Here is a 57671-nt window from a genome sequence, read left to right as displayed (position 1 = left end):
TCGGTCGCGAAGTCGGTTACCCGGTGATCATCAAAGCCGCTGGCGGCGGTGGTGGTCGCGGCATGCGCGTTGTGCATAAAGAAGAAGACCTGATCTCCTTCGCCAAACTGACCCGCACCGAAGCAGGCGCGGCGTTCGGTAACCCGATGGTCTATCTGGAAAAATTCCTGACTAACCCACGTCACGTGGAAGTCCAGGTGCTTTCCGACGGCCAGGGTCACGCCATCCATCTGGGCGACCGCGATTGCTCGCTGCAACGTCGTCACCAGAAGGTTCTCGAAGAAGCGCCGGCACCGGGCATCGATGAGAAGGCACGGGCTGAAGTCCTCGCACGCTGCGTCAAGGCTTGCATCGACATCAACTACCGTGGCGCGGGTACTTTCGAGTTCCTGTACGAGAACGGCGCGTTCTATTTCATCGAAATGAACACCCGCGTTCAGGTTGAGCACCCGGTTTCGGAAATGGTCACTGGCATCGACATCGTCAAGGAGATGCTCAGCATCGCCGCTGGCAACAAGCTGTCGTACACCCAGGAAGACGTGGTTATCCGCGGCCATGCCCTGGAATGCCGGATCAACGCCGAAGACCCGAAAACCTTCATGCCGAGCCCAGGCACGGTCAAGCATTTCCACGCTCCAGGCGGCAACGGCGTTCGCGTCGATTCGCACCTGTACAGCGGTTATGCCGTTCCGCCGAACTACGATTCGTTGATCGGCAAGCTGATCACCTACGGCGCAACCCGTGACGAAGCATTGGCGCGCATGCGCAATGCGCTGGACGAAATCGTTGTCGACGGGATCAAGACCAACATCCCGCTGCACCGCGACCTGGTCCGCGATGAAGGCTTCTGCAAAGGTGGTATCAACATCCACTACCTGGAACACAAGCTGGCTGGCGACAAGCATTAAGCTTTAGCCCGTCCAACAAAGCCGCCTTCGGGCGGCTTTGTTGTTTCTGGAGGTTACAACTCCTGCAGGAGCGAGGTTTGCCCGCAAACCATACGCCGAGGTATTGCAGACTCACCGCGTCATCGCGCTTCGCGGGCAAGCCTCGCTCCTACAAACTGCATACCAGTGTCGGCCTTGTCGTCTTCTGCCGCGCGCTCGCGTAAACTTGCGCGCTTCTCGCAGCCCGCTAGGCTGCAATCAATATTTTTCAAAGGTGCCCGCCATGCCTTGGCTGCAAGTCCGTCTCGCCATCAGCCCAGAACAAGCCGAAACCTACGAAGACGCTTTCCTTGAAGTGGGCGCCGTGTCGGTGACGTTCATGGACGCCGAAGATCAGCCGATCTTCGAACCTGAACTCAACACCACGCCGTTATGGTCGCACACTCATCTGCTGGCCCTGTTCGAAGGCGGCACTGAAGCGGCCAGTGTGCTGGCTCATCTTGAGTTGCTGACCGGCAGCCCGCTGCCCGAGCATCACAGCGAAGTCATCGAAGACCAGGACTGGGAACGCAGCTGGATGGACGACTTCCAGCCAATGCGCTTCGGTCAACGCCTGTGGATCGTCCCAAGCTGGCACGCTGCCCCTGAACCCGACGCTGTGAACATTCTGCTCGACCCGGGCCTGGCGTTCGGCACCGGCACCCACCCGACCACTGCACTGTGCCTGGAATGGCTCGATGGTCAGGACCTCAAGGACTGCCACGTCCTCGACTTCGGTTGCGGCTCGGGGATTTTGGCGATTGCCGCCCTGCTGCTGGGCGCCAAGGAAGCCGTCGGCACCGACATCGACGTGCAGGCGCTGGAAGCTTCCCGCGACAACGCCGGGCGCAACAATATTGCCGACGCGCTCTTCCCGCTGTACCTGCCGGAAGATCTGCCACAGGTTCAAGCCGATGTGCTGGTGGCCAACATTCTGGCCGGACCGCTGGTGTCCCTGGCGCCGCAATTGTCCAGCCTGGTCAAGCCTGGCGGTCGTCTGGCGTTGTCGGGCATCCTCGCCGAGCAAGGCGAAGAAGTCGCCAAAGCCTACGCTCAAGACTTCGATCTGGACCCGATCGCCAATCGCGATGGCTGGGTGCGCATCACTGGCCGTCGGCGCTAGAATGAACGCCTGCATAAACCGGATCGCCGCATGACCGACAGCTTCGTCACCCAGTGCCCGCATTGCCAAACCAGCTTCCGCGTCAGCCATGCTCAATTGAGCGTGGCCCGTGGAGTGGTTCGTTGCGGCTCGTGCTTGCAGGTGTTCAACGCCGCCAAGCAGCTGCTTGAGCAACGGGGCGCCAAGGAAACTGTCCAACCGGTAGCCCCGGCCATTGTCGAACCGCCGGTACCGCGCGCCATCAGCCAAAAGCAATGGTCCGCCGCCGAAATGGATCTGGACAGCCTGGACCTGGACGAAGAACTCGCCCGGCTCGAACAGCGGGAAATCCAGCCCACCACGGAATTCGGCCAGCACCGCGAAAACGGTCTCAGTGCTCGCCGCGACTCTGTCGAGCACGACGATGAACCCTGGTCCGACAGTCTCTTCAGCGAATCGGCGGCCGATCGTGCCCAGGCGGTCGAAGCCGAACCTCGGGAAACGCAGCCAGTACCGAGCAAGCACTCGCGCACCGAACCGTCATTCTCGCTGGAACCGGTTGATCTGGACGACGAGCCCCAGGTGCCGCAACTGCGCCTGAATGATCCGCTCGACACGCCCCTGCACCATGATCGCCTGTCGGCAACCGATGCACCTGACAACGACCTGCCCCCGATCGCCCCTCTGCGCAAGCGACACGAACGCAGCGAGTCGACCGAACGTGCCGACGCCCTGCAGGACCTGACCGACGATCCGCTGCAACTGGATTGGCAAAAACGTCGCTCCCCCTGGGGCCGACGGCTTTTCTGGCTGCTGCTGGTCCTGATCGGTGCCGGTGCTCTCGCCGGCCAATACATCGCTTACCACTTCGACGAACTGGCGCGCCAGGATCAATACCGTCCATGGTTCCAGCAACTGTGCCCGCAAGTCGGCTGCACGGTGCCGTCGAAAGTTGATATCGCGAAAATCAAAAGCAGCAACCTGGTGGTCCGCAGTCACCCTGAGTTCAACGGTGCACTGGTGGTCGATGCGATCATTTACAACCGCGCGCCCTTCTCCCAGCCCTTCCCGCTGCTGGAACTGCGTTTCGCCGACCTTAACGGCCACCTGATCGCCAGCCGGCGCTTCAAACCCGGCGAGTACCTCAACGGCGACCTCGAAGGCCTGGCAGAGATGCCGCCGCAAACGCCGATCCACATCGCACTGGATATCCTTGATCCAGGCTCCAAAGCGGTGAATTACAGCCTGAGCTTTCATTCGCCCGAGTGAAACGCTTCAGTGTTACGGCATTGACGGCATATTTCTGACTTTGACCGCTCATACCAAACCGCTGGCGATAACAGAATTACTGTTCAGATTTTGTTCAATTCAGCCTTTATCCAGTCATCGAGAGCGGGTATCATGCCAACCCTTTTTCGAACTCTCATGATCCGGCCCCACAACAGGGAAGTCCTATGTCGGCGGTACGCATCGGTCCATATACATTGCACAACGGCTTGATCCTCGCCCCCATGGCGGGCGTCACCGACCAGCCCTTTCGTCAGCTGTGCAAGCGACTGGGCGCAGGGCTTGTAGTCTCGGAAATGGTCACCAGCGACATGAGCTTGTGGAACACCCGCAAATCGCGGATGCGCATGATCCACGAAGGTGATCCCGAGCCCCGCTCGGTCCAGATCGCCGGGGGTGATGCACAGATGCTGGCGGATGCGGCCCGGGCCAACGTCGAACTGGGCGCACAGATTATTGACATCAACATGGGCTGTCCGGCGAAGAAGGTCTGCAACAAGGCCGCCGGTTCCGCGCTGTTGAAGGATGAAGCATTGGTGACCGAGATCCTGCAAGCCGTCGTGGCTGCGGTTGATGTGCCGGTCACCTTGAAGATCCGCACCGGCTGGGACCGGGACAACAAGAACGGTCTGACGGTGGCGAAGATCGCCGAGCAAGCGGGCATTACGGCGTTGGCGGTTCATGGCCGCACCCGTGCCGACCTGTACACCGGTGAAGCCGAGTACGACACCATTGCCGCGATCAAGCAGGCGGTGTCGATGCCGGTCTTTGCCAACGGCGACATCGATTCACCCGAGAAGGCCCGGTACGTGCTCGATGCGACCGGTGCCGATGGCCTGCTGGTAGGCCGGGCCGCCCAGGGGCGGCCGTGGATTTTTCGTGAGATCGATCATTTCCTGCGTACTGGCGAAAAACTTCCGGCGCTGGAATTGATCGAGGTGGAACGCATTCTGCTAGAGCATCTGGCTGCACTGCACGTCTTCTACGGAGACGTGATGGGCGTCCGTATCGCTCGAAAGCATGTGGGCTGGTATCTCGCAACCTTGCCGGGCGCCAGGGAGTTTCGCGCCCACTTCAATCGTTTGGAAGATACGGAAGCACAATGCGCCAACGTTCAGGGCTTCTTCGCCGAACGTTACAAGAGCCTGACAGGGGACGGAGAAGGGGTGGCCGCATGACGATGATGACCGAGACTTTAGTGAGTGGAACAACACCCGTGAGCGACAACGTGAATTTGAAACAGCACCTCAATACGCCGAGCGAAGAAGGTCAGACCCTTCGCGGGAGTGTCGAGAAGGCGCTGCACAATTATTTCGCCCACCTTGAGGGCGCTGCCGTCACGGATGTGTACAACCTGGTGCTCTCCGAAGTCGAGGCGCCCCTGCTCGAGTGCGTGATGAACTACGTCAAGGGCAACCAGACCAAGGCCAGCGAGCTGCTCGGGTTGAACCGAGGCACGCTGCGCAAGAAACTCAAGCAGTACGATTTGCTGTAAGCATTCAATCAAACCAGAAAGGCGCCCGCGTAAAAACGGTCGCCTTTTTGCTGACTCCTTTGCTTTTGATGGAAATTGAAATGACCGACCAGACTACCCGCCTGCCGATCCGCCGCGCCTTGATCAGCGTTTCCGACAAGACCGGGATCCTCGAATTCGCCAAAGAGCTTGAAGCCCTGGGCGTCGAGATCCTCTCCACCGGCGGAACGTTCAAGCTGCTGCGCGACAACGGTGTTGCCGCAGTGGAAGTCGCGGACTACACCGGTTTCGCAGAAATGATGGACGGTCGGGTGAAAACCCTGCACCCGAAAATCCACGGCGGGATCCTCGGTCGTCGTGGTATCGACGACGCCATCATGAACGAGCACGGCATCAAGCCGATCGACCTGGTCGCGGTCAACCTGTACCCGTTCGAAGCCACCATCAACAAGCCAGGCTGTGACCTGCCAACCGCCATCGAGAACATCGACATCGGCGGCCCGACCATGGTCCGCTCGGCGGCAAAAAACCATAAAGACGTGGCCATCGTGGTCAATGCCAGCGACTACGCCAGCGTCCTTGAAAGCCTCAAGGCTGGCGGCCTGACCTACGCTCAGCGTTTCGACCTGATGCTCAAGGCCTTCGAACACACCGCGGCCTACGACGGCATGATCGCCAACTACATGGGCACCGTGAACCAGGCCGCTGACACCCTCTCGACCTCCGGTCGCAGCGAGTTCCCGCGCACCTTCAACAGCCAGTTCGTCAAGGCTCAGGAAATGCGCTACGGCGAGAACCCGCACCAGAGCGCGGCGTTCTACGTGGAAGCCAAGCCTGCCGAAGTCGGTATCGCCACCGCGACCCAACTGCAGGGCAAAGAGCTGTCGTACAACAACGTGGCCGACACCGACGCCGCGCTGGAATGCGTGAAAAGCTTCGTCAAGCCGGCTTGCGTGATCGTCAAGCACGCCAATCCGTGCGGCGTTGCGGTCAGCCCGGACGCAGAAGGCGGTATCCGTCAGGCTTACGAACTGGCTTACGCCACCGACACCGAGTCGGCGTTCGGCGGCATCATCGCCTTCAACCGCGAGCTGGATGCTGAAACCGCCAAGGCCATCGTCGAGCGTCAGTTCGTCGAAGTGATCATCGCCCCTAGCGTCAGCGAAGAAGCCCGCGCCATCGTGGCGGCCAAAGCCAATGTGCGCCTGCTGGCCTGCGGCGAGTGGTCGGCTGATCGCGCCGCTGCCTGGGACTACAAACGCGTCAACGGCGGTTTGCTGGTACAGAGCCGCGACATCGGCATGATCAGCGCCGACGACCTGAAAGTCGTGACCAAGCGTGCCCCGACCGAGCAGGAAATCAACGACCTGATCTTCGCCTGGAAAGTCGCCAAATACGTTAAATCCAACGCCATTGTCTACGCCAAGAACCGTCAGACCATCGGCGTCGGCGCTGGCCAGATGAGCCGCGTGAACTCCGCCCGTATCGCCGCGATCAAGGCTGAACATGCCGGTTTGCAGGTGGCAGGCTCGGTGATGGCCTCCGATGCGTTCTTCCCGTTCCGCGACGGCCTGGACAACGCGGCCAAGGTCGGTATCACCGCGGTGATCCAGCCGGGTGGCTCGATGCGTGATGCGGAAGTGATTGCCGCTGCTGATGAAGCCGGCATCGCCATGGTCTTCACCGGCATGCGCCACTTCCGTCACTGATCCAACCTGATCGAAATGTGGGAGCGAGCCTGCTCGCGAAGAGGGCGGCACATTCAGCATCGATGTGACTGACACACCGCTTTCGCGAGCAGGCTCGCTCCCACATAAAGCGCTCCAGCAGCGCCTTACAGAATTTGAGGTTTTTGAAATGAATGTTTTGATCATTGGCAGCGGTGGCCGTGAACACGCCCTGGCCTGGAAAGTGGCTCAGGATCCGCGTGTGCAGAAAGTATTCGTTGCCCCGGGCAACGCCGGCACCGCCATTGAAGCCAAGTGCGAGAACGTCGCTATCGACGTGCTGGCCCTCGAGCAGCTTGCAGATTTCGCGGAGAAAAACGTTTCCCTCACCATCGTTGGCCCGGAAGTGCCGCTGGTCGCTGGCGTCGTCGACCTGTTCCGCTCCCGTGGCCTGGATTGCTTCGGCCCGACGGCCGGTGCGGCCCAGTTGGAAGGTTCGAAAGCCTTTACCAAGGACTTCCTGGCTCGCCACAAGATCCCGACCGCCGATTACCAGAACTTCACCGAGATCGAGCCGGCCCTGGCCTATCTGCGTGAAAAAGGTGCGCCGATTGTGATCAAGGCCGATGGCCTGGCCGCCGGTAAAGGCGTGATCGTTGCCATGACCCTGGCCGAAGCAGAAGATGCTGTGCGCGACATGCTCGCGGGCAACGCATTCGGCGAGGCCGGCTCGCGCGTTGTGATCGAAGAATTCCTGGACGGCGAAGAAGCCAGCTTCATCGTCATGGTCGACGGCAAGAACGTACTGCCGATGGCCACCAGCCAGGACCACAAACGCGTCGGCGACGGCGACACCGGCCCGAACACCGGCGGCATGGGTGCCTACTCCCCTGCCCCCGTCGTGACCGCTGAAGTCCACAAGCGCGTCATGGACCTGGTGATCTGGCCGACCGTGCGCGGCATGGCCGATGAAGGCAACGTCTACACCGGTTTCCTGTATGCCGGCCTGATGATCGACAAGGCTGGTAACCCAAAAGTTATCGAGTTCAACTGCCGTTTCGGTGATCCTGAGACCCAACCGGTGATGCTGCGTTTGCAGTCGAGCCTGGTGTTGCTGGTCGAAGCGGCCCTGGCGCAAGCCCTGGACAAGGTCGAAGCGCAATGGGATCCACGTCCGAGCGTCGGCATCGTGCTGGCGGCTGGCGGCTATCCTGGCGACTACGCTAAAGGCGTCGCCATCAACGGCCTGGATGCAGCCGCCGCACTGGAAGGCAAAGTCTTCCACGCCGGCACTGCGCTCAAGGACGGTCAAGTGGTGACCGCCGGTGGTCGTGTGCTTTGCGCTACCGCCATGGGCGCCAGCGTTGATGCTGCCCAGCAACAGGCTTACAAACTGGCGGCAAAGATTGATTGGGAAGGCTGTTTCTATCGCAAGGACATTGGTTACCGTGCCATTGCCCGCGAACGTGGCGAAAATCAGGAATAAGCGATCCGTTCGGCAGGGCTTGTGCTTCAGGCCCTTGCCGGACTGTTCCGGCGCCGCGCATAGTTATAATCTGGCATCAACCTACGAAGGGATTTCGCCGTGCGCTGGCTCAGGATTGCCATAGGTTTCACTGTCACGCTGCTGACCTTGCTCTGCATGCTCCCGGCCCAGGCCACGCAAGGCAGTGGCTGGGCGGTATTGCTTGACGAACAGGGCGACCTGCAGCTGAGCGACATCCGTTCCGCGCGCTACACCAATCAATTCAGCCCCATCGAACTTGACCGCCTCACCGCGGCCGAGCCCGAAGGTGCATTGTGGCTGCGCTTCCGGCTTGCACCCGGCAAGCACGAGCAATTGCTGCGAGTGTTCGCCCCCGACCTGTCGCGCCTCAATCTGTACGTGCTCGACGGCGACACGCTGATCGATCAATTGAACACCGGCACCGGGCAGCCCCAGGCTGACCGTCCCCTGCCCAGCAGCGAATTCATGTTGCCGCTGCCACAAAGCGACAAACCCCTCGACGTCTACCTGCGGCTGGTGTCCGAACACCAGTTACGGCCGTACATCACCCTGCAATCGGCGATCATGACCGCAGCCAATCAGAACCAGATGCTGATTTACGGCCTTCTGTTCGGTTGCCTCGGGATGCTGATCCTGCACAGCCTCGTCCGCTACGCCTATACGCGCTCGCGCAGCAGTCTCTGGCTGGCCGCATGCGAAGCACTGTTGATGCTCAGCCTGCTGCTGTTGCTGAATCTGGCGGGGCCCTGGCTGCCAAACTGGCACGCGGTGCAGACACCCGGCGCCTACCTCGCCCTGCTGCTGACGGCGCCGTGCGGCCTGATGTTCGCCTATCGTTTCTTTGCGCCACTCGGCCCGCACCCGCTGAACAAGCTGCTGCTGGGTGACATTCTGTTCATCGTGATGTGCGGCTTGCTGCTGTTCGTCAATACGCTGCCGCTGAACATCATGACCTACGCCCTGGTCGCCCTGGCAGGTCTGAGCATGTTGTTCGTCAGTGCCTATCACTGGCAAAAAGGTTATCGCCCGGCGCGCCTGTTCGTCGCGGCGATGGTCGTGTTCAACATTGGCACGCTGATCATGTTGCCGGCCCTGCTGGGGCTGACGCTGGTCGCGCCGCAGGGCTTGATCATGACGCTGCTGGGGTTTATCTGCATCAGCGGCGTGCTGATGAGCATTGCGCTGAGCGAACGTCAGCGCAGCATCACCGAAGATCGTTTCAGCGTCAGTCGCGACCTGGCGGCCAGCAATGCCGAGATCAACGCCAAGGCCGAGTTCCTGGCGAAGATCAGCCACGAAATCCGTACCCCGATGAACGGCGTACTGGGCATGACTGAACTGCTGCTGGGCACACCGTTGTCGGTCAAGCAGCGTGACTATGTGCAGACGATCCACAGCGCCGGCAACGAACTGCTGACCCTGATCAACGAGATACTCGACATCTCCAAGCTCGAGTCCGGGCAGATAGAACTGGACGACGTTCAATTCGATCTCAATGCCTTGATCGAAGACTGCCTGAGCATCTTCCGCGCCAAGGCCGAACAGCAGAACGTCGAGCTGATCAGTTTCATCCAGCCGCAAGTGCCACGCGTCATCAGCGGAGACCCGACGCGTCTGCGCCAGACCTTGCTGAGCCTGTTGGAAAACGCCCTGAAGAAAACCGACGAAGGCGAGATCCTGATCGTCGTCGCCCTTGACGAACGCAGCGCCCAACCGCGCCTGCGCATCGCCGTGCAAGACAGCGGCGTGCCGATGGAGGCCGAAGAACGCGACGCACTGATGCACGCCGAGCTGCACAGCAAACATTTCCTCTCGGCAACCAGCCTGGGCGGCAACCTGGGGCTAGTGATTGCCCGTCAGTTGATCCGCCTTATGCAGGGCGAATTCGGCATCAAGATTGGCGCCAACCAAGGCAGCACGTTGTGGCTGACCCTGCCGCTGGACCCTGATCGTCTCGAGCACCCGACCTCCGACCTCGACGGGCCGCTGCAAGGTGCGCGTGTGCTGGTGGTGGACGATAACGACACGTGCCGCAAAGTGCTGGTGCAGCAATGCAGCGCCTGGGGCCTGAACGTCAGTGCCGTGCCGTCCGGTAAAGAGGCACTGGCATTGCTGCGCACCAAAGCTCACCTGCGCGATTATTTCGACGTGGTCCTGCTCGACCAGAACATGCCCGGCATGACCGGCATGCAACTGGCGGCCAAGATCAAGGAAGACCCGAGCCTGAACCACGACATTCTGCTGATCATGCTCACTGGCATCAGCAACGCGCCGAGCAAGATCATCGCGCGCAACTCCGGGATCAAACGCATCCTCGCCAAACCGGTGGCCGGCTACACCCTCAAGACCACCCTGGCGGATGAACTGAACCAGCGCAACAAGGGCCCGACCGTCTCGCCGTACCAGACCTCCGGTCCGACGCTTCCGGTCAAGGTTCCGAGTGATTTCCGCATTCTGGTGGCCGAAGACAACAACATCTCGACCAAGGTGATTCGCGGCATGCTCGGCAAGCTCAACCTGCAACCTGACACCGCCAGCAATGGCGAAGAAGCCTTGCAGGCAATGAAAGCCCAGCGCTATGACCTGGTCCTGATGGACTGTGAAATGCCGATCCTCGATGGCTTCTCTGCCACCCAGCAGTTACGTGCCTGGGAAGTCGGCAACCAGCGGATTCGCACCCCGGTTGTGGCGTTGACCGCGCATATCCTCGCCGAGCACAAAGAACGCGCGCGCCAGGCGGGCATGGACGGGCACATGGCCAAACCGGTCGAGCTGTCGCAACTGCGCGATCTGATCGAGCATTGGGTTGCCCAGCGTGATCAGCAGAATCGCACAGCCTCAACGCTCCAGGCAGGCGTGTAGGGCAATCAACGCCGGCATGACTCAATCTGCTGCGCAGATCTCCATGGTCGAAGCATCATCGGTCAACGTCAACATCGCGACGTTGTCCTGATACCTGTCGCTGATCTTCAAGGCAATGGCGTCGCGCACGGGGCCGTAGAGGATTCCGGACAAGTCAGCACTGGCGTAGCGCATGCAAACGCTGCCTTGTACATCCTCGGCCAGATGTCGCTGGGCCAGCGGATTGGCACTGATGATCTGGCGGGTCTTAAGCTCGATGTACACACTTGTGAGCGATGTCGGCGTCTGCGCTATAACCACCAGCAAACGCACAGCCTTTGCGGGCGCAAGAACATCACCCGACTCGTCCGTGGATATTTTCTGCATGTGATCGCGCAGCAAACCCATTGCGGGCTCGTTGCCGGACAACCTTGCCAGCCGCTGCACTGTTGCCGCCGTAGCGCCTCCTTTATCCACAGCACCTTGTGAAATCGCTGCAATGACCCAGTCGCTGACAGACTCGACACTGTCCTGGGTAATCAGCCATTCCTGTCGCGCTCTTGTACGTCGCAGCCAGTAGTCATCCAGAAATTCCACATAAGCGTTGTACCAGTCGACATCCGGGGCTTTTTCAATCTTCTTATTGGCAATCAATTGCGCCAGCAACACGGAATCGACCAGATCCTTATAGTGCGCCGCCCCATCCGCAGCCGGAATAATCACGACACAAGCGCCAACGATCAACACAGAATATTCGCAACTCATATCAACTCCCTCGACAATAAAAAAGGCAGCCGACAACCGGCTGCCGATTTAGATCAATTAGATATCAATGTCTACGATCTGGTCTTTATGTGGGACAAGTTTGCTCTTGATGGACTCACGGACTGCATCAGCGACCAATGTATTTTTGGCAAATACCGTTTCGCCGCGATACAAGTTCACATTTCGGATATCCACATCCGTAAACATTACTTGGGTGGAGCTGTTCTTGCGAAGAAAACGCACTGCACCCACAGCCATGATTGCCTCACCCTCGACTTCGACACACGCACCTGCCGAGATTCCCCCGACGCCATTTTCCAGCAGATTTCGCTCATAAACAGTCAGGGCAGCCGTGTCACGCTTTTGCAGGGCCGCGATCGCATCACCCGCCACCTTGAGCATCAACGCAGTCGTCGAACCAGGCAACGCAACGCCGGCAACCACCGCACCGAGAATCTCCAGCACCAGTTTGTCCATGCGGACGCTGGTGCCGCTGACGTGCAGATCGCTGTAGTACTTGCTGACAGGCGTCCAGCCTGCGAGGGTCATGACTTCCCGGAACCTCAAGTACCACTCTTTGCCCTGATGTTCTTCAGGGTATAGTTTGTTCGCTGCACGGGATGCAAAGAGAAAGGCGTTTTGAGCGTCCGACTTGTTTTCAGCACTGAGCTTGCCAGAAAAGCCCAACGTGCCTTCACCCACAACGGAGCCTTCGACGGTGCTTCGATCTCGTCGCCCACAACCATAAGACCACGAGGGCGGATAATGATCTGCTCGTCGATATCACACGCTTCAATAGCTTCAATACAGGCAGCAACATAACTTTCACGAATAGCTTGATTATACACAATGAATTCCTTATAAAAATACCAGGCAAGTTCCTCATGAACTTGCGATAAAACAATAACCAAACAAACGAACAACGACAAACTAAAACCTGTAACATCATATCCACCAACTAAACATAAGTTACAACAACACCCAAGCAACTAATAAAAACACCCAATCGCAAAATTAACTGACGCGCCTGTCACAACTCACACCCACAAGCAATTAACTGACTGATAGACTCCTCGTCATCCTCACTCCTGATGCGAGCCGAAACCATGCTCCACGTGTTATTCAGCGTTTACCTGAAGATGCTGGTGCTCTACAGCCCGTTCTTCGTGTTGTCCTGCTTCATCAGCCTGACCCGCGGTTATTCACGCAAGGAACAACGTCGACTGGCCTGGAAAGTGGCCACCGCCACGCTGGTGTCCAGCGTCTTGCTGTACTTGTTCGGACGGGTGATTTTCAGTGTCTTCGGCATCACCGTGGACGCGTTCCGCATCGGCGCCGGCAGCGTGCTGTTTATCTCGGCACTGGGCATGGCCCAAGGCAAGTCGGCGGTGCAGACCGACAATGTGCAGCAGGACGTGACGATCGTCCCGCTGACGATTCCATTGACGGTCGGCCCCGGCACCATCGGTGCCTTGTTGGTTATGGGCGTGAGCCAGCCACATTGGGACGACAAACTCACGGCCATTCTCAGCATTGCCCTGGCCAGCTTTACGGTTGGCGTGGTCCTTTATTTGTCCAGCCGCATCGAACGGATTCTCGGTGACCAGGGCTTGCAGATTGTCAGCCGGCTGATGGGATTGTTTGTGTGCGCGCTGGCGGCACAGATTATCTTCACGGGCGTAAAAGGTTACCTGGTGCCCTGATCAGCCAGGGAGCGCAACGTTGTGAATTGACAACGTTGCGAAACGTTCGGAACCCGGATCTCCACCCTCGGTTTTTTAGACCGAGCTCAACTTCTCGACGAGCACTTTTAACTCAAGGCTGCTTTCCCCAAGATCGAACATCGTTTGCCACAGCTCATGGACGCTGACCTCAAGCGTATTGCCAAGAACTTGCACACTCAGGTTCAGCGACTGGGCCAATGCCCACTCCTCAGATTGTGCCGAACGAAAAACCAGGCTGCTGCCGTTGTCGGGGTCGGTGAGCAGCAGATGGTTGTCTGCCCGATCGACACGCCAGTCATCCTGCGCTCCGGTCGCCAGAATCAGTCGCGAGGGTATGGCGTCAATGTCCGGCCAGTCAGTGCAATCGACCACGATGCAATCGAGGTGCTGCCAGGCGGTCTCCGACACGTGGTAAATCGACCCCGTTTCAGCGCCTCCCAGAATCAATGAACTGACACCGTCGGGCACCAGAGCCAGCAGGTCTTTTACCTCTCCCGCGATCTCCAGCGTCATGACATCACCCTCTCGACTGGCCTTGTTCGCCGCCACCCACACAACCTCTTTTGTGTTGCGGTTGAAGATCACGCCGTCCACCGGATCAAACAACAGCGGAACACTCCCTTGTTTCGTCCCGAGGAAGTTTGCCCACTGCCCATCCGCTCTGCCGTTAACCTCAAAGACACGATTGAGTTCGGGTACGTAATACGCGTAACGGTTGGTCGAGTGGCCAATCGGCAAAAAAGGCGCATGAGCCTGACCGGACACTAAATCGTTCAGGCGTTTTGTCAGCGCTTCAGGCGACTCCCTGTAACGATAAGACCAGGCGTTCTCGACACTGATGATGCGGGCCGGCTCACCTTCAATCAGTTCGAAATTGACCCCGTCCCGAGTGCGGCCCCGCAAACCGGTGCCGTAAGGCAGCACTTCAGAAAATGCCCAGGCTCCCCAGACCTTTTCTGGTCGTGGCAGCGCGTCGGCATTGATCAGCCGCCTGCCACTGCCGAACGCGCGGCTCAGCTGCTCAGGCTCGATAAACGCCTGACGATAGAGGTGGCCGCTGCTCAGGCCAAGTAACCAGGCGTGCTTGCCATCACGAGTGACGGACAACAGACGGCAACCTTTTTCAGCCATCAGGTCGGTTACCAACAGCTTGTTGTTCAGGTAGCGCGCGTAGACAGGCACCTGGCCGGTGACGTCCGATAATCCGGAAAGCGAAATCAGCGAAACCGCATGCTCCTTGCCAAGGGCCTCCAGATCGCTCATCCACAATGGATGGGCATCCAGCCAATCCCCCGTCACGCCGCTAAGGAAAAAGCTCGCGTCCTGACGAACGTCAAACATCAGCCCGGACTCATTGACGACCAGGTACCCGCCGTCGCTGATCCTGAGCTTGACGCTGCCTGGCAATGGCACCCGTTGTGCCTCATCGCCGGTAAAGGGTTGGTGATAGAGGTTTTGACTGTGTGCGTCGTGAAACAGGAACGCTGCAACATCAGGATCATTCGGTGGCAGCAAGCTTATCTGGGGCAGCGTCGAGGCGGTTTCGCTGACGGGCAAGTGCGGGGTCAGGAGCTGGTGGCTCTGCCCGTTGATCCATCTCGGCAGCGACGGCTTGTCGAGATCGCCGGACGTTACCGTCACAAAGGACGCAGGCCTCCAGGACGTTTGCCGTTCGGCGTCGGCGCCTTCAGCAACAACCGCAATATCAACCTGCTGTAACAGGGCAATGACGTCCTTCAAGGTATCGAAATAGTCAGGCGGTTCGCTCGATACCGAAACCAACGAGATTTCCTCGCCGTGAATCAGATAAATCACCAGGTAACGCTGGGTCTTGCTCAGGCGTACCCGCTGAGTGACTTGAACAACGCCAGCGCCCCGATCTAGGCAGCCAATGATCTGCGCCTCTTCACTTCCACGATTGAAAACGCTGTAGCGCCAAGTAGTCAAACCTGTGACGGCATTGACGCGCCATATCAGGGGTTGATCCGGGTGATAGAAGTAAGCGTGATCGTCTTGCACTGCCGCCAGTTGAAGTTTCTCGCTGACCGGACCCAGGAATTGACGGCCATAAATGAACCGTTCCTTTGCCACTTCGTACCAACCGGCGGTGTATTTCGGCTTTTCTGGATTGCCAAAAGGCAGCAGAAACTTGCCCGCAGGAATTAAGGCATTGCCCATGCGCTGCTGCCGGTGAAGCACCTTCAAACGGTCAAGCTCCGCCTGCGAGTAATGTCCGTCGGCCGCTTGAAGTGACGCCAGGTACAGTTGCCGATGTTCGCGGTCAACACGGTAGGTTTCGAGGTTCTTTGTTCGAACATATACGTCGATGTCGGCCTCGATGCTCAGCTCGATACCGTCGATGTTCAACCCCGCCGCGCCGACACTGATGTGTTGTGGCGTGATCCAGTCGGCGATCAACACCCAGCTCACGCTTCCGTCACCGGGAAGTGCGCTGAGATGGACCGACACGAGTCCAGGTTTAAGTGCGAGGGAGTAAGCCCCCCTCAGCGTGTCGATGCGGTAAGAAACCCTGCCCCGCATCTCTCGCGGTAATTCAGGAACGTACAGCGCTCGGGTTTCATTTCCAACGCGCACGGTAATGCTCGTGGACTCATAGACAGGATTGAGTTTGTACAGGATGTGCGGGAAAGGTCTGGCGTGGGTGAAGAAAAAACCTTCCTCCCTGGCTTCAAGTTCACGCAACACGTCATATTGCGGATACATCTTACGAGGCAGGAAGCTCGAGCCGCCGACAACGTTCAGGAGCAGGTCGCTCCACTCAAAGACCTGCGGATCGGAACCCAGTTGATATTCGTAGCCGTAATAACATTTTGGAGTACCCGGAAGCAGCAAGGCCGATTCTGCCGGCACAGCGTTAAATCGACCATGAACACGCGGGCCAGGAATCGCGACCTGTTTTGGCAGCCCCATGCTTTCTCGAACGACAATAGCGTTCTGTTTGTTCCCATCGGGCCGCGGGAGGCCTGAGCCACCCAAAGAGCGAAAGAGCCCCTGGCTGCCGAACACGATGACCCCTTCGCGAAGATCAACCGTGTCCACCACCGACTCGGGCATGATCGATACGACCCCTTGCTTGACCGAGAAAGCCTGCGGGCTGTACGCCGTTTTGAACCGGGTAAACAATTCGGCAACTTTCTCTGCCTTGTCCATGATTTGCCCGAGATTGCCGGCAATCGCCGTGACGCCGATTCCGATGCCAAGCAATGGCACCGACAGAAAACCTGCGACCGCACCCGCCGTCCCGCCGACTACCAGCGCAACGCCGTCGAGCACAAGCGCACTGACATCGAACAGCAGTTGAGTGCCGAAACGCGCTTGCTGCTCGTGGTTTTCGGCGTTGTAGAACTCGTAAATATCAAAACCGATATTGACCACGCCCAATACCTGCCCCAACCCCGGGCCAGCGATTCGCGCCAGGAGTCGCCCGCCCGCCGAAGCGGTCCTGACCGCTATCGCTCGCTCGGCGTTCACCAGCTGTCGAACCAGGTTCGCCATTTGCAGCGTGTCGAGGCCGATACCGTGGACTAACTGTGCATGGCCCAGGTAGCCATGAAGGCGAACGGCGACGGCCAGGTTCGATTCTGTTCCAGGCTGCGCCAGTTGATCGCGGTTTCGAAGTTCGGTGATCAACGCCTGGAAACCAAACGCAAAACTCAGCCGGCTACCCTCGGAAACATCCGTTGGATCAACAGGTTTATGTCCATCGTTGCTGCCGGCCAGGTACTCGATACTCGTGTCCAGGAACGACTTGATTCGCCCGAGAAACGGTTCGTTGGTTTTCACCACGCGGATCTGTTGCGTTTTGATGTCCATGAACGACAGTGCGTAACCGTCATCCGGTTGAGCCTGCAGGGTTGCGAACACGGGGACGTACTCGCTCCCGAGTCCGTTCGCCGATCTCACCCGGTTTGTCACCTGATCGATTTTGCTCGCCCAGACGCTGGCATCCCGTTCGGAAAGACCCCGTCCCAATCGCGCATTTTCAGACAGCGCGCGTGAGCGTAATTGGGCGTGATGGGACCAGGGTGCGATGCTTTTTCCTGAGCTCAAGGATTCATTGCCCAACAGCTTCGACACTGGCAGTTCCGACGGTAAGTGCTTGCTGGCGAGGCGATCGCCGTCCAGCTCGATCACATTGAAGGGCGAGCGATCCGTCGACTCGATCGCATACTGCCTGGCCAGGTCGGACGTGTTGAACAGGGCCTTCATCCCAAGCTTGAGGTGGTCTATCCGATCGAAACCAAAGACACCGAAATTGGGATCGTAGAAAGACCAGCTACTGTGTTCGGCCGTCCCGGTCCTGGCCACCATCATTGAATGGTTTTCGGTATTGAGCATCAACGTGCAAGGTGCAGGTTTAGCCGCCAACACCTCAAAGATGCCATCGAAACTCAACGGGCCGAGCTTGTCGCCAAAATCAGCCTGGGGTATGGCGCGCAATTCGTCGAGCGCCTGAAGAAATGCATGGGTATCACTTTCACCGGGCGAGAAATGCGCATTGGCCAGTCTGCCGCTGAGTGCCTGTACCGCATCGCGGCCCTGATGAGTCGCCGCCGCCATCAGCAGCGCCAGTGGATAACAGCGTCTTCCGGGGTCGCCATCGCCCCTGACCAGCAACCCCTGAGGCATTAACTTGGCCATTGACGCGCCCGCCTCCAGGAGCGTTTTACGCACCGAGGCACTGCGCTGGAGAATGTATCGGCGTAGCTCGTAGTCCGTCTGGTGCCTGATGCGAGCCACGCTCTCGCCCCATTGACGAAGCGTCAACGAATTCTCGAATGAAAGAATCTTGAGTACCTGAGCGCTCTCCGTGGAGGGGTCAACTGGCGTTTTGACGGCGGCAAACGCCGTTTCGAACTCGGGACTTTTGAGCGAAAGCAACACCTGCTCGATAGACATGTACCGCTCGGATATACCCCGGTCGGCCGTACTTTCCGCGAGCGCGCCGAGCTGCTGCCAGGCGTCGGCGAAACCGGTTTCGTCCAGCGTCGATGCGCCGAAAAGGCCACCGAGCACCACCCGATGTACCGGACTCAACTGATCGAGCGGCAGAGTCCCATGACCGATGCGAACGATCATTTCATTCAGATTGCCAATCGGATAGAAACCATGGGAAACCGGTAGCTCGGCTACAGGCTGGTTCAGAATCCTTTGCCGGTCATCAAAGTCCAGGGAAAAAGGTTTAGCGAAATTCAACTCACCGCTGAGCTTTTCGTTCATCGCACGGATGAAGGGCTCCCCCAACTCATCCATCCAGCGCTGCAGGATGGCGGTCAACAAAACCGGGCGCCCTTCCATGATCGGCCAGCCTTTTTCGAAGCTGATGGTGCGCCCTTTCAACAGCTCTGAAAAAGTCCCCTGATAACGTGTTTGTAATTTGCCGTCGGCCCAGTTTGCTTGTTCTTTTTGCAGCCATTCTTGCGGTGTAGCGTTGATCGTCCAGCCAGAAACCTTCTCTTCTTCGGTGGCCACGTTGTAGCCATCCGACAATTTCAATCGGTCTCGTATTTCGTTTTTCCCATCAAACAGGAGATGCTTTTCCACATACTCCTCAAGCCCTGTAATCGCCGCTCCAGGTCCGGTCAAATCAATGGTCCCACGGGATTCATAACGAATACCGTCACTGTAGTAAGCGCCAATGGCGCTAACCAGCTTGCCTAAATACCCTCGGCGCGTTTTCGACAGTCCAGGCACCTCGGCAATCTTTTCATTCACCATCGCCACGAGAATATCTTGTACGGCTGCACTGTCGCTCCAGTCCACAGCCGTCGCGTTCAATCGAGACTCAAACTCTGACAGGAAGTCGTAGTTGAACCTGATCAACTCGATAATCGCCTGGGTCGAGCCAGCGCCGGCATGCGCGACGATATGAGAGTTCATTTCACTGTTGATCTGGATGGCCATGCGAATACCGTCCGTGGGCGTTTGACTATTGCCCGGCGCAGAAAATATGTCGGAGGGCCCCGGACGCTGCAGTGCAAACTCGTTTAATGCTGCCCTGTGCTGTTCAGGAATACTCATTGTGCGGTCAGGGTATCGACTGGGGTCGCGCCCTGGCATCAGCGATTCGTTGTTATTGAGCAGGAGTTGTAATACGCCAATTCGCGCACTTTCATCGAACGCCGTAATATCGACTCCGCCCAATACGTTTTTCAGTTGCGGCAAGTAATCCACATCACTGTAGCGACCGCCCTCCAGTGCTTCGACCTGCAGGCGAACCACATCGCTGGCCGCAGCAAAGTTGCCTCGCCCTGCCACTTCGCGTTCATAGACGTCCCATAAAAGGTGTTCTTTGAAGACTTCACGCACGTCGCGTAACCGCAGATGTTGATCAACCATGGCCAAGTGGCTGTCCAGGCATTTTTGTCTGAACGCAATGAGGGTGGCCTCGTCCTTGCCATAGGCGCGAACCATCAGATCAATACGCGCTTCATCCGCCTTTCCGGCCCAGCGCTCCTGCCTGAGGTGAGCCGACATTTGCATTTTCAGCACCCGGGCTCGATGTTCGATCATCCGGGCCAGCTCCACAGGCGTGGCGATAGTGGCTCCCCCTGACTCCATGGCATGCGCCCTGGCACTGTCCAGGATCACTCGATTCATCTCGAAGGCCAGTACTGCATCACTGTCGTACCAGAGGTTGAACGTATGGCCTTCCTTGACCATGACCGCCTTCCATATATTGATGTAGTCTCGCTGAATAGCGCCAACCGCGCTCCCGCCGACCCAAACGAAGTGCATTATTTTCGGCACTTCGGGCGCAACCGGATTCAACATTCGCACGGTCTGGACCAGCCGGTTTGTATAGTTTTCAAGCCGCGCAGAGAGGTCGGCCAACGCGGCGGAAATCGGTCCGGCGCGCTGGCCAATCAGTGAGTCGAGCGTCTCTTTGAGCAATAACAATGGCGCCATCTGGTCAGCCCATGGCTGATCTTTTGCGCACGCTGAGTAATAGCCAACCAGCGCTTCATATTCCGGCGCGGCGCGAAACTCGTTCGAGAGTGCTTGAATATCATCGAGTCTGAAATACTGAAGAAACGACTTACCCGCCGTGTTTGATCCCTGATATTGATTCATCACATCCATGCCCTTATAACAAACTTGAAATACACGTAGCCCACAGCGTCGCGCACACGCCATCCGTCGATGTTTGCGAACCTGAACTGATATTTAAAACCAGCACCGAAAGCACTGGCATTGCTAATACGCTAACCACTGAAACAGCAGGCAAAAAACTGCCCAAGCTGCCCACCCAAAAAATACTATGCGATAAAAATAACAACCTCAATCCAACAACAGCGCAATTAATTAATTACACTTAAGCCGAACAAACAAGTGTAACTTTTATCTTTGTCGGAAACGGTTACTAACACACTGCGCACAGCCGCGAATCAAACGGCCTGCGTCGGTTGTATCAGAACATGAAACGCGGATATTGAATTGTCTGAGGCACTCGCACGCACTTTCCGGGTGAGCCCAGTTAAAGTACGGCGGGCATCAAGGAATCTTTCGGTCGATGCGCGGTGAAAAATCTTACGCACTGGAAGGGGGGCGGAACTGCGGCCAGCATCGCTGGCCGCCAAGACTTACCCGGCTGGCTTGTCGCCGTACCAACGAGGCGTATACACCCACTGGCCACCCTCGGCACGCGGGAACACGCAGGTGGTGGAAGAGCCGACCAGCACCATGGTGCGCATGTCGACCTGATCGGGGGTCAGATCACCCAGCGTGGTGACACGCAATGTCTGGCCTGGACGACCAATGTCCCGCCCCAACACCACTGGCGTTTCAGCGGTGCGGTGCTGCGCGACAATCTCCAGTGCCCGACCCAGTTGCCAAGGACGCGACCGCGAGATCGGGTTGTAGAACGCCAGCGCCAGGTCGGCCTGAGACGCGAGGTCCAGCCGCTTCTCGATGATTGCCCAAGGCTTGAGGTTGTCCGACAGGGACATCACGCAGAAGTCGTGCCCCAATGGCGCGCCGGCCTGGGCGGCCGTTGCCAGGGACGCGGAGACGCCTGGAAGAATCTCCAGATCGACGTTGTGCCAACCCGGCTCACTCGACTCGTGCAGCGCTTCGAGCACGGCGGCCGCCATGGCGAATACACCCGGATCTCCCGACGAAACCACCACCACCGACCGCCCTTGGGCCGCCAGTTCAAAGGCGTGGCGAGCGCGCTGCATTTCTTCGCGGTTGTCGGTGCAATGCAGCACTTGATCCTCGCGAAATGGCCCGGCCATGCGCACGTAGGTTTCATAACCCAGCACGTCATTGGCGCGCGCCAGTTCATCCTTCACCGCCGGCACCATCAGTTCGGCGGCGCCAGGGCCCAGGCCGATCACGGCCAGACGACCGCGCGCACGCCCGATCTGTGCAACCTCCAGTGGCTGACTGGCCACCGCGATCGCGATGCCCGTATCCGCCGCCACGACGGTAGCGTTCGGCGCGGTGTCGCGGGCCAGCTCGCTGACGCCGCCGCTGACCGAGGCAAACCGCAGCGGCACACCCAGCTCAAGCGCCGCGTCGCGCAACGCAGGGTTGGCCATGTGCAGATCGCTGGCCAGCAGGCACGCCAGCGATTGCACGGCGATGTTTGCCTGATGCAGCGCCCCGCGAATCGCGTTCGGCAGATCCGCCACCTCGGCGTTCACCGCCACCAGCACACAGCGCGGGTAGATCAGCAATTCATTGGCCGCCGGCGTGCGCTCGGCACTGCCGACATGAATCGACAACGGCGCCTGCGGATCTTCCGGCAGCTGCGCTTGCGCCAGCCACGGCGCGGTGCCTTCGATGCGCACACTTTGGCCGGCGAGCAGATCCGAGACAAAACGTTTGCCCAGTTCCAGATCGCCGAGGGCGTAGCCGCTGGGTGGATTGAGCAGGCAGGTGCCGAAGCGCAGTTCACCGCTGGTGGTGATCGCCGCCGCCACCTCAAGACCGGCAGCAATCTCCCGCGCCATGACGTTCACGCCACCGAGGCCACCCAGCAGCGGCACCACGGCACTGCCGTCTTCGGCCACGGCCAGCACGGGCGGCTCGGCGCCCTTCTCCAGCAGTAACGGCGCCAGGGTGCGGATCACAATCCCGGCCGCGCACAAGGCAATGATCGGCGTGTCCTGCTGATAGAACTCGCGCACGGTCGCGCCAAACTCGTGATAGACACGGTCCGCGCCTTCAACCCGTCCGGCCAGGCCATGAATCAAGGCGCCGGGGTAGACCTGCTGGAGCTTGCGTGCGGTCGCGAGGCTGCCATTGCCAAGAATGACAATCGCCGGAACTGGACGGGCCATCAACCTTGCCACCGTTCGCCGGGAACGATGATCAACGAGAAGTACGGCGAGGACATCGGCTCGACCTGATCCAGCGGCACGATCTTCTGATTGGCCATGGTCGCGCGCTCGACGTACAGCGCCCGCTCCGCCAGCCCCAGTTCTTCGAGCACCTGACGGACCTTGGGAAAGTTGCGTCCCAGCTTCATGATCACCGCCGCATCGGCATCGGCCAGGCGACGCTTGAGGTCCTCGTGCGGCAATACGCCCGAGAGCACAGACAGGCTCTGATTGCGATACACCAACGGCGCGCCCAGCACCGAAGCGCCGCCGAGCATGGAGCACACACCCGGCACCACTTCGGCTTCGTATCGTTCGGCCAGACGATCGTGCAAGTACATGTAGGAGCCGTAGAAGAACGGATCACCTTCGCAGATCACCGCCACGTCTCGACCGGCATCCAGATGCGCGGCGAGTTCTTCGCCCGCCGCATCGTAGAAATCGCTGATCACTTGCTCATAAGACAGCGGCGCCGGCAACGCTTCAGTGGTCACCGGATACACCAGCGGCAGCAGCGTTTGTGCGTCCTGCAAATGCGCTTCGATGATGCCGAAGGCGTTGCCCTTTTTACCCTTGGCGACGAAGTACGCCACCACGGGCGACTCGCGCAGCAAGCGCAGGGCTTTGACAGTAATCAGCTCCGGGTCACCGGGGCCGACGCCCAGGCCGATCAAGCGTCCAGGCTGCTGCATCATTCAATCTCCGTGGCGAGGGCATTGACGGCGGCGGCGGCCATGGCGCTGCCGCCCAGCCGGCCTTGCATGATGACAAACGGCACGCCGCGACTGTCGGCCGCCAGCGCCGCCTTGGATTCGGCAGCGCCGACGAAGCCGACCGGAAAGCCGAGGATCAGCGCCGGCTTGGGGGCGCCGGCATCGAGCATTTCCAACAGATAGAACAGCGCGGTCGGGGCGTTGCCGATCACCACCACGCTGCCTTCCAGATGCGGACGCCACAGCTCCAGGGCGGCGGCGGACCGGGTGTTGCCCAACTCTCGGGCCAACGCTGGGACGCTTTCATCTCGCAGGGTGCAAATCACTTCGTTGTTGGCCGGCAACCGCGTGCGGGTCACGCCTTCGCTGACCATCCGTGCGTCGCACAGAATCGGCGCACCGGCGGCGAGCGCCTCACGCCCGGCCTTGCCCGCGCCTTGCGAAAATTGCAGGCCGTCGATGGCGTCGACCATGCCGCAGGCGTGGATCACCCGCACCGCGAGTTTTTCCAGATCGGCCGGGATTCGCTCGAGGTTGGCCTCGGCACGAATGATCGCGAAGGAGTTGCGATAGATCTCCTGACCGTCGCGGATGTAATCAAGCATCTAAGGGGCTCCGTGAGCGGGCGTCGAGCAAGGCCGCGACCGCTTCAATAGTAAGATTGCGTGCGTGCAGCGCGCCGAAACCCGGCTGCGCTGCATCGCGAAAATAGAGGTCGTAATGACCGGAAGAAACCGCCAGCAACGTGACCGGCGCGATGTGCGCCGCCGCGCAGGAACGCGGGCAGCCGGACAGGTGCACGTTCAGCGCCTTGCCGTGACGTTGCAACAGCGTCGCCAGTTGCCGGGCATCGCCCTTGGTGTCAGCCAGGCCTTTGCCGCAGCCGGTCGAGCCGGTGCAGGCGATGAGATGCGCCAGGGCATCGTCGGCCGAGCAGCGCAGGCCGAGGTGTTCAAGGTTGTGGATAACGTGAGGCGCCTTGCTGCCATGGACGCCGGGCACCAAGAGGCTTTGCCAGGGCGTGAAACGCAGCGTGCCGTCGCCCTGTTCGCGGGCCAGTTGTGCAGCGCCTCGGAGCATCGCCGGGTTGAGGCGGCCCAGCGGCGGCACTGCGCCGATGTAGACACGACCGGCATCACGCTGTGGATGAGCGCCGATGTGCAGCGCATCTGGCTTTGCCTCGCGCCGCCACCCCTCGATGGGCATCAACGGCACTCGCTCGGCGAGACGCGCGAGAAACACGTCGAGCGAACATTCGGCGAGCAGGTGCCGCATGCGGGTCTGCTCGGGGCGCGCCAGCTCCAGAAACAGCTCCAGCACCGCAACTACCAGCGCATGCCCCTGCTCCAGCGACACCGCGCCTGCGGGCAGGTCGACAAGGCAACCCGCCAGGCCGAACACAAACACTCGCTCACCGCCTCGTTCAGCAGCGGACAACCAAAGATCATGCGAGTGTTCGAGCATTGCCAGCCCTTCGCCGCCATCCAGTTGCACCGCAAACTTGGCGCTGAGGTCGTGAAAGCGTTCATCGCTTTGCAGCGTGGCGAGGATCTGTTCAGCAAGCGGGCGCGTATCGATCAGCATCTGCCGATCAATGCCGGCGCCGGGGCTGAGCATCAGATTGCGCACGTCATCGCCCGCCGCGCTGGTCGGGCCGAGTCCGGCCGCCATCAGGCTGTCGATCAAGGCAGCGTGCTCACTGCCGATCCCGCGAATCTGCAGGTTGGCGCGGTTGGTTGCCTCGATCACCCCGCCGGCGAAATGCTCGGCCGCATCCGCCACCGCTTCGGCCTGAGCCGCGCTGATCGAACCGCCATTCAACTTGATCCGGCAGATGCCGCCGTCCAGTGCCTGGACGATACGCAACAACCCCGGACAGGCCGAGGGGCGTAAAGCGGTGGACATCGGGCGTTCGTTCAAGGGATGGACCGGCTGGCTGGCAGCGCCGTGGTGGGCGAAAGGTCGCCATTATGCCTGCTTTGCCCGAGCGCATGAAAATGCCTGCCGGTCGGAATTCGTGTTTCAGGTCATCCGAAAGCGTAACGACTCCCCCGTCCCTTGGGCGGTTTACAGCTCATAGTCCTCGAAGTTGAATTTAATGCCTGCCAGCGCCTCTTCCACGCTGGATCGACGAGCGTCCATTACCCGCCGTGAGATCACTACCTTTCGAGCCAGGACATCCAGCTGATTCATGACTTGCGATATATCCCAAAAAAGGTATTCGGTATTCATGCTTGACTTGATGAACCTGATATTACTGACCACTAACTCCATATCCCCATTTGCGTTGTAGCTAATCGGCATTATCTTAAAGTCGAAGGCCTTTCCACTTACCCCCTTGACCTTCTTTAACAGTTCAACGTCTTTTTCCAGTGCAGCAAGTCCCAGATTCACCCCTTCCACCTGGTCACGGCTGAGAATAGGAGAAGCCAGCTTCGACCAGACCTGCCGCACACTTCCATAAAACTGCGTTTGAACATGCTCAATCGGCGGATGATCACGATTCCAGCCATGCGACCACAGTACATCGGCGTAATAATCGATCCAGCGTCCGGGCCGGATTGCGCTGTTGTAAGTATTGTCCGCTTGCCGCTGTGCCAGATAAGTACAATTCAATGCGAAACGATAATCCTCGCGCGACTGTCCTTGAACACCGGTCAGCAAGATATCTCCCACCAGGGCTGCATTATGTTTCATATCATCCGTTATCACAGTCATATCCATATCCATTAACGCCATAAAGGCGACTATCCATCTAACTTGAAAAGTAGTTATTCGAAAACAAATCAAGCATGCCTTACAGCAAATTTTAAACTTGACCCAAAAACAAAAACAACAAAACCAACCCAACACCAAACAAGTTTTCAACCACATAAGTTTTCAAAAAAACGCCGCCTGCTCCGGCAATGGAGCAGCGCCAGATAACAGAAGCCGCGTTATCATGCCGCCCTTGAACATGAACCCTGGATTAAGGAACGGCATGGCACCCTGGCTAACGGTTGTGGGAATCGGTGAAGACGGCTTCAAGGGCCTGGGCAAGAATGCCCGTCGCGCCCTGTTGGGCGCCTCGCGAATCTTCGGCGGCCAGCGGCAACTGAATTTGTTGCCAGCGTGCATTCGTGGCGAGCGGCAGTTGTGGCCCAGTCCGTTTTCCCTTGACCCCGTTCTGGCGCTGCGTGGCGAACCGGTCTGCGTGCTGGCTAGCGGTGATCCGATGTTCTTCGGCGTCGGCGCCAGCCTGGCCCGGCAAGTGCCTGACGCTGAAATGCTGATCCTGCCCGCGCCCTCCTCCTGCTCACTCGCGGCGGCGCGAATGGGCTGGCCCTTGCAGGAGGTGGTGACGCTTTCGGTGGTAGCCCGGCCCCTCGCCGCACTGAGCGCGCAGTTGTTCAGCGGCGTGCGTTTGCTGGTGCTGAGCAACGATGGCCAAAGCCCGGCCGCCGTTGCGGCATTGTTGCGTGAACGCGGTTTCGGTCCGAGCCGTCTCAGCGTGCTGGAACATTTGGGCGGCGCAAACGAACGGCGCATCGATGGGGTGGCCAATGACTGGAACGATCCAGCGGTCGCCGATCTGAACCTGATCGCCATCGAATGCATCGCCGCGCCGGACACCCCGCGGCTCTCACGACTGGCCGGCCTACCAGACTCGGCCTTCCAGCACGACGGTCAACTGACCAAACGCGACGTCCGCGCGATCACCCTTGCGCGCCTGGCCCCGGTACCCGGCGAACTGCTGTGGGATGTCGGCGCCGGCAGCGGTTCGATCGGCATCGAATGGATGCGCGCCCACCCCAGTTGCCGCACGCTGGCCATCGAAGCCGATGAAGGTCGGCAGCTGTTGATCGAACACAATCGAGATGCCCTTGGCGTGCCCGGTCTGCAATTGATTCGCGGCAGTGCGCCGCAGGCCCTGGCCGGGCTCGAACTCCCGGATGCGATTTTTATCGGTGGCGGGGTCACCCGTGAAGGTGTGCTCGACACCTGCTGGGCGCAACTCAAACCCGGTGGCCGATTGATCGCCAACGCCGTCACGTTGCAAAGCGAAGTCACCCTGATGACCTGGCGCGAACGCCACGGTGGTGAGCTGACCCGCATTCACGTTGCCCAGGCCCAGCCGCTGGGGGAGTTCGACACCTGGCGTCAGGCGCTGCCGATTACCTTGCTGGACGTGACGAAGCCCCTCGATGCGTGACGAAACCGCCGAACAACCCGCCCCGCTGCGCAGCGGCCTGACCACGGGCAGTTGCGCCACCGCGACCAGTCTGGCAGCGGCCCGTTTGTTATTGGGCGGGATGAGCGCTGACGCCGTGGAGATCGTGCTGCCCAAGGGCAAGCAGGTGCGGATGCGCCTGGAATTCTGCCGCCTGATCGACGACGGCGCCGAAGCCGGGACGATCAAGGATGCCGGGGATGACCCCGACGTGACCCATGGCGCGTTGCTGTACTCCCAGGTGCGACTGCGCGACGAGCCGGGTATCCGTTTCAGCGCCGGGCGTGGCGTCGGCACGGTCACCCGGCCGGGGCTGGTGCTGGGCGTCGGCGAGCCCGCGATCAACCCGGTGCCGCGCAAAATGATCACCGAGCACCTGACGTTGTTGGCCGAAGAACTCGGCTATAGCGGCGGTTTCGAGGTCACGGTCAGCGTCGAGGACGGCGAGGCGCTGGCCTTGAAAACCATGAACCCACGACTGGGCATTCTGGGCGGGTTGTCGATCCTCGGCACCAGCGGCATCGTCCGGCCATTTTCCTGTGCGGCTTACATCGCCTCGATCCACCAAGGTATCGATGTGGCCAAAACCAACGGTTACCTGCACATCGCCGCCTGTACCGGCAACGCCAGCGAGGACACCATGCGCCGCGTCTACGACCTGCCGGAAATCGCCCTGATCGAAATGGGCGACTTCGTCGGCGCGGTGCTCAAACACTTGCGCAAAGTGCCGGTGGATAAACTCAGCCTGTGCGGCGGCTTCGGCAAGATCAGCAAACTGGCGGCCGGGCACATGGATTTGCACAGCCGGCATTCCAGCATCGACCTGCCGCAACTGGCCGAATGGGCCGCCACAATGGGCGCCGACAAGGCGCTGCAGCAAGGCATTCGCGACGCCAATACCAGCCAGCAAGCCTTGGCGATGGCCAGCGCGGCGGGCATCGCCCTTGGAGATGCGGTATGTCAGCACGCGTTGGACTTCGCCCGCAACGTGGTGCCGGCGCAGGTTCAGGTTGAAGTCTTTGCCATCGATCGCCAGGGCGGAATTGTCGGCCATGCAGGTGCTTTTCAATGAAGCGTATTTTGCTGCTGGGCGGCGTGACCGAAGCCTTGGCCATCGCCCGCACGCTGGGGCCGGAACACTTCTACAGCCTGGCCGGTGTCGGTCGCGTGCCGACGGACCTGACCTGCCAGGTGCGCGTTGGCGGCTACGGCGGTGCCGAAGGCCTGGCGCAGTTCATTCGCGATGAAGGGATCGATCTGCTGCTGGACGCGACCCACCCCTACGCGGCACAAATCAGCCACAACGCCAAGGCCGCCGCGCAGCTGAGCGGCATTGCATGCTGGGCGTTACGCCGGCCTGCCTGGCAGCCACAGGCCGGGGATGACTGGCGCGACGTCAGCGATTGGGCCGAACTGATCGAAGCCCTGAAACCCTTCCGCCGACCGCTGTTCACCCTCGGCCGCGAACCGTTGCAGCACCTGCACGAAATTCCGCCGGAGCAATTCTGGACCTTGCGCGCACTGGACGCTTACCCGGGCAACGAACGCTGCGAAGTCATCGGCGCGCGCGGGCCGTTTCTGATCGAGGATGAACGGGAGCTGTTTGAACGTCGGCAGATTGATGTGCTGATCAGCAAGAACAGCGGCAGCACCGCGACCGAACCGAAACTGGAAGTGGCGCGGGAGCGTGGGGTGCCGGTGATTGTGTTGCAGCGGCCGGTGTTGCCGGGGGTGGATCGGGAGTTTGGATCGGTGAGTGAGTTGTTTGCTGCACTGGCGGAATGCAATCTGCCGGACGCCTAAGTAATTGTGGCGAGGGAGCTTGCTCCCGTTGGGCCGGTCCGCGTTCGGGCGAAGCGGCCTTAATCCCCCCCCAAAAAAAGGGGACAGCTGCGCAGTCCAACGGGAGCAAGCTCCCTCGCCACAGGGTTGTATGCCGACCGCAATTCATCCGGCATTTCGAATCATAGCCGCTACACTCTTTTGAACGTGCACTGCGACACCACACCGCACGCCGCTTTTTTACTTATCGGCCCTGATCAGGCTAAATAGCCGCGACTGATCGCCCACCCAACGGATTGTGTCCCATGTCCCGACAACGGCTAGCAATTGCCTGGATCGCCTGCTTCGCAGTGCTGTTCAACATGCTCGCCATGCCGATGACCGGAGCCATGGCGCAGTCGGCGAAATCACCCGCCGAGCAATTGTTGTGGGGCAGTTTCTGTACGTCCAGCGGCACGAAGATGGTGGCGATTTCCCTGGGCGACCTTGAGCAAAAAGCCCCGCAGAACGACGACCATTCCAATATGCAGCATTGCTGGTGCTGTTCAGGTTCCGCGCCGTTGGTGGCGTTGCCGGGGCATGCGCCACAACTGTATTTCGCTCGTTTCGAAGCCAATCGAAGCGTGCCTGCCACCGCTCTCGACACCCCCACCCCGCGCCAGCAATGGCCGAGCCTCAACCCCCGCGCGTCCCCTCTGGTGTGATTCCTTCTCGCAATTGAACTGCGTCTTGAATCGCTCTGGAGAACTGCCATGTTGAACAAACTCATCGTTCTGGCTGCGTTGCTGCTGCCTGCCTGCTTTGCCAATGCCCACGAATACAAGGTCGGCGAACTGCAGATCGCTCACCCGTGGTCCCAGGAGTTGCCGCCCAACGCGCCAACCGTAGCGGCCTATTTTGTTATTCAGAACACCGGAAAAGCCGCCGACCGCCTGCTCAGCGTCGACTCGCCGATTGCCGGTGAAGCGCAGTTGCATGAGCACATCATGCAAAACGACCTGATGAAAATGCAGCAAGTGCCGAGCGTCGAGATTCCTGCCGGTGGCAACGTCACGTTTGCGCCAATGGCCTATCACGTGATGCTGGTGAATCTGAAAGACCGCAACCTGCTGAGCGACGGCAAGCGTTTCCCGCTGACCCTGCACTTCGAAAAATCCGGTGACGTGACGGTCGAAGTCGCGGTGCAGAAGAAGCCACCAGAAGTCATGCAGATGCACACCCACGCCCAGTAAATCACTGAGCTGAACATACCCATGCGCCCGCTTAGCGCCAGGTCATCCGCACACCGTCGTCAGTCGTCAAGCCTGACGCGCGGCAGCTGGATCAGCCTGTTCGCCATGCTGATGATCTTTATCGGCCCGCTGATTTCTCAGTCGATGCCGATGGATCAACGCGCCTCGTCGATGTCGATGAGCATGTCGATGGACATGAGCATGGACATGTCGGCCATGGAGCACGCCAACCACGGCGCGCAACCCGCCGCCGAGCACTGCCCGCCCAAAACCTCGCACCACGCGCTCTGGGAAAAATGCGGCTATTGCAGCCTGCTGTTCAATTGCCCGGCGCTGACCGGCGGCCAGACCTTCGTCGCGTTCGACACACCAACAGCCACCACCTTCACCACTCCCTCCCCTCGCCTGGGCCATGCCCGGCACACCGTCTTCCCCGGCGCCCGAACCCGCGCCCCACCCATCGTCGCGTAAACACGCACCTCTGATTTCACACGGTTTTGCAGACAGCCACAGGCTGTCCGCCGTGTCGTTTACGACTGCTCGATGGAAATTGTCATGTCCAGGTTTGCTGCTGACACACGCTTGAGCCCTGCCCAAGCTTCTTTTGCCCCGAACGAATCGAGTATTCGTTTCAGGCATGCCACCGCCGTCCTTTGCAGCGCATTGCTGACATCCACGGTGCTGGCCAACGAACACGCGGGCCACGGTGAAGAACTGAGCCCGACGGTGATCACCGCCATTGCCCCGAGTTCGCCGCTGACCATCGTCACCAACCCCAAGGACCCGCGCCAACCCGTTCCGGCCAGCGACGGTGGCGACTACCTGAAAACCATCCCCGGCTTCGCCCTGGTACGCAACGGCGGCACCAACGGTGATCCGGTGCTGCGCGGCATGTTCGGTTCGCGACTGAACATCCTCACCAACGGCGGCCAATTGCTCGGCGCCTGCCCCGGCCGGATGGACGCGCCCACCTCCTACATCTCGCCGGAAACCTACGACAAACTCACCGTCATCAAAGGTCCGCAAACCGTACTGTGGGGACCGGGCGCATCGGCGGGCACGATCTTGTTCGAGCGTGAACCGGAAAGCTTCGGCGAACTCGGTACCCGCGTGAACGCCAGCGTGTTGGCCGGCTCCAACGGCCGTTTTGACAAAGTGGTGGACGCCGCTGCCGGCGGGCCGCTGGGCTACGTGCGCGTGATCGGCAACACCGCGCACGCCGACGACTACAAGGACGGCAACAACGACACCGTGCCGTCGCGCTACGACAAATGGAACGGTGACGTGGCGCTCGGCTGGACGCCAGACGCCGACACCCTGCTGGAGCTGACAGCCGGCAAGGGCGATGGTGAAGCGCGTTACGCCGGGCGCGGCATGGACGGCTCGCAGTTCAAGCGTGAAAGCCTGGGCCTGCGGTTCGAAAAATCGAACATCGGCGAGGTGCTGGACAAGGTCGAAGCGCAGATCTACTACAACTACGCCGACCACGTGATGGACAACTACACGCTGCGCACGCCATCGGGCACCGGGATGATGGCCGGCCCAATGGCTTCCAACGTCGACCGCCGCACCCTCGGCGCGAGGATCAAGGCGACTTGGCGCTGGGCCGATGTGCAGTTGATCAGCGGCATCGATGCGCAGACCAACGAGCATCGCCAACGCGGCAGCATGGGCGTCGATACCTACAAGGACCTGCCGTATACCAAGGACGCCGACTTCCATAACTATGGCGTGTTCAGCGAACTGACCTGGTACGCCGCCGACCGTGACCGGTTGATTACTGGTGCACGCCTGGACCGTGCATCGGCCAAGGATTACCGGCAGACCACCGGTTCCGGGATGATGACTCGCCCCAACCCGACCGCCGACGAAACCCGCGCCGACACATTGCCAAGCGGCTTCCTGCGCTACGAGCATGACCTCGCCGACAGCCCGACCACCCTCTACGCCGGCCTCGGTCACACCCAGCGTTTCCCCGATTACTGGGAACTGTTTTCGCCCAAGTCCGGCCCCGCCGGATCGGTGAATGCCTTCGATTCGATCAAGCCTGAAAAAACCACCCAGCTCGATTTCGGCCTGCAATACAAGACCGAAGACCTCGAAGCCTGGGCCTCGGGTTATGTCGGCCAGGTGCGCGATTACATCTTGTTCAACTACACCCCGACCATGATGGGCACCACCTCCCAGGCGCAGAACATCGACGCGCGAATCATGGGCGGCGAACTCGGCGCGGCCTACCAGCTGACCAGCAACTGGAAAGCCGACGCGACCCTGGCCTACGCCTGGGGCAAGAACAGCAGCGAAGGCAACGCATTGCCGCAAATGCCGCCGCTGGACGCGCGTTTCGGCCTGACCTACAGCGAAGACAACTGGAGTGCCGGTGCCCTGTGGCGAGTGGTCGCGGCGCAAAACCGCATCGACCAGAACAAGGGCAACGTGGTCGGCAAGGACTTCGACAAGACCTCCGGTTTTGGCGTGTTCTCGCTCAATGGCGCCTACCGTATCAACAAAAACTGGAAGGTCAGCAGCGGCGTCGACAACCTGTTCGGCAAGGCTTACGCCGAGCATTTGAACCTGGCCGGCAACGCCGGTTTTGGCTACCCGGCCAATGACCCGCAGGCCATCAAAGAACCGGGGCGAACGCTCTGGACCAAGGTGGACATGAGCTTTTAAGAGTATCGCGGGCAAGCCCGCTCCCACATAGACAGTGGAGAACCTGTGGGAGCGAGCCTGCTCGCGATCGGTTGCGCAGCAACCGCAAAACAAACAACTAAAAGAACCATGCCAAAGCGGAGCACACGTGATGAAACAGCCCAAAGTAAATTTCTACAACCTGGCCTGGCGCTGGCATTTCTATGCCGGTCTGTTCGTCGCGCCATTCATGGTGATGCTGGCCTTGACCGGCGTCATCTACCTGTTCAAGCCGCAACTCGATCCGATGATGTACGGCAGCCTGATGAACGTACCGGCCGGGCATCACAGCGTCCCGGCCGATGACCTGCTCAAACGGGTGAAACAGGCGTACCCACACGCCACGATCAAACAGTACCTGCCGCCGGTCAACGCCGAGCGCAGCGCTCAGTTTGTCGTGATCAATGGCGGTAGCGAACTCAACGTATTCGTCGATCCCTATCAGGGCGACATCCTTGGCGAGCAAGACGCCAAGCAGAATCTGCAAGCGGTGGCGCGAGCGATTCATGGTGAATTGATGATCGGCACCGTCGGTGATCGATTGGTCGAACTGGCTGCTGGCTGGGGCGTGGTGTTGGTGGTTTCCGGCGTGTTCCTGTGGTGGCCGCGTGGCCAGGCGGCCGGTATTTTGTGGCCGCGCCTGACCAGTCGCGGTCGGGTGCTGTGGCGTGATTTGCATGCTGTGACCGGGTTCTGGGGCGCATCGTTGCTGCTGGTGATGCTGCTCAGCGGCATGACCTGGACCGGGTTCTGGGGCCAGAAATATGCGCAGGTGTGGAACGTGTTTCCGGCGGCAATGTGGGACAGCGTGCCCAAATCCGATGTCGAGGCCCGCAGCCTCAACACTGCCACTCGCCAGACCGTGCCGTGGGCCATGGAAAACACGCCGATGCCGATGTCCGGCGACCACGCCGAACACATGACCCACGATGGCGCCAAAGCCGGCCCCGCCGCACCGACCATCAGCCTGCAAGACGTGCAGAACATCGCCGTGCAACGCAAGGTCGAGCCGGGTTACAGCATCACCTTCCCGACCACCGACACCGGCGTGTTCACCATCGCCGTGTTCGCGGACGACCCGCGCAATGACGCCACTTTGCATGTCGACCAGTACACTGGCGATGTCCTCGCCGACGTGCGCTACGAGCAATACGGGACCGTCGCCCGCGCCACAGAAATCGGCGTGATGTTGCACGAAGGCAAGATGTTTGGCGTGTTCAACCAGATCGTCGTGCTGCTGATCTGCCTGATGATTTTGCTCAGCGCGGTGAGCGGCGTGGTGATCTGGTGGAAGCGTCGTCCACAAGGCAAGTTCGGTGTTCCACCGCTGCGCCACGACCTGCCGAGATGGAAAACCGCGATGGTCATCATGTTCGCTCTGGCCGTGGCGTTTCCGTTGGTGGGGGCTTCGCTGGTGGTGGTGTGGGTGCTGGATCGTGTGCTGTTTTCGCGATTCACCCGGCAAACTGAATCGGCCTCACCTTCTTCATGAAGCAGGCGAGATGCGCGATTTAGACGAATCTGTAGACTTGCCGCGCTTAGCTCGGCATCATCTCTAGTGTTACTGTATAACTCAAATACAGTGTTTTGATCAGCAGGCCCGCTCCCCCAGGATTTGCGCGATCCCTGTGGGAGCGCGCTTGCCCGCAATGGCGTCATCAGCATCACCCACTCTCTCAGAGCAACTGCATGACCTCGCTTAACCTCTCAAACCTCGCTTGGACACCCCTGGGCCACGGCCACTGCCATCACCAGTTCCAGCTGCGTGAGGCGTCCCTGCAGGTGGCCGCCGGTGAGTTCGTCGGGTTGATCGGCCCCAACGGCAGCGGCAAGACCAGCCTGCTGCGCTGCGCTTATCGCTTCAGCAAGCCCGAGAGCGGCGAGGTCCGGCTCGACCACCATAACGTCTGGAAGCAATCCTCGCGCTGGTGCGCCCAACGCATCGCCGTGGTGTTGCAGGAGTTCCCCGATGCCTTCGGTCTGACCGTCGACGAAGTGGTCGCCATGGGCCGCACACCGCACAAAGGCCTGTTTGGTGGCGACACGATTGAAGACCGGAATCTGGCAACTCAAGCATTGGCGTCCGTCGGCCTCAGAGGCTTCGAAGACCACGCCTTCGCCACCCTCTCCGGCGGTGAAAAACAACGTGTGATCCTCGCCCGCGCCCTGGCTCAGCAACCGCAATTGCTGATCCTCGACGAGCCGACCAACCACCTCGACCCACGCTATCAACTGGAACTGTTGCAACTGGTCAAACGCCTGAAAATCGGCACCCTGGCCAGCATCCACGACCTCAATCTGGCGGCCGCTTTCTGCGATCGTTTGTACGTGATCCATCACGGTCGCATCGTCGCCAGCGGCACGCCGAAAGAAGTCCTGAGCGCCCCGCTGCTGCGCGACGTGTTCGGCGTCGAAGCGCTGATCGATGAACACCCCTTGCACGGCTACCCACGAATTACCTGGATAACCCAACCATGACTTTGCGTTCCCTGCTTTGCTTCACGCTGTTGCTGGGCAGTGCCCACGCGTTGGCCGAGGCCACGAACTACCCGTTGACGATCCAGAGCTGCAACCGCGAAGTGACCTTCACGCAGGCGCCGAAACACGCGGTCAGCCATGACATCAACATGACCCAGATGATGCTCGCCCTTGGCTTCAAACCGCGCATGGCCGGCTACAGCGGCGTGTCCGGCTGGAAGTCAGTCACGCCCGAAATGCAGACCATCCTCGACGGCTTGCCCGAGCTGGCAGCCAAATACCCGTCGGTGGAAACCCTGCTCAATGCCAACGTCGACTTCTTCTTCGCCGGTTGGGATTACGGCATGCGCGTGGGTGGCGACCTCACGCCTCAAACGTTGCAACCGCTGGGCATCAATGTCTACGAGCTGACCGAGTCCTGCGCCTTTGTCATGAAGCGTCCACCGGCCAGCCTGGAAGACACCTACAACGACCTGCGCAACCTCGGCAAGATCTTCGACGTTCAGGACCGCGCCAATGCCTTGATCGCCAAAATGCAGGCGCAAGTCGCCGAGGTGCGCAAGGGTCTGCCCGCCGATAAACCTCGGGTCTTCCTTTACGACAGTGGCGAAGACCGCGCCATGACGTCCGGCCGCCTCGGCATGCCGCAGGCACTGATCGACGCCGCGGGCGGGCGCAACATTCTGGACGACGTCGAGGCGAGCTGGACCCGCGTCAACTGGGAAGACGTGGTCGAGCGCAACCCTCAGGTGATCGTGATCGTCGACTACGGCGAAGTCACCGCCGAACAGAAAGAACACTTCCTGCTCAGCAACAAGGCGCTGCAATCGGTGGACGCGATCAAGAACCAGCGTTTCATCGTGATTCCGTATGTGCAGGCCACGCCGGGCATCGACAACGTGCTGGCGGTTGAAACCCTGGCCAAAGGTTTCCACGGCGAATGATGGATCGTCGCTATGTCTTGCTGCTGGTGATGCTCGCCGCGCTGTTGCTGGTGTCGTGCGTGGTGTCGCTGGGCTTCGGTCCGGCGCGGGTTCCGGTGGACGTGGTGGGGCGGATCTTGCTGCACAAGGTGTTCGGTGTGGGTGAAGTGAGCTGGACTGCAGGGCAGGAGCACATTGTCTGGCTGATCCGCGTGCCGCGCATGCTGCTCGGTGCGCTGGTCGGTGCTGGCCTGGCGCTGATCGGCGCGGTGCTGCAAGCGGTGACGCGCAATCCATTGGCCGACCCGCACCTGCTCGGGGTCACTTCCGGTGCGACCCTTGGCGCGGTGATTGTGGTGCTGCACGTCGGTGAAATCGTCGGCCTGCTGACCTTGCCGATCGCGGCGTTTATCGGCGCGCTGCTGAGCATGTTGACCGTGCTGATGATCGCCAATCGCAACGGTCGTCTGGACAGTGACCGGCTACTGCTGTGCGGTGTGGCGGTGTCGTTCGTGATGATGGCGATTGCCAATTTGCTGCTGTTCTTCGGCGACCACCGGGCGAGTTCGGCGGTGATGTTCTGGATGCTCGGCGGGCTCGGGTTGGCGCGTTGGGAGTTGCTTGCGGTGCCGGCCGCCAGCGTGTTGCTGGGATTGGTCTTGCTGCTAGGCATGGCCCGACCGTTGAATGCGCTGATGGCCGGCGAACAGACCGCCGTCACCCTTGGCTTGAATGCGCGTACCGTGCGCTTGCGGGTGTTTCTGATTGCGTCGCTGATGACCGGCGTATTGGTTTCGATCAGCGGGTCGATCGGGTTTGTCGGGCTGATGGTGCCGCACATTGCCCGTCGACTGGTCGGGGCCGAGCACCGGCGATTGTTACCGGCGTGTGTATTGCTGGGCAGCGTGTTTCTGGTATGGGTCGACGTCGCCGCGCGCACCCTGATCGCCCCCGAGGACTTGCCGATTGGCGTGGCCACGGCGGCGATTGGCGGGTTGTTTTTCATCGGTCTCATGCAGCGTCGCTGAGCCATGCCAACCGGAGGGGGGCACGGCTCATCCTGCGCTCAGATCAATGAACGCTGCACTTCACAGTTCGTCACGATCTGGCTTCGTCGCCGGTTGCACAGGGGGCTGCCAGGTCGCATTCAATCGCCCGCGACGTTGCCAGTAACCATCGGTGTCCAGTACCTCAAGCAATCCGACACTGGCGAGCGCGGCGAGGTACGCATCGACCCCGTCCTTCGCCTCCTCGTTGAACAAGGCCGTTTCCTGTGGCGAGAAGCTGGGGGTGAATTTGAACAGGGCCCCGCCACGACCGGTGAAATAGCAACAGCCCCCGGAGACACCGCTCTTTTTCACAACATCTCTGCAGAACCACAGGTCGGCCAAGGCCAGGTTATCCATCAGTAATCGATCAGACGCAGTGGGGTCCTTCACGAACAGGTTGAAGCGTTTGTAGAACTGATGAACAGCCGCCCATTTGTAGTCCTGCGGAAAAACCGGCAACGGCAAAGGCTGCGCACCCGGCACCGTGACCGGTGCAATGGGCCCACCCGGCCCTGAGTAAAACAGCGTACTGGCAGCCCCACTGTTGACGCCGTCCTCATGCGGCTCGACGGCCACGAACGAAGAAGACGCCTGATGGATCAGCACGCCACCCAGATACGGTTGGCCGACGTACTCGCCAATCAATCGCTGCGCCAAGCGAGCCGCATCATCGGCATGGGCGAAGACGGGGCCGAGCGCAAACCGGTTGTCCTGCTCCCACTTGATCAGCTCGATGCCGGTTTTGACACCCCGGGCATCAACCCTGAGCGGCGACCAGAAAGCGCTGCGCACCACGACCTGCAACTCACCGTTGGCGATGACTTTGCGCAGGTAGTCAATCAGCGATTCCCGGCCTGATTGCAGGATTTTCTCGTAGGCCACCGTGGCATGAAACAGGGTCCACTCAGGTGCCTTGGCCCTGGGGGCATAGCGCAACAAGGCGCCGTCGGCGCAGGAGATGTAGACGTTGAGGTACGTGGATCCTTCAGCCGTGCGCACACCGACAGCGCCCAGCCCGTAGGACAGGTCTCGAGGCGAGATGAAGCTCTGCGTCACGTCATGGGGCAATCGTCCCGGGCTTGTCGACGGACACAAATAAATGCCCTCGACTCGATACCCCAACGGTAGCAACCCTTGGGGAAATACCCGCTCGACCGTGAGATGCCCTTGCCGCCCGTCGATCGGCAGCGTCGTCACGTACCGTTCACCGTTCAGTCCCTTGAGCACAAAGCCGAACATCAGGCTGGCACGGGCGCCTACCGTGCGATGGACATGGCGCATGGCATCGTCTACCTGCGTGAAGACCGGGCTGAGCGCCGGCTCGGTAATGGCAAATCGATGCACGTCCGACGAGATAATCCCCGGATAAGCACTCCAGTGCGACAGTTGCCTGGCCTCGCCCCACAGTCGGCTCCCCCGAATCACTTGCAACCGGCCGGCCCTTGCAACCTGATTGACATACTCGCTCGGTGTTAGCGTGCCGTTGCGCATCTGCAGTTCTATCGGGGTATGCCGGCGCTGCAATTGGCTGGGTGGCGCCAATGCCCGAGCGAGTTGCTTTTCGCTGGCGCTTGCACTGAGGGTGTAGCTGATCAGGCTGCCGTCGAGCCCCAGCAGGTATTCCTTGCCGGGCGACAGAGACGGGGAACCCCCGGAGCCGGTCAGAATGTCCGCCAGAAAATCCGTGGAAAACATCGCCTGGTACACGTCCCGCTCGCGGTTCGACAGCGCGAAAATCGGTTCGATCGGGATTCTGGAATGGTACCGGGCGACGACCGTACTCCCGGTCAGAAACAAACCCTGTTCAATCAATTCATCCAGACGAATCCAGTTGGCAGGGAAGTTCTCGACCTCCACGGCCACCGGCAACGTTGCGACAAACAAACCATCGGCGCGACGCAGCACCAGGCCGCCGTAGACCCGCTCACGCCGTGAGCCCAACTGCGCCAGCGCATAGTCCGCAGCATCGTCCTGCGACACAAAGACCGGGCTGAGGGCTCGCCGCTGGATCTGCACGAAAGGTGTCCAGTCAGGTCCGACACTCCCCGGCTCGTCCCACAGCTCACTGGTGCGCAGCACCTTCAGTTCTCCGGCCTTGGCGAGCATTTGAATGACGTTGGCATAGGGTCGTGTGTCCTTGCCTAATGCTGACGTCAGTTGCTGCACACCCTGATAGTCGAGTTGTGTTGAGGAGGCCGAGTACTGGTAACGCAACAATGCCCCATCCAGTGTTGCGATAAAAATGTTCAGGTCCTGAAAATGCGTCAGGCGTTGCGTGCCCTTGTCGTCGTGGATCGCAGCAGCCAAATCGCTGATGGACGCAAAATGCCGGGCAAACCAGGCCTCCGTGGTCGATAACCCTTTAGGCATCCAGCTTGCCGCGTAATAAAGCCCGAGGGTCCTGAACTCGTCGATCAATACGGGAGCGCCAAAGTCGCTTGCCTGGTTCAGCGCCCCCAGGCCCCTGGGCGTAACCGTTTCGGTCGCCACGTACTCCTCGCGCGCCTTGTGCTTGAGGATGAATCCCCAACCCGCCGCGGCTGCGCGGTAGTCGAGCCGGGCACGATGGCGGGCGTTCAACACGGCGTCTTCGGCACTGGTAAAAATCGCCCCCAGCACGGGAGCGGCAATGTCTGTGCGGGCGGCCTCGTTATTTGACTGATCACCCAGCACCGTTCCCCGCGGCCCCCACACGTCGCTGCCGACCACCACGCGTAATCTGCCGGTGCCGGCCAGTTCGTCGACCACTGCACTGGGCTCAAGTGTGCCGGCTGCCAGCTCCTGGTCTATCAGCGTTTTGCCATCGGCGAGTACGGCCGCCCGCTGTTGCAGGCGGTTGCGAGCCGCCACTTTCGATACATCGGGGCTGTAAACCAACAGGGCGTCGGCCGAGCCGGACAGGTAGAAATCAACAACATGCGCACGCTTGTCGAACACCGAGCGAATGTCTTCGGTGGTGAACATTTGTGCGTGGGTCAGTTGCTCTTGCAAGTCAGCACGCACAATGGCTCCGGCATCCGCTTGCCAACGCGAGGCGTACAGCCCATGAAAAGAGTGACCCTCGACCAACACGATCGGTGCCCCGGTAGCGTCGAGGGGGCAGAGCCTGTCCAGTGCAAACCGTTTTGCGGCAAACACCGGCTCGGTGGCGACGAAACGTTGGTTTCGATCCTGCAAAACCATCCCGACGAAGCCCTGTTCACGCCGGCTGCCAATATATTCATGAGCAAAACGGGCGGCATCGTCCGCCCTGAGGAAAGCGGGACTCAAGCGCCTCGACCGGGCATAGGGTTGCCAGTCAGGCCCCACGATCCCGACAACATCCCAAAGCGCGCTGTCCTTCAGCACCGTCAGCTCGCCAGCCGCTGCCACCTGTCCGATGTAATCCGCAGGCTTGAGCGTACCGGTCTTCAGTCGCACGTTGAGATCCGCGCTGTCCTCCAGCGGTACTTCACGCAGGTGCGCCGAAGGTCGGTATTGCAACACGGCGCCGTCCCGGGTCCGGGCGTACACCTTGAGGTAGTCCGGGTACTCCTGCCGGTGGACATCTTCCAGCGAAAACCTGATGCCCGTAGCCAACTCCTGCGGTGAAAAAAAGCGCTCATAAAGCCAGGGCTCGCCGGCGCTCTGAGACGCATCACCCTGCAGCATGAAGTAGACGCCGTTCAGGTCGAAATCGAGCAGGCGCTCCAGCGTGCGATCGGCATTCATCGGGAAGGACTTGAACAGTTCGGCTGCCGGCTCGCTGGAAAGCACCGGATAGGTCGCCATGTACTGCGCGCTGCCGGCAGAGGTCACGACAAACCCCAGATAAGCGCTGCCGGTGGATGCGCTTACCGTGGCGGCGGCCGCTTCGATGGCCTTGTCCACCTGGTCGAACACCGCACAAAAAAACGGCTGTACCGACGTCGAACTTCTCACCGCAGCCGTACCGAGCGTCCAGTTCGTCGGCACGTTTCCTCGCACGCCTCCCCACGGTGCATTGGCTACCAGTACGCTCAGGGTGCCGGTCTGGGCGACTTTCTGAATCAGTTGCTCAACGTCGGAGAACGGCCCGAAAGCCTTGACGCCCAGCTCAATGAGTTCTTCCTCTTCTGCCGGCTGAGTGGACTCGTACTTGATCAACGAGCCATCCGGCCCCGACAAATAATGACGCTGGCCATAGGCGCCCGGGTCCTGCATGTGACTCAGGAGATGTGCTCTGGAAAAAAATCCGAGGCTCAACGTGATCTCCTCAGTCGTCCAGCGCGGATGAATACGCTGGACGTCAGCGTGACTGGCCGCGTGGGACAAGTAATACGCCGCGCCCCTGTAGCCGGGTGGGGCAAACAGCTCTTGGGGGTTTTCAGAAGATGACAGGAAGTCGAAATCGAAATGCCTCATCCTTCCCGCCACCGGCAATGTGGGCTGAAATTTTCCGTCGCCACGCTGCAAGATCACACCGCCGTAAGTCTTGTCATGGCGCGCGCCGATCTGCCGGTGAGCCCAGTAGGCCGCGTCATCCGCGCTGATGAAGGTCGGCCCCAGGGCAGGAAAGGTTGCCCCGCGTCGGGGTGCTGAAGGTGTACTGATAGAGATGCCGTTCATGCGCTGCTCACTCAACTGAGAAGCCACGATGATCAAGATCCCGGAGCGCGGCAGGTGGTACATATATATCGCTACCGTTTTTTTTGCTTTGCCGCACCCGGCACCAATGCTGCGCACGGCGGTGCACCCGCGCCTTCATCAAGCCCCAGTCTGGTGCGTCATCACGTTCACCGAGGGCTCTATTTCAATATTTCCCTGCCTTTTCCGAACAGGCACAGCCCTTGCTAAAGACCCTTCAGTAGTCCGCATCTGCCAACCCAGAAAAAATTCTAATGTTCATGGAGATCGCACAATGAAGCGTCGTAGCTTGATCAAGGCTTTCACACTCACGGCAAGCATTGCCGCGATGGGCATGACCTGGACCGTCCAGGCCGCCGAGACCATCAAGGTCGGTATTCTGCACTCGTTGTCCGGGACCATGGCGATCTCCGAAACCTCGCTCAAAGACATGGCGTTGATGACCATCGACGAGATCAACGCCAAGGGCGGCGTGAACGGCAAGATGCTGGAACCGGTGGTCGTGGACCCCGCGTCGAACTGGCCGCTGTTCGCGGAAAAGGGTCGTCAGTTGCTGACCCAGGACAAGGTCGCCGTGGTGTTCGGTTGCTGGACGTCGGTGTCGCGTAAATCGGTGTTGCCGGTGTTCGAAGAACTCAACGGCCTGCTCTTCTATCCGGTGCAATACGAAGGCGAAGAGATGTCGCCGAACGTGTTCTACACCGGTGCCGCGCCGAACCAACAGGCGATCCCGGCGGTGGAGTATCTGATGAGCGAAGAAGGCGGCAGCGCCAAGCGTTACTTCCTGCTGGGCACCGACTACGTTTACCCGCGCACCACCAACAAGATTCTGCGCTCGTTCCTGCACTCCAAAGGCGTAGCGGACAAGGACATCGAAGAGGTCTACACCCCGTTCGGCCACAGCGATTACCAGACCATCGTGGCCAACATCAAGAAATTCTCGGCCGGAGGCAAGACAGCGGTCATTTCCACCGTCAACGGCGACTCCAACGTGCCGTTCTATAAAGAACTGGCCAACCAGGGCCTGAAAGCGACCGACGTTCCGGTTGTAGCGTTCTCGGTCGGCGAAGAAGAACTGCGCGGCATCGACACCAAACCGCTGGTGGGCAACCTCGCGGCCTGGAACTACTTCGAGTCGGTCGAGAACCCGGCGAACAAGAAATTCGTGGCCGACTGGAAAGCCTACGCGAAGAAACACAACCTGCCGGGCGCCGACAAAGCGGTGACCAACGATCCGATGGAAGCCACTTACGTGGGCATCCACATGTGGGCGCAAGCGGCTGAGAAAGCCAAATCCACCGACGTCGACAAAGTCCGCGAAGCGCTCGCCGGCCAGACCTTTGCCGCGCCGTCGGGTTACACGCTGACCATGGACAAGACCAACCACCACCTGCACAAGCCCGTGATGATCGGCGAAATACAGGCCGACGGTCAGTTCAACGTCGTGTGGCAGACCGAAGGGCCGATCCGTGCCCAGCCTTGGAGCCCGTTCATTTCGGGTAACGACAAGAAGCCGGATTATGCGGTGAAGAGCAACTGAGTCACTGGATGTCGGCCTGAGCACTTCATTCAGGACCGACACAAATCCCTGTAGTAGTGAGCCTGCTCGCGATAGCGGTGGGACAGACAACAGACCTGTTGATTGATAGACCGCTATCGCGAGCAGGCTCACTCCTACATTTAGCCCGCGCAAGGCCTTACATATGCCCACCGCCCTTTACCGCTTGATCTTTGCACTCGCGCTCTTACTGCCGATGGCCGCGCATTCCGGCGACGCCGAAGACTTCGTCGCCGCCAATCCCGTGCAGCAAGCCAAGCTTCTGGAGTCCTGGGCTGCGCAGCCCGATCCTGCCCGCATCGAACTGATCAACGCCCTGCAACAAGGCGAGTTGACCGTCGACGGCCAAGCCAAAACCCTGCGCCTGAACAATCGTCTGCGGGGTCTGATCGACACCGCGCTGGCCAGCCACCAATTGCTCGCCGCCGACGCCAAAATCCGTCTGGCCGCCGCGCAGCAATTGCAGAAAAGTGCCAAACCGGCCCAGCTGAAATTCCTCGACCAACAACTGGCCGGCGAAAAAGATGAAACCGTCCACGCAGCCCTGAGCCTGGCGCTGGCCAACCTGCAACTGGTCGACACCGACCCGGCCGTGCGCCTCGCGGCGGTGCGCCTGCTCGGCGAAACCGGCGATCCGCTGGCCCGCACCCGCCTCGAAAGCCTGCTGGAGCCGGGCATTGAAACAGACGCCAACGTGCGCACCGCTGCCGAAACCAGCCTGGCCCAGGTCAAACGTAAACTGCTGATCGGCGAAATCCTCGGGCAAGCGTTCAGCGGCATGTCCCTGGGCTCGATCCTGCTGCTCGCCGCCCTGGGACTGGCGATCACCTTCGGTCTGCTCGGCGTGATCAACATGGCCCACGGCGAAATGCTGATGCTCGGCGCGTACTCGACCTACGTGGTGCAGCTGATGTTCCAGCGCTTTGCCCCGCAAGCCATCGAGTTCTACCCGCTGATCGCGTTGCCGGTGGCGTTTTTCGTCACTGCCGCAATCGGCATGGCGCTGGAGCGCACGGTGATTCGTCACCTCTACGGCCGCCCGCTGGAAACCCTGCTCGCGACCTGGGGCATCAGCCTCATGCTGATTCAGCTGGTGCGTTTGGTGTTCGGCGCACAGAACGTCGAAGTAGCCAACCCGGCCTGGCTCTCGGGCGGGATTCAAGTGCTGCCCAACCTCGTGCTGCCGTACAACCGCATCGTGATCATCGCCTTCGCCTTGTTCGTGGTCGTGCTGACCTGGCTGCTCCTGAACAAGACGCGCCTGGGTTTGAACGTGCGCGCCGTCACCCAGAACCGCAACATGGCCGCGTGCTGCGGCGTGCCGACCGGGCGCGTGGACATGCTCGCGTTCGGCCTCGGCTCGGGCATTGCCGGACTCGGCGGCGTCGCGCTCAGCCAGATCGGCAACGTCGGCCCGGACCTCGGCCAGAGCTACATCATCGACTCGTTCCTGGTGGTGGTGCTCGGCGGTGTCGGTCAGTTGGCCGGCAGCGTCCTGGCCGCGTTCGGCCTGGGCATCGCCAACAAGATTCTCGAACCGCAGATCGGCGCCGTGCTCGGCAAGATCCTGATCCTCGCGCTGATCATTCTGTTCATCCAGAAGCGTCCGCAAGGCCTCTTCGCACTGAAAGGACGGGTGATCGACTGATGAACCAGCCCCTGATGCTCACGGCCAGCCAAAAGGCCGGCCCCAAAGTCACCATCGCTGTTGGCGCGGTGATTCTGGTTCTGCTGCTGGCGTTGCCGCTGTTCTCACTGTTGTCGCCGGACAGTGTGTTCCACGTCTCGGCCTACACCCTGACGCTGGTGGGAAAAATCCTTTGCTACGCCATCGTCGCCCTCGCCCTCGATCTGGTCTGGGGTTACGCGGGGCTGTTGTCCCTCGGCCACGGCCTGTTCTTCGCCCTCGGCGGCTATGCGATGGGCATGTACTTGATGCGCCAGGCCTCAGGCGATGGCTTGCCGGCGTTCATGACCTTCCTGTCGTGGACCGAACTGCCGTGGTACTGGACCGGCACCAGCAGCTTTCTCTGGTCGATGTGCCTGGTGGTGTTGGCGCCGGGGTTGCTGGCGCTGGTGTTCGGGTTTTTCGCCTTCCGTTCGCGGATCAAGGGCGTGTATTTCTCGATCATGACCCAGGCCCTGACCTTCGCCGGGATGCTGCTGTTTTTCCGCAACGAAACCGGGTTTGGTGGCAACAACGGCTTCACCAACTTCCGCACCATTCTCGGCTTTGGCATTACCGAGCCGGGCACGCGCGCGGTGCTGTTTTTCGCCACGGTGGTGTTGCTGGTGGCGAGCCTGTTTATTGGCTGGCGCCTGGCGCAGAGCAAGTTCGGCCGGGTGCTGACCGCGTTGCGCGATGCGGAAAACCGCCTGATGTTTTGCGGCTACGACCCGCGGGGTTTCAAGCTGTTTGTCTGGGTCTTGAGTGCGGTGCTGTGTGGTCTGGCTGGCGCACTGTACGTGCCGCAAGTCGGAATCATCAACCCGAGTGAAATGTCGCCGACCAACTCCATTGAAGCGGCCGTATGGGTGGCCCTCGGTGGTCGCGGCACGCTGATCGGTCCGCTGCTCGGCGCCGGTGTGGTCAACGGCATGAAGAGCTGGTTCACCGTGGCATTCCCCGAATACTGGCTGTTCTTCCTCGGCGCACTGTTCATCGTCGTGACCTTGTACCTGCCCAAAGGCGTGATCGGTCTGCTGAAAAAGAGAGGTGAGCAATGAGAGTCACTGCGACGGCTGAATTCATGCTCGAACCGGCATTTTTTCCTGTGGAGCCCAACAAGGATGCCGGCAGCAGCCGCGATGCCATCGGCCTCGGGCAACGTGTCGGCCCTGGCCTGGACACACGCCACGGCACGATCCTGACCCTGGAAGACATCAGCGTCAGCTTCGATGGTTTCAAGGCGCTCAACGCTCTGAACCTGTACATCGGCGTCGGCGAATTGCGCTGCATCATCGGCCCCAACGGCGCGGGCAAGACCACGCTGATGGACGTCATCACCGGCAAGACTCGCCCCAGTCACGGCAAAGCCTGGTTCGGTGAAACCCTGGACCTGACGTCGATGAGCGAAGTGCAGATTGCCCAGGCCGGCATCGGCCGCAAGTTCCAGAAGCCGACGGTGTTCGAAGCCTTGAGCGTGTTCGAGAACCTGGAGCTGGCGCAGAAAACCGACAAGTCGGTGTGGGCCAGCCTGCGGGCTCGCCTCAGTGGCGAACAGAAAGATCGCATCAGCGAGGTGCTGGAAACCATTCGCCTGACGGCCTCGGTCAATCGCCCGGCGGGTCTGTTGTCCCACGGCCAGAAGCAGTTTCTGGAGATCGGCATGCTGCTCATGCAAGACCCGCAACTGCTGCTGCTCGACGAGCCGGTGGCGGGCATGACCGATGCCGAGACCGAGTTCACCGCCGAACTGTTCAAAAGCCTGGCCGGCAAGCATTCGCTGATGGTGGTGGAGCACGACATGGGTTTTGTCGGCTCGATTGCCGACCACGTCACCGTGTTGCACCAGGGCAGCGTGCTGGCCGAAGGGTCGCTGGAACAGGTGCAGGAAAACGAGCGTGTAATCGAGGTTTATCTCGGAAGATGATTTTGCTCCCGTAGGAGCGAGGCTTGCCCGCGAAGCTTTTGGCGGCCTCCAGGCCCCCTTCGCGGGCAAGCCTCGCTCCTACGGGGGATTTGAGGGGAATTTGAAGATGCTGCAAGTCGACAAACTGCACCAGTATTACGGTGGTAGCCACATCCTGCGGGGCCTGACGTTTGACGTGAAGGTCGGTGAAGTGACGTGCCTGCTGGGGCGCAACGGCGTGGGCAAGACCACCCTGCTCAAATGCCTGATGGGTTTGCTGCCGGCCAAGGAAGGCGCGGTGAACTGGGAAGGTAAACCGATCACCACGTTCAAGCCGCACCAGCGGGTGCATGCCGGGATCGCCTATGTGCCTCAGGGTCGCGAAATTTTCGGCCGCCTGACCGTGGAAGAAAATCTGCTGATGGGTCTTTCGCGATTTCCTGGTTCTGAGGCCAAGGAAGTGCCGGCCTTCATCTACGAGCTGTTCCCGGTATTGCTGCAAATGAAGCAACGGCGTGGCGGTGACTTGTCCGGCGGCCAACAGCAGCAATTGGCGATTGGTCGCGCACTGGCCAGCCGTCCACGGCTGTTGATTCTCGATGAGCCCACCGAAGGCATCCAGCCGTCGGTGATCAAGGAGATCGGCGTGGTGATCAAGAAGCTCGCGGCCCGGGGCGACATGGCGATTCTACTGGTCGAGCAGTTCTACGATTTCGCCGCCGAACTGGCCGACCAGTACCTGGTGATGTCCCGCGGCGAGATCGTGCAGCAAGGTCGCGGCGAAAATATGGAAGCCGAGGGTGTACGCGGTCTGGTTACGATCTAATCTGAAGCGTCCTGACGATAACTAGAAGACATGAACTTACCTCTCCCCACTGCCCTGTTTACCCCGAGCTGGCATGCCGAGCTGGAATTGGGCTACGCCCGGTTCGGCGACAGCACGCGACCGGTCCAGCGCCGACATAAAGGCCCGCTGCGGGTGCAGAAGCACCTGTATGCCGAAGGGCCGCAAGTGTGCCAGCACATCATCGTTCATCCGCCGGGCGGCATCGCAGGCGGTGATCGACTGGACATCTCGGCCAGCGTCGGCCCGGATGCCTGGGCGCAAATCACCAGCCCGGGCGCTGCCAAATGGTATCGCGCGGCGGGGCCCGCCTATCAGCAGCTGACGTTGAAAGTGGCGTGCGGTGCGACACTGGAATGGCTGCCGCAAGAGACGATTATCTTCAGCGACGCCCAGGCCGAACTCGGCACCTCGATTGATCTGGAGGGCGACGCCCGGCTGTTTTACTGGGACGTCGTGGCGCTGGGTCGCCCGGCCAGTGGCGAGCGCTTCGACCTCGGGCATTTTCAGGCGCAACTGGACATCCGCCGCGACGGCCAGTTGCTCTGGCACGAACGCCAGCGCATTGTCGGGGATGACGGGCTGCTCGACTCGCCGATTGGCCTGGATGGGCAGCCGGTGTTTGCGACGTTGCTGGTCACGGGTGAGATCGATAGCGAACTGCTGGAAACCTGTCGCTCGCTGCCCAATGAAGTGCGCGGGGATCTGACGCAATTGCCGGGGCTTCTGGTGGCTCGGTGTCTGGCCAGTGAGGCGCTGTTGGCGCGGGGCTGGATGATTGATTTGTGGCGGTTGCTGAGACCTGCGTTGCTCGGCAGGGAAGCGGTCCCACCCAGAATATGGAGCACCTGAAACACTTTCCAATGTGGGAGCGAGCCTGCTCGCGAAGGCGCGGTGTCATTCAACATAGATGCTGATTGGCCCGCCGCCTTCGCGAGCAGGCTCGCTCCCACAAGGTTTGCATTCACAGTTCCAATGACCTTTTTAACTGCCCTGATGGATTCCAAACGATGGACCTGACCCCACGCGAAAAAGACAAGCTGCTGATCTTCACCGCAGGCCTCGTGGCCGAGCGGCGTTTGGCGCGCGGCGTGAAACTCAATTACCCGGAAGCCATGGCCTACATCTCCGCTGCGCTGCTCGAAGGCGCGCGTGACGGCCAGACCGTGGCCGAACTGATGCACTTCGGCACCACCCTGCTCAGCCGCGAACAAGTGATGGAAGGCATCCCGGAAATGATCCCGGAGATCCAGGTCGAAGCGACGTTCCCCGACGGCACCAAACTGGTCACCGTTCACCAACCCATCGCCTGAGGACGCGTCATGACCTATCACATCCGCGACGCGCTGCACGCCGATCTGCCGGCGATCCGCGACATCTACAACGACGCCGTGCTCAACACCACGGCGATCTGGAACGAACAGGCCGTGGACCTGGGCAACCGTCAGGCATGGTTCAGCGCCCGGCAAGCCCAGGGTTATCCGATCCTGGTGATCGTCGACGGCGATAACAGTGTGCTGGGCTACGCTTCATTTGGTGACTGGCGGCCGTTCGACGGTTTCCGCCACACCGTCGAGCACTCGGTCTACGTGCGTAGCGACCAGCGTGGCAACGGTCTCGGCCCGCAATTGATGACGGTGCTGATCGAGCGCGCCAAAGACTGCGACAAACATGTCATGGTCGCTGCCATCGAAAGCGGCAACGCCGCTTCCATCCGTTTGCATGAACGGGCCGGTTTCGTGACCACCGGGCAAATGCCGCAGGTGGGCACCAAGTTCGGCCGCTGGCTGGACCTGACCTTCATGCAACTGACCCTCAATCCTGGCGCGGAGCCGCCGCCCGCCAACAAGGAGTAATTGCCGATGAACGCTGCCCAACTGCGCCGCGTCAATGTTGAAAGCTTTGCGCACTATCGTCAGGGTTTGATTGATTTGCTGCTCGACGCCGTCGGCTATGGCGCCAGTGTCGGGTTCATGGCCAATCTGGACGCCACTCAGGCCCGCGCCTATTTCGATGAGGTTCAGGACAACCTGAACAAGGGCAACGTACTGCTGTGGGTGGTGGTCAAGGACGAGCAAGTGCAGGCCAGTGTGCAACTGACCCTGTGCCAGAAAGCCAACGGTCTGAACCGTGCCGAAGTGCAGAAACTGCTGGTGCGCGAACATGCGCGCCGTCGTGGCCTGGGCCAACAATTGATGAGCGCGCTGGAACAGGCCGCGCTCCAGCACAAACGCGGCATGCTTTACCTCGACACCGAAGCCGGCTCCCCCGCCGAAGACTTCTACAAGGCCCTGGGTTACACCAAGGCAGGTCAAATCCCTGATTACGCCTGCGACCCGAGCGGCCAGTACAAACCGACCGCCCTCTACTACAAGATTCTTCAGGGAGCCCACTGATGATTCCCGGTGAATACCAGATCCAGCCCGGCGACATCGAACTCAACGTTGGCCGTCGCACTGTCAGCCTGAAAGTGGCCAACAGTGGCGACCGGCCGATCCAGGTCGGCTCGCACTACCACTTCTTCGAAACCAACGACGCCTTGAGCTTCGACCGCGCCGCCAGTCGCGGCATGCGCCTGAACATCCCCGCCGGCACCGCCGTGCGCTTCGAGCCGGGGCAGAGTCGCGAGGTCGAGCTGGTGGACCTGGCCGGGCATCGCCGGGTGTTCGGGTTTGCCGGCAGGATCATGGGTGACCTCTAAGGAATGCGGTGTCTGCACCGACCCCATCGCGAGCAGGCTCGCTCCCACAGTTGATCGCATTCCCCTGTGGGAGCGAGCCTGCTCGCGAGAGTGAGCGCAGCGAACGATTTCAAATTCAATTGAATCTCAAGGCGAACGAATGAAGATTTCCCGTCAGGCCTACGCCGACATGTTCGGCCCCACCGTCGGTGACAAGGTCCGTCTGGCCGATACCGAGCTGTGGATCGAAGTGGAAAAAGACTTCACCACCTACGGCGAAGAAGTGAAATTCGGTGGCGGCAAAGTCATCCGTGATGGCCAGGGGCAGAGTCAATTACTGGCCGCCGAAGTGGTCGACACCTTGATCACCAACGCGCTGATCATCGACCACTGGGGCATCGTCAAAGCCGACGTCGGCCTCAAAGACGGCCGCATCGCCGCCATCGGCAAGGCCGGCAACCCGGACATCCAGCCGGACGTGACCATCGCGGTCGGCGCCAGCACCGAAGTCATTGCCGGTGAAGGCATGATCCTCACCGCTGGCGGCATCGACACACACATCCATTTCATCTGCCCGCAACAGATCGAAGAAGCATTGATGAGCGGCGTCACCACCATGATCGGCGGCGGCACCGGCCCGGCCACCGGCACCAACGCCACCACTTGCACGTCCGGGCCGTGGCACCTGGCGCGTATGCTCCAGGCTGCCGATGCATTCCCGATGAACATTGGCTTTACCGGCAAGGGCAACGCAAGCCTGCCGGAGCCGTTGATCGAGCAGGTCAAGGCCGGCGCCATCGGCCTCAAGCTGCACGAAGACTGGGGCACCACCCCGGCGAGCATCGACAACTGCCTGAACGTCGCCGACCAGTACGATGTGCAGGTGGCGATCCACACCGACACCCTCAACGAGTCGGGCTTTGTCGAAACCACCCTCGCCGCCTTCAAGGGTCGCACCATCCACACCTATCACACCGAAGGCGCGGGGGGCGGTCATGCCCCGGACATCATCAAGGCCTGCGGCTTTGCCAACGTGCTGCCGAGCTCGACCAACCCGACCCGGCCGTTCACCCGCAACACCATTGACGAACACCTCGACATGCTGATGGTCTGCCACCACCTGGACCCGAGCATTGCCGAAGACGTGGCCTTCGCCGAAAGCCGCATCCGCCGCGAAACCATCGCCGCCGAAGACATCCTGCATGACCTCGGCGCGTTCTCGATGATCAGCTCCGACAGCCAGGCCATGGGCCGCGTCGGTGAAGTCATCACGCGCACCTGGCAGACCGCCGACAAGATGAAAAAGCAGCGCGGCCCGCTTCCCGGGGATGGCGAAGGCAACGACAACTTCCGCGCCAAACGCTACATCGCCAAGTACACGATCAACCCGGCGATCACCCATGGCATCAGCCATGAGGTGGGCTCGGTGGAAGTGGGTAAATGGGCGGATCTGGTGCTCTGGCGTCCGGCGTTTTTTGGCGTCAAGCCGACCTTGATCCTCAAGGGCGGGGCCATTGCGGCCAGCCTGATGGGCGATGCCAATGCTTCCATTCCGACGCCGCAACCGGTGCATTACCGCCCGATGTTTGCCAGCTACGGCGGCTCGTTGCACGCCACCAGCCTGACCTTCATCAGCCAGGCAGCCCAAGAAGCAGGCCTTCCCGAGGCCTTGGGTTTGAAGAAGAAAATCGCAGTGGTCAAAGGGTGCCGCGAGGTGCAGAAAACCGACTTGATCCACAACGACTATCTGCCGACCATCGATGTCGACCCGCAGACCTATCAAGTCAAGGCTGACGGTGTCCTGCTGTGGTGCGAGCCCGCCGATGTGCTGCCGATGGCTCAGCGATATTTCCTGTTTTGATCGTTCTGTCTGCCTGACAATCCCGGCGGCCTGGCGTACCAGCCCCCCGGGAAAAACAGGTGCAATCAGCTGTCCGGCTGCACGACAAAGGGCAGTTCTACCCTTTGCAGTTTTGCCCGGTCGATCGCCTGTTGGGTGAAGGTTTTGAGCAACGCCTTTTGCTCTTCATCGATCGTCTTCAACTCAGCAGCGTATTGCGCATCGGTCATGATGCGTCCCGGTGCAAAGTCGCTTTCCGGCTTGTTCAGTTCCGCGCCGAGCACCCTGAGCGCTTCCTTCAGCCGAGCCTTTTGCTCAAGGGTCAGCGTTGTGTCGTTCGCACGCTGGTCCAAGGCCATATAGAAGTCTGTCGTGGCATCGATCCGGCGCCTGAACACTTTGAAAGCCCGTCGGTTGACACCCTCGACATAGGATGACCAGAACGGCTGCTCGACAAGCAAATCACCGAGCAGCTCACCTTCCTCAAGGTCGAGCACACGCAGGTAAGCATTGTCGATCATCGCCGAGGTGACACCCGCGATCCCTCGGAACTGCATGTTTCGAGACTGCCAGGGCAAGTCCAGCCGTTCGGCAAGATCGGTCATGAACGCCAGGTGAACTTCCACCTCATCGATCGTGCCCATCACCTCCCCCATGGCATTGACACGCCTGAACTCCTCGCCCATCGCCTCGCGTTCGGAAATGGTTTTGCGGGCAATCCTGCTCAGTTCATCCAGACGTGACTTGCCTCGCGCCAGCGTGACCAGTTCACCCTCCACCAGCGAAGGATTGGCCAACTCATAGGCTTCATGAATCAGCACCTCCAGGCCCATGGCATTGAACAGCTGCGCGCCCGCATCGACACACGTTGTGGGCACCGTACTCATGGTGAAGAGTTTTTGCCGAAGCTCGGTATTTTTCGACATCGCCTCGAGCATGCGCCAGACCTTGGCGGTCATATCGACCCGAAACCCGAGGTCATGCTTGAAGTGCCCCGACTCGGTGAGTTTGCGGATTTCGTTGAAAAAACCGACCGATCCGCGCTCATCCTCGACACTGTTCCAGACCGCTTGCTTCGCCACCCATTCCGGCCGTGTCATGCCCTCCTCCCAGTCGAGACTGTCACGCACGCCACGGGGAGGATAAGGTCGATCGGGGTCCATGCCGATGGACTCGATGTAGTCCCTGAGCGTTTGCAGATTGGCCTCGGCCAACCACTGCGGCTCTCGGCTCAGCAAGGTGCGCGCCAGCAATTCCGCCTGAGCGGAGCCAGGGGGCACTGCCGGAATGTGGGTGATTTCGTTGCGCTGCAAATCCAGGAAAAAATGCCGGAACCGCGGTTGTGCGAACAGCCCCTGCGGCCAGGTGTGCACGCCGGTGTCCGCCAGGATCAGCGTATGCAACCTTCTCATGCCGCCAATATCCGGGACTTGCCCCAACGGATTGCCAAACAGGTCCAGGACCTCCAGTCGTGTCAGGTTGCGCAGGTCCGCGACACCTTGTGCATCCAGGACAATACGGTTGCCTCGCATGTTGAGTTCTGTCAGCGCGCGCATGCGGCGGATGGCACCGGGAACAGCGGAGAACGCATTGCCGTTGACGTTGAGCGAACGCAAGCGGGGAAAATGATCGAGAAAGGAACTGTGTTCGTCGGTCAATTCGGACAGGGTCAGATTGAGGCGCGTGACGTGATCGAAATTACCTTCCAGGGCAGGCATGGTACGCAGATGACGCCCCAGCGGGATGTTTTCCAGGTCGAGCACAACGCCCTGCAGATGACCGAATGAATCCACGTGGCGCAACCCGGTGTGCTGCCAGCATTCCCTGATCTCTTTGTATAAAGCGTTTCTGGCTTGCCATTCGGCGACGCCGGCAGGCGTGAAGCTGTACGCTTCGGTCGGCGATTTCAACCAGCGTTGAAAATCGGCGTTGAGCCGATCGAATTCCGCTTCGAGTGCGCTGGCCCTCTGTTCCAGACTGAGTTCGCTGCCACTCATCTGCAGATAGGCCAAGGCTTCGGCCTCCGTCCATCCGGGGCGGACAACACGCACCCGCTCTTGCGGCGTCATGGGTTCGTTGATTCGACTTAGCCCATGAGCCACCCCGCGCATGCCGCCACGCAGGCGCATCGTGACGGGGTCATACGCCGGTTTGCGTACAGGGTTATCGCCCAGAAGCGCGCTGAACCTTTCCCGTGGCAATGGCGTTTTTTGAATGGCGGACTTGAGCGTGGCACCTTGGTTGACGTGATACCCCAGCGCGTTTCGTTCGGCATCCGGCAACGCATGCAACACCGACGCGTATAAATCATCGGCCCCGTGCAATTGCAGATCATCGGTATCGCGCGTCTGGTATTGGCCGTCCTCGCTGACCAGGATTCTGCGGTGGGTGGCGTCCGTCGGGCCGACGCTGTCGCGCAACGGGCCATCGAATGAAAACTCACGGATTTCGATCCGCACGTTTTCGGGCCAGCCGGGTAGCGCCTGCATCGAGTGCAACGCCAGCCGCTCGGTGTCCACACCGAACGCCGCGTCGAGAAAGAGCCCTTCATAAGCGCGCGCGGTTCGTATGGCCCGCAAGGCCACCCTTACCCGCTCCCTGAGTTGCAAGGGGATGCGCGACGGCTCGGTGATGTCGAGCCGGTCTTGCGGCTCGATGTCGGCGAGCAGTTCCCGGGCTACCGCAGCGGGGAGCCCATTGAACGCATCCTGAAGCACCTGCACCTGCGGGTTGTCGGTTTGCTGCAAACGGCGACTCAGCGCGTCAAACAGAGCTGCGCGGCGACTGTCTGCTCGCCCGGCCAGCAGGTTTTTCAAGGCATCGATGCGGACTTGCTCGTCCGTTGAAATGCCCTGCCCGAGCATCGCGTGGATATCGGCCTCGTTCGCAAACTTCACGGCACGCTCCGGCAGTTTCCCTGAACGAACCTCGGCACGACTTATCTTCAGCGTGTCGGCGGGCAGAGCATCGACGTTGCCGAATTTGATCGAGCGCCCGCTATGCCCAGGGCCGTCAAACAGCTCGATGCCTTTTTGCTCAGGCCATCCGGGCCATTCAACCAGCAAGCGGGGCACCTGCTCGACGAATGCTTGCGGAACCTCGTTGAGCCTTATCTGCCCGGGTAGTTTTTGCACTTCGGCCCAGGCCTGGAAGCGTTCGATCGTGTCGGTCAGCAACGCGGGCGGCGGTTCGCTGACCACATGCAAGCGACGCAATTCGTCCTCCTCCATGCCGCTGACGAGACGAATATGCTCCAGGGTGTTATCAGAAAAGCCCTCGACCGCCGGGCCCAGGCGCCGCATGAGGGTGGTTTTGTCCCACTCGATGGGACGGTCGAGTTCGGTTTTCCACGCGCCGCCACCGTTGTGCTCCAGTGTCGGCTGATAAGCCTGTGGCCGGGCCGGATGTTGCAAGCGTGGCTGGCCGGTGCGTGAATCGTTGATCACTTCGAAGTGTTGGTTTTCATGCTTGAGGAAGTCCTTTTCGCTGTGCCGATACAGGCCCTGCTCGCTTGGCTTCGCCTCGGCGGGCAACACCATGTCATGGGCGTAGGGCGAAAGGTCCTGCTTCCAGAGGCGCGTCTGGCCGTCGGCCAGATCAACCTTTTTCAACCGGTTGATAAACGCCGATGGTTTGACCGACGCCGCCGCACCGGCCGGCAAGACATGCCCGGCGCCCATAATGGCCAACTGCGCGAAATTGATCATGACGCCGGTGAGATGGGACGCCGCGTCTTCCTTGTCCCCCTTGCTCCAGTCTTCGAAGCCTTCGAGGGTTTCCAGGACCATCTGCCCGACCATGGCGGCCAGCATCGCTTCGCCCAGGCCGGGCACCAGCATGGCGCCGAAATTGAACACGTTCCAGCCGATGTTCAGATAGCTGATCAGCCGGTTCCAACGGGTGGTGGCGTCTTCATCGCCGGTCGGCACGGCGATGTGCCGCGCATCGGCAATCGCTTTTTCCCTGCGCCAAAGTCTTGTTTGCGCCCAGAGATCGCCCGAAATGATATGGGTGACAGGCTCTGCGTTGGCATTTTCAACGGCGCTCTCCCGCCACCACGGCCCCATGTCCAGCGGCTCGCGCTGTTTCCAGGTGAAGGTCGAGAGGCGCTCGCGAACACGGGCAAAAAACTTGCCCTGGTCTTTTTGCGCGACAAAACGGCTGAAAAACTGTTGATAACCCGGCGAGCGCAACTGGCTCGTCAGCGCCTTCATGAAGTCAGTGAAGGACTCGTATTCCTTGAAGGGGTGGTCGGGATCATCGGGGACATACGCAATCAGCGTCCCCTCCAGACGACTTTGTTGATAAGCATCGTCCCGTTGCAACATGGCCTCAACGAGACCGCTGGGGCCATTGGCGAAAAACGCCTGGAGCAACTTGAACTGATCAAACTCCTGCCCCGGGAGCAGTGTCAGACGTCGCGACCATTCCAGCATCGTTCGTTGATGCTGTGGAATCAGCGCGTCGTAAACCCGTTTGATTTTCGAAGGGTCCGCCACTGCACTGAACAACACAATGCCGGACAGCCTGAACCCCATAATCGCCAGCCGGTGGCATTGCAGGGGCCGACGGCCCATCAAAATGCCTTGTTCGTTGTCACGAATCTGCCGGAGTTTCCCGTAGCCATAGGACGTGATGTCTTTTTTCAGATACGCGATCAGCGCCGATTCGTGAAACGCGGCCTTTTCACTGGCCGTGCATTGCTGCACGACGGTCGCTCTGGCCGTCACCTCTTCGGGCATCAGCAATGCCTTGATGTGACGCTGATAGTGCGCACCGATATCGAGCGTGCGGCACAGGGCGGCAAATCTTTCGACCGTCAGCGTATGCCGCTGAAGTTCGTTTTCGTCGTCC

At 60.4% G+C, this 57671-nt stretch carries 42 protein-coding genes (2 of these 42 running past the window's edge); 31 read left to right on the top strand and 11 right to left on the bottom strand.

Annotated elements, in window-relative coordinates; translation table 11 throughout:
* From accC to FHL16_RS18930, 8 genes are all read left to right on the top strand, one after another.
* A protein-coding gene (accC, locus tag FHL16_RS18965) for an acetyl-CoA carboxylase biotin carboxylase subunit (protein ID WP_010463885.1) crosses the window boundary here: on the top strand, positions 1 to 908 show its 3' portion. The gene continues 451 nt to the left of window position 1, outside the view; 908 of the gene's 1359 nt are visible here — the last part of the coding sequence; the start codon falls outside the window, past its left edge; its stop codon occupies positions 906 to 908.
* 262 nt (positions 909 to 1170) lie between these two features.
* Positions 1171 to 2049, top strand: coding sequence for a 50S ribosomal protein L11 methyltransferase (gene prmA, locus FHL16_RS18960; protein WP_010463886.1), 879 nt, complete (start codon positions 1171 to 1173; stop codon positions 2047 to 2049).
* A gap of 30 nt (positions 2050 to 2079) precedes the next feature.
* Positions 2080 to 3297 (top strand): DUF3426 domain-containing protein, encoded by a 1218-nt coding sequence (locus FHL16_RS18955; RefSeq protein WP_077748971.1) that lies wholly within the window; start codon positions 2080 to 2082, stop codon positions 3295 to 3297.
* Between the two features lie 185 nt (positions 3298 to 3482).
* Positions 3483 to 4493, top strand: a complete 1011-nt coding sequence (dusB, locus tag FHL16_RS18950; RefSeq protein ID WP_010463890.1) for a tRNA dihydrouridine synthase DusB — start codon at positions 3483 to 3485, stop codon at positions 4491 to 4493.
* Complete coding sequence (fis, locus tag FHL16_RS18945; RefSeq protein WP_007907419.1) at positions 4490 to 4810, top strand: DNA-binding transcriptional regulator Fis; 321 nt, start codon at positions 4490 to 4492, stop codon at positions 4808 to 4810. Before dusB ends, fis begins: the two co-directional genes overlap by 4 nt.
* An 80-nt stretch (positions 4811 to 4890) precedes the next feature.
* The gene (gene purH / locus FHL16_RS18940) at positions 4891 to 6498 is read left to right on the top strand and encodes a bifunctional phosphoribosylaminoimidazolecarboxamide formyltransferase/IMP cyclohydrolase (RefSeq protein ID WP_010463895.1); all 1608 of its coding nucleotides are present in this window, start codon (positions 4891 to 4893) and stop codon (positions 6496 to 6498) included.
* A gap of 148 nt (positions 6499 to 6646) precedes the next feature.
* The gene (gene purD, locus FHL16_RS18935; protein WP_077748970.1) at positions 6647 to 7942 is read left to right on the top strand and encodes a phosphoribosylamine--glycine ligase; all 1296 of its coding nucleotides are present in this window, start codon (positions 6647 to 6649) and stop codon (positions 7940 to 7942) included.
* A gap of 99 nt (positions 7943 to 8041) precedes the next feature.
* A complete protein-coding gene (locus tag FHL16_RS18930) occupies positions 8042 to 10825 on the top strand; it encodes a hybrid sensor histidine kinase/response regulator (protein ID WP_077748969.1) in 2784 nt (927 codons plus the stop codon).
* A 21-nt stretch (positions 10826 to 10846) separates the two neighbouring features.
* On the opposite strand, the gene FHL16_RS18925 is transcribed toward FHL16_RS18930, so the two are convergent.
* Genes FHL16_RS18925 through FHL16_RS34500 form a run of 3 tightly spaced genes read right to left on the bottom strand, consistent with a single transcriptional unit; the run spans position 10847 to position 12498 of the window.
* Positions 10847 to 11569: a hypothetical protein gene (locus FHL16_RS18925; protein ID WP_077748968.1), complete on the bottom strand. Its 723-nt coding sequence runs from the start codon at positions 11567 to 11569 to the stop codon at positions 10847 to 10849.
* Between the two features lie 57 nt (positions 11570 to 11626).
* Entirely contained in the window at positions 11627 to 12118 is a 492-nt protein-coding gene (locus FHL16_RS34505; RefSeq protein ID WP_238706184.1) for a hypothetical protein, read from the bottom strand.
* Positions 12119 to 12132: 14 nt separating this feature from the next.
* A complete protein-coding gene (locus tag FHL16_RS34500) occupies positions 12133 to 12498 on the bottom strand; it encodes a hypothetical protein (RefSeq protein ID WP_238706183.1) in 366 nt (121 codons plus the stop codon).
* A gap of 177 nt (positions 12499 to 12675) precedes the next feature.
* Between FHL16_RS34500 and FHL16_RS18915 the strand changes: the two genes are divergently transcribed.
* Positions 12676 to 13272: a MarC family protein gene (locus FHL16_RS18915; protein WP_010463905.1), complete on the top strand. Its 597-nt coding sequence runs from the start codon at positions 12676 to 12678 to the stop codon at positions 13270 to 13272.
* A gap of 75 nt (positions 13273 to 13347) precedes the next feature.
* Here FHL16_RS18915 and FHL16_RS18910 read toward each other — a convergent pair whose 3' ends face one another.
* From FHL16_RS18910 to FHL16_RS18885, 6 genes are all read right to left on the bottom strand, one after another.
* Positions 13348 to 20388 (bottom strand): TcdA/TcdB pore-forming domain-containing protein, encoded by a 7041-nt coding sequence (locus FHL16_RS18910; protein ID WP_158080549.1) that lies wholly within the window; start codon positions 20386 to 20388, stop codon positions 13348 to 13350.
* A 509-nt stretch (positions 20389 to 20897) separates the two neighbouring features.
* Positions 20898 to 22601 carry a precorrin-3B C(17)-methyltransferase gene (gene cobJ / locus FHL16_RS18905; RefSeq protein WP_077748966.1) on the bottom strand — a complete coding sequence of 568 codons (1704 nt, stop codon included), beginning with the start codon at positions 22599 to 22601 and terminating at the stop codon, positions 20898 to 20900.
* Positions 22601 to 23332, bottom strand: coding sequence for a precorrin-2 C(20)-methyltransferase (locus FHL16_RS18900; RefSeq protein ID WP_010463910.1), 732 nt, complete (start codon positions 23330 to 23332; stop codon positions 22601 to 22603). The genes cobJ and FHL16_RS18900 overlap by 1 nt, the downstream gene beginning before the upstream one ends.
* Complete coding sequence (locus tag FHL16_RS18895; RefSeq protein WP_077748965.1) at positions 23332 to 23958, bottom strand: precorrin-8X methylmutase; 627 nt, start codon at positions 23956 to 23958, stop codon at positions 23332 to 23334. Before FHL16_RS18895 ends, FHL16_RS18900 begins: the two co-directional genes overlap by 1 nt.
* Complete coding sequence (gene cobG / locus FHL16_RS18890; protein ID WP_077748964.1) at positions 23951 to 25258, bottom strand: precorrin-3B synthase; 1308 nt, start codon at positions 25256 to 25258, stop codon at positions 23951 to 23953. The genes FHL16_RS18895 and cobG overlap by 8 nt, the downstream gene beginning before the upstream one ends.
* Positions 25259 to 25420: 162 nt before the next feature.
* Entirely contained in the window at positions 25421 to 26092 is a 672-nt protein-coding gene (locus FHL16_RS18885; protein ID WP_010463916.1) for a hypothetical protein, read from the bottom strand.
* Positions 26093 to 26333: 241 nt separating this feature from the next.
* Between FHL16_RS18885 and cbiE the strand changes: the two genes are divergently transcribed.
* From cbiE to FHL16_RS18830, 11 genes are all read left to right on the top strand, one after another.
* Positions 26334 to 27545: a precorrin-6y C5,15-methyltransferase (decarboxylating) subunit CbiE gene (gene cbiE, locus FHL16_RS18880; protein WP_077748963.1), complete on the top strand. Its 1212-nt coding sequence runs from the start codon at positions 26334 to 26336 to the stop codon at positions 27543 to 27545.
* A complete protein-coding gene (locus FHL16_RS18875) occupies positions 27538 to 28635 on the top strand; it encodes a cobalt-precorrin-5B (C(1))-methyltransferase (RefSeq protein ID WP_077748962.1) in 1098 nt (365 codons plus the stop codon). Before cbiE ends, FHL16_RS18875 begins: the two co-directional genes overlap by 8 nt.
* The gene (locus FHL16_RS18870) at positions 28632 to 29366 is read left to right on the top strand and encodes a cobalt-precorrin-6A reductase (RefSeq protein ID WP_077748961.1); all 735 of its coding nucleotides are present in this window, start codon (positions 28632 to 28634) and stop codon (positions 29364 to 29366) included. Before FHL16_RS18875 ends, FHL16_RS18870 begins: the two co-directional genes overlap by 4 nt.
* A gap of 284 nt (positions 29367 to 29650) precedes the next feature.
* Positions 29651 to 30049: a DUF2946 domain-containing protein gene (locus tag FHL16_RS18865; RefSeq protein ID WP_010463920.1), complete on the top strand. Its 399-nt coding sequence runs from the start codon at positions 29651 to 29653 to the stop codon at positions 30047 to 30049.
* Between the two features lie 48 nt (positions 30050 to 30097).
* A complete protein-coding gene (locus FHL16_RS18860; protein ID WP_077748960.1) occupies positions 30098 to 30577 on the top strand; it encodes a copper chaperone PCu(A)C in 480 nt (159 codons plus the stop codon).
* A gap of 21 nt (positions 30578 to 30598) precedes the next feature.
* A complete protein-coding gene (locus FHL16_RS18855; protein ID WP_077748959.1) occupies positions 30599 to 31048 on the top strand; it encodes a DUF2946 domain-containing protein in 450 nt (149 codons plus the stop codon).
* 84 nt (positions 31049 to 31132) lie between these two features.
* Entirely contained in the window at positions 31133 to 33250 is a 2118-nt protein-coding gene (locus FHL16_RS18850) for a TonB-dependent copper receptor (protein WP_077748958.1), read from the top strand.
* A gap of 130 nt (positions 33251 to 33380) precedes the next feature.
* Positions 33381 to 34760, top strand: coding sequence for a PepSY-associated TM helix domain-containing protein (locus FHL16_RS18845; protein ID WP_077748957.1), 1380 nt, complete (start codon positions 33381 to 33383; stop codon positions 34758 to 34760).
* Positions 34761 to 34957: 197 nt separating this feature from the next.
* Entirely contained in the window at positions 34958 to 35746 is a 789-nt protein-coding gene (locus FHL16_RS18840; RefSeq protein WP_077748956.1) for an ABC transporter ATP-binding protein, read from the top strand.
* Positions 35743 to 36690: an ABC transporter substrate-binding protein gene (locus FHL16_RS18835; protein ID WP_077748955.1), complete on the top strand. Its 948-nt coding sequence runs from the start codon at positions 35743 to 35745 to the stop codon at positions 36688 to 36690. The genes FHL16_RS18840 and FHL16_RS18835 overlap by 4 nt, the downstream gene beginning before the upstream one ends.
* Positions 36687 to 37697, top strand: a complete 1011-nt coding sequence (locus FHL16_RS18830; RefSeq protein ID WP_077748954.1) for a FecCD family ABC transporter permease — start codon at positions 36687 to 36689, stop codon at positions 37695 to 37697. Before FHL16_RS18835 ends, FHL16_RS18830 begins: the two co-directional genes overlap by 4 nt.
* Before the next feature lie 60 nt (positions 37698 to 37757).
* Here the strand turns inward: FHL16_RS18830 and FHL16_RS18825 are convergent, their stop codons facing one another.
* Entirely contained in the window at positions 37758 to 42305 is a 4548-nt protein-coding gene (locus FHL16_RS18825; protein ID WP_177346240.1) for a DUF4329 domain-containing protein, read from the bottom strand.
* 292 nt (positions 42306 to 42597) lie between these two features.
* Between FHL16_RS18825 and urtA the strand changes: the two genes are divergently transcribed.
* From urtA to ureC, 11 genes are all read left to right on the top strand, one after another.
* Positions 42598 to 43863, top strand: coding sequence for an urea ABC transporter substrate-binding protein (gene urtA / locus FHL16_RS18820; protein WP_010463931.1), 1266 nt, complete (start codon positions 42598 to 42600; stop codon positions 43861 to 43863).
* Between the two features lie 163 nt (positions 43864 to 44026).
* Positions 44027 to 45529: an urea ABC transporter permease subunit UrtB gene (gene urtB / locus FHL16_RS18815; protein WP_010463933.1), complete on the top strand. Its 1503-nt coding sequence runs from the start codon at positions 44027 to 44029 to the stop codon at positions 45527 to 45529.
* The gene (gene urtC / locus FHL16_RS18810; protein WP_077748952.1) at positions 45529 to 46608 is read left to right on the top strand and encodes an urea ABC transporter permease subunit UrtC; all 1080 of its coding nucleotides are present in this window, start codon (positions 45529 to 45531) and stop codon (positions 46606 to 46608) included. Before urtB ends, urtC begins: the two co-directional genes overlap by 1 nt.
* Positions 46605 to 47474 (top strand): urea ABC transporter ATP-binding protein UrtD, encoded by an 870-nt coding sequence (gene urtD / locus FHL16_RS18805; protein ID WP_010464089.1) that lies wholly within the window; start codon positions 46605 to 46607, stop codon positions 47472 to 47474. Before urtC ends, urtD begins: the two co-directional genes overlap by 4 nt.
* A 106-nt stretch (positions 47475 to 47580) precedes the next feature.
* The gene (gene urtE / locus FHL16_RS18795; RefSeq protein WP_077748951.1) at positions 47581 to 48279 is read left to right on the top strand and encodes an urea ABC transporter ATP-binding subunit UrtE; all 699 of its coding nucleotides are present in this window, start codon (positions 47581 to 47583) and stop codon (positions 48277 to 48279) included.
* A gap of 30 nt (positions 48280 to 48309) precedes the next feature.
* The gene (locus FHL16_RS18790) at positions 48310 to 49149 is read left to right on the top strand and encodes an urease accessory protein UreD (protein ID WP_010464093.1); all 840 of its coding nucleotides are present in this window, start codon (positions 48310 to 48312) and stop codon (positions 49147 to 49149) included.
* 158 nt (positions 49150 to 49307) lie between these two features.
* Positions 49308 to 49610, top strand: coding sequence for an urease subunit gamma (ureA, locus tag FHL16_RS18785; RefSeq protein ID WP_007907366.1), 303 nt, complete (start codon positions 49308 to 49310; stop codon positions 49608 to 49610).
* A 9-nt stretch (positions 49611 to 49619) separates the two neighbouring features.
* Positions 49620 to 50153: a GNAT family N-acetyltransferase gene (locus tag FHL16_RS18780; RefSeq protein WP_010464096.1), complete on the top strand. Its 534-nt coding sequence runs from the start codon at positions 49620 to 49622 to the stop codon at positions 50151 to 50153.
* A gap of 6 nt (positions 50154 to 50159) precedes the next feature.
* The gene (locus FHL16_RS18775; RefSeq protein ID WP_010464097.1) at positions 50160 to 50693 is read left to right on the top strand and encodes a GNAT family N-acetyltransferase; all 534 of its coding nucleotides are present in this window, start codon (positions 50160 to 50162) and stop codon (positions 50691 to 50693) included.
* A complete protein-coding gene (locus tag FHL16_RS18770) occupies positions 50693 to 50998 on the top strand; it encodes an urease subunit beta (protein WP_010464099.1) in 306 nt (101 codons plus the stop codon). Before FHL16_RS18775 ends, FHL16_RS18770 begins: the two co-directional genes overlap by 1 nt.
* A 139-nt stretch (positions 50999 to 51137) precedes the next feature.
* A complete protein-coding gene (gene ureC / locus FHL16_RS18765; protein ID WP_010464104.1) occupies positions 51138 to 52838 on the top strand; it encodes an urease subunit alpha in 1701 nt (566 codons plus the stop codon).
* 65 nt (positions 52839 to 52903) lie between these two features.
* Here the strand turns inward: ureC and FHL16_RS18760 are convergent, their stop codons facing one another.
* Positions 52904 to 57671, bottom strand: the 3' portion of a protein-coding gene (locus FHL16_RS18760) for an NEL-type E3 ubiquitin ligase domain-containing protein (RefSeq protein WP_077748950.1). It continues 518 nt past the right edge of the window; the window shows 4768 of its 5286 coding nt (coding positions 519-5286); the start codon falls outside the window, past its right edge; it ends in the stop codon at positions 52904 to 52906.

This window comes from Pseudomonas sp. FSL W5-0299, assembly GCF_005930655.1.
In the GTDB taxonomy this organism is placed as follows: domain Bacteria; phylum Pseudomonadota; class Gammaproteobacteria; order Pseudomonadales; family Pseudomonadaceae; genus Aquipseudomonas; species Aquipseudomonas mandelii.
The sequence above is the reverse complement of the archived record's forward strand: the minus strand, read 5'-3'. Positions and strand labels throughout refer to the sequence as shown.

Bases quoted from the DNA above. Each gene is read 5' to 3' on its own strand.
- prmA (WP_010463886.1), top strand. From the start codon at position 1,171: ATGCCTTGGCTGCAAGTCCGTCTCGCCATCAGCCCAGAACAAGCCGAA.
- FHL16_RS18955 (WP_077748971.1), top strand. From the start codon at position 2,080: ATGACCGACAGCTTCGTCACCCAGTGCCCGCATTGCCAAACCAGCTTC.
- dusB (WP_010463890.1), top strand. From the start codon at position 3,483: ATGTCGGCGGTACGCATCGGTCCATATACATTGCACAACGGCTTGATC.
- fis (WP_007907419.1), top strand. From the start codon at position 4,490: ATGACGATGATGACCGAGACTTTAGTGAGTGGAACAACACCCGTGAGC.
- purH (WP_010463895.1), top strand. From the start codon at position 4,891: ATGACCGACCAGACTACCCGCCTGCCGATCCGCCGCGCCTTGATCAGC.
- purD (WP_077748970.1), top strand. From the start codon at position 6,647: ATGAATGTTTTGATCATTGGCAGCGGTGGCCGTGAACACGCCCTGGCC.
- FHL16_RS18925 (WP_077748968.1), bottom strand. From the start codon at position 11,569: ATGAGTTGCGAATATTCTGTGTTGATCGTTGGCGCTTGTGTCGTGATT.
- FHL16_RS34505 (WP_238706184.1), bottom strand. From the start codon at position 12,118: ATGACCCTCGCAGGCTGGACGCCTGTCAGCAAGTACTACAGCGATCTG.
- FHL16_RS18915 (WP_010463905.1), top strand. From the start codon at position 12,676: ATGCTCCACGTGTTATTCAGCGTTTACCTGAAGATGCTGGTGCTCTAC.
- FHL16_RS18910 (WP_158080549.1), bottom strand. From the start codon at position 20,388: ATGAATCAATATCAGGGATCAAACACGGCGGGTAAGTCGTTTCTTCAG.
- cobJ (WP_077748966.1), bottom strand. From the start codon at position 22,601: ATGGCCCGTCCAGTTCCGGCGATTGTCATTCTTGGCAATGGCAGCCTC.
- FHL16_RS18900 (WP_010463910.1), bottom strand. From the start codon at position 23,332: ATGCAGCAGCCTGGACGCTTGATCGGCCTGGGCGTCGGCCCCGGTGAC.
- FHL16_RS18895 (WP_077748965.1), bottom strand. From the start codon at position 23,958: ATGCTTGATTACATCCGCGACGGTCAGGAGATCTATCGCAACTCCTTC.
- cobG (WP_077748964.1), bottom strand. From the start codon at position 25,258: ATGTCCACCGCTTTACGCCCCTCGGCCTGTCCGGGGTTGTTGCGTATC.
- FHL16_RS18885 (WP_010463916.1), bottom strand. From the start codon at position 26,092: ATGGCGTTAATGGATATGGATATGACTGTGATAACGGATGATATGAAA.
- cbiE (WP_077748963.1), top strand. From the start codon at position 26,334: ATGGCACCCTGGCTAACGGTTGTGGGAATCGGTGAAGACGGCTTCAAG.
- FHL16_RS18875 (WP_077748962.1), top strand. From the start codon at position 27,538: ATGCGTGACGAAACCGCCGAACAACCCGCCCCGCTGCGCAGCGGCCTG.
- FHL16_RS18870 (WP_077748961.1), top strand. From the start codon at position 28,632: ATGAAGCGTATTTTGCTGCTGGGCGGCGTGACCGAAGCCTTGGCCATC.
- FHL16_RS18865 (WP_010463920.1), top strand. From the start codon at position 29,651: ATGTCCCGACAACGGCTAGCAATTGCCTGGATCGCCTGCTTCGCAGTG.
- FHL16_RS18860 (WP_077748960.1), top strand. From the start codon at position 30,098: ATGTTGAACAAACTCATCGTTCTGGCTGCGTTGCTGCTGCCTGCCTGC.
- FHL16_RS18855 (WP_077748959.1), top strand. From the start codon at position 30,599: ATGCGCCCGCTTAGCGCCAGGTCATCCGCACACCGTCGTCAGTCGTCA.
- FHL16_RS18850 (WP_077748958.1), top strand. From the start codon at position 31,133: ATGTCCAGGTTTGCTGCTGACACACGCTTGAGCCCTGCCCAAGCTTCT.
- FHL16_RS18845 (WP_077748957.1), top strand. From the start codon at position 33,381: ATGAAACAGCCCAAAGTAAATTTCTACAACCTGGCCTGGCGCTGGCAT.
- FHL16_RS18840 (WP_077748956.1), top strand. From the start codon at position 34,958: ATGACCTCGCTTAACCTCTCAAACCTCGCTTGGACACCCCTGGGCCAC.
- FHL16_RS18835 (WP_077748955.1), top strand. From the start codon at position 35,743: ATGACTTTGCGTTCCCTGCTTTGCTTCACGCTGTTGCTGGGCAGTGCC.
- FHL16_RS18830 (WP_077748954.1), top strand. From the start codon at position 36,687: ATGATGGATCGTCGCTATGTCTTGCTGCTGGTGATGCTCGCCGCGCTG.
- FHL16_RS18825 (WP_177346240.1), bottom strand. From the start codon at position 42,305: ATGAACGGCATCTCTATCAGTACACCTTCAGCACCCCGACGCGGGGCA.
- urtA (WP_010463931.1), top strand. From the start codon at position 42,598: ATGAAGCGTCGTAGCTTGATCAAGGCTTTCACACTCACGGCAAGCATT.
- urtB (WP_010463933.1), top strand. From the start codon at position 44,027: ATGCCCACCGCCCTTTACCGCTTGATCTTTGCACTCGCGCTCTTACTG.
- urtC (WP_077748952.1), top strand. From the start codon at position 45,529: ATGAACCAGCCCCTGATGCTCACGGCCAGCCAAAAGGCCGGCCCCAAA.
- urtD (WP_010464089.1), top strand. From the start codon at position 46,605: ATGAGAGTCACTGCGACGGCTGAATTCATGCTCGAACCGGCATTTTTT.
- urtE (WP_077748951.1), top strand. From the start codon at position 47,581: ATGCTGCAAGTCGACAAACTGCACCAGTATTACGGTGGTAGCCACATC.
- FHL16_RS18790 (WP_010464093.1), top strand. From the start codon at position 48,310: ATGAACTTACCTCTCCCCACTGCCCTGTTTACCCCGAGCTGGCATGCC.
- ureA (WP_007907366.1), top strand. From the start codon at position 49,308: ATGGACCTGACCCCACGCGAAAAAGACAAGCTGCTGATCTTCACCGCA.
- FHL16_RS18780 (WP_010464096.1), top strand. From the start codon at position 49,620: ATGACCTATCACATCCGCGACGCGCTGCACGCCGATCTGCCGGCGATC.
- FHL16_RS18775 (WP_010464097.1), top strand. From the start codon at position 50,160: ATGAACGCTGCCCAACTGCGCCGCGTCAATGTTGAAAGCTTTGCGCAC.
- FHL16_RS18770 (WP_010464099.1), top strand. From the start codon at position 50,693: ATGATTCCCGGTGAATACCAGATCCAGCCCGGCGACATCGAACTCAAC.
- ureC (WP_010464104.1), top strand. From the start codon at position 51,138: ATGAAGATTTCCCGTCAGGCCTACGCCGACATGTTCGGCCCCACCGTC.